Genomic DNA, 47,555 nt, shown 5'->3' on the forward strand with positions numbered 1-47,555 from the left:
AATGAAAAGATGAAGGCCCGCGGGCCGGTGGTCCGTCCGCCGCCGGATGCGACGGCCGTACCTCCGGGCCCGCGGGCCGCGGCCATGCGACAAGCCTTCCGGTGCAACGAGCAACGACCCTTGGGGTAGCGGGGAAGAATCGTGTCTTCACCCGTCGGGCCGCCGGTCGCGCACAGGACCGTCCGTGGAGCCCTACGACTGGGACAGCCCGAGCTCCGGCTCCAGTGACCCCTTCGCGGCGGCGGTTCGGAGACCGGCGCTCGGCAGCGTGAGCTCCGGGAGTCCGAACCTGTCGCCGTCCGGCAGGCCCACGGGGCTGCCGACCTCGGCGGCGGGGGTGACCGCGGCGAGGGGCGAGTCGGGGCTGGTGAGCTGGGCCGTGCCGGGCCGGCTGCCGTCGATGAGCTCCGGGAGCGGGGCGGCGAGGTCGGTCTCCGGGAGCGTGCTGGTGAACGGCACTTCCGGCAGACCGATGTCCGGCAGGGTCTGCCCCTCGTGGAAGACGGTGGGGGCGCCCGGCATGAGCAGCGGGACACCGGTGTCCACGGTCGGCGCGTCCATCGGGATCGCCGGCTCCAGGCCGTGGAGGGGTACGACCACCGGGGCCTCGGCCGCGGAGGCGGGGGTGGCCATGGCCGCGGAGGCGAGAGCGGTCATCAGAAGGCCCAGACCGGCTTGTGAGCGCAGGTTCATGACGTGCGGGTGCCCTTCGGAGGGTGGCGAACGGTAGCGGTGGAACTGTGTTCTTGAACGAGCCCTCCGGGGGAAACGTCGCGAGAATTCGCCCGTGTGCAGCAACGCGAAGGGTCCTCACCGGTGACGGCGAGGACCCTTGTTGACGGGCGGTCGGCCCGCGCGTCAGTGCAGGCGGTCGGTGCGCCCGGCCCTGATCACGCGTCCGGCACGGAGGCGGATGACCGCTCCGCCGACGAGCAGGGCGGCGCTGACGGCCGCGGCGCCCGCCAGTGCGGCCGTGTCGCTTCCGGTGTCGGGGAGCTGCGGCTTGCCCGGCCCGGTCGGCCCCGGGTGGGTCGGCGTGGTGGGCGGCGTGGTCGGCTCGCCGGGGTGGTGGGGCGGGGTGGTCGGCGGCGTGGTCGGCTCGCCGGGGTGGTGGGGCGGCGTGGTCGGCGGCTTGGTCGGCTCGCCGGGGTGCGTCGGGTGCCCCGGCTTCGTCGGCTCACCGGGGTGGTGGGGCGGCGTGGTCGGCGGCTTCGTGGGCGGCTTCGTCGGCTCACCCGGCTCGCCGGTCTGCTCCGGAGGCGTCGTCGGCGGCTTGGTCGGCGGCTTCGTCGGCTCACCGGGGTGGTGGGGCGGCGTGGTCGGCGGCTTGGTCGGCTCGCCCGGGTGCGTGTGCGTGGGGTGCCCCGGCTTCGTCGGCTCGCCGGGCTTGGTCGGCTCGCCCGGGTGCGTGGGGTGCGGGCCCGGGGACGTCGGGTGGGGGCCGGGGGACGTCGGGTGCCCCGGAGACGTGGGGTGGGGGCCCGGGGGGATCTCCTCGTCCGGACCGTCCCCGTAGCCGTCGGGGTCCTCGGCCGCCGCCCGGGCGCAGAGGTCCCGGAGCGCCCGGCCGGCGGGTTCACCGGGCTTCACCGAGACCCCGCACAGGTCCACCGCGGGAGGAGCCTGTCGGTGGTGGCCCGCTCCGGGCACCGGTGCGTCGCCCGTGGAGTTCGCCGCCACGGCGAACCCTCCGGTCAGCGACAGGATGCCCGTCGCCGCTGCGGCGGTGAGCAGCTTCCTGGTGTCGATGGATCGCATACCGCTCTTCCTCTGGAGAACGCGGGACTCGGGGACTCCGGACGGACGCGCCGCAGCGGATGCGGCGCGGGATCGAGCACTGCCGTCCTCGGTATCTCCACGAGCCAACCTGCCGTGGATGTTGGGCGAGAGCGTAAGGAGCGGTGCACGACGAAGCCCCGGCCCCACACGGCGGCGGATCAGAAAATCATTCGATCAGCCGATCTCCCTGGACAGCGGTGTCTCGTGCCGGGGAACGTCCGTCGGGGCCGGGGGGAGCCCGGGTCCTTTCCGGAGGACGCGGGGCCCCGCGACGTGGTCGGCCGCGCGGGAAAGAGGCGCGGCGACCCGTCGCCGGGACGCCTCAGCCGCCCAGCGGCAGGCCGCCGAGCAGCGGCGCCTTCTTGCCGGTCTCGTGCAGCTTCCCGGCGGTGTCGCCCACGGCCTTGACCGCGGGGGCCTCCTTGGCGCTGTCCAGCGCGTCCGTCTCCAGGCCCTCGCTGGAGATCGCGTCGAGCCCTCCGTCCAGGCTGGAGGGCAGCTCCGGCCCCATGGCCATGGCGGGCGTGGCGGCACCCAGGGCCATGACGGAACCGGCGATGATCGCGGCGACCTTGGTGGGCTTCATGGAGATAAGTCCTTCCTCTGAGCGTCCATACGTTTATTCGCGGACAAGTGACTTTCCGCGCGGGGAAGTTGAGCGGTCCCCGCAACGTCGTTCCGCTTCTGTAACGAGAGGTGCGCTCGCCGGAAACTCCGGGCGGAGGAATTTCTCGGTACCGGGTTCGGAGGAAGGGCCCGGCCCGCCGTGCCGGGCGAACGGACGAAAGCCGTACCGGCCCGGGGACACCGGGCCGGTACGGCATGATCCGCGCGCCGCCGTCAGCGGACGGGCGCCGCCGGTGCGGCCGAGGGTGCCGGCGCGGCCTGCGCCACGGGACCGAGGAGGGCACCGAGCAGGGCGGGGAGGTCGAGAAGGCCGACGGCGTCCGGCGCGGACGGCGCGGCCTGCACCGGAGCGGGCGCCGCCGGCGCGGCCTGCACCGGAGCGGGCGCGGACGGCGCGGCCTGCGCGGGAGTGGACGGAGCCGGGGCCTCGGGGAGGGCCGCCATGGCGGTCTCCCTCGCGGCGGCGACCGCCTTCGCGATCTTGGCGTCGAACGCCTCGGTGGCGGCGTCGGAGAGCTTGCCGTCGGCCTTGATCGTGGCGAGGAGTTCGGCCACCGCGCTGTTCACCGCCTCCTTGAAGGAGCCGGTGCCCGCCGCCTCGGCGGGGGTGTCGCCGGCAGGCGCCGGGGCGGCGACGGTGGTCACGGGGGGCGGCTGGTGGGTGTCGGCGACGGCGGGTCCCGCCGCGCCGAGGGTGAGGGCGGCGGAGGCGGCCAGGACGGTGAGACGGAGGGGCGCCTGGGGACGCATAGGTGTTCCCTTTCGGTACGCGTCGGACAACGTCTCCCTCACCGTGCCTGCGGGTATATCTCTCCGCAACGGAAGAACTACGCAGCGCCATGCCTCCGTTCGGGTGAATCCACCCCTCTGACCTGCCACTCCCGGGGGCGTACGCCGTTGCACCGGGCGGCGCACGAGGGTGCGTCCGAACGGGCCGAGGCCGGCACGCACACCCCGGAAGGGGCGGCGCACCGGCCTCGGAAGGACCGTGATCCGCTGCGGGATCAGGCGTTGACGCAGACGTTGCCGAAGGCGGGGTTGAGCAGCGCGATGATGTTGACGGAGTTGCCGCAGATGTTGATCGGCACGTGGACCGGCACCTGGACGACATTGCCCGAGATGATGCCCGGGGACGCCGCGGCCACGCCCACGGCGCCGGCGTCGGCCGAGGCCGCACCGGCGGTGCCCACCACGGACGCGGCGATGACCGCGGACACGACGACAGCCTTTGCGATACGGAACATGGGGAAGCGCTCCTCGATCGATTGCGAACCACTGGGACCGGAAGGTCAGCGGTGTGACCGGATCTGCCCGGCTCCTTCAACAACGCGGTTCGCTTTATTCGGTTGCTCTCCCGAATGGGTGACGCCCCGGCCCTCTTTGGGCCATCCGAGGGGTATTCGAGCGAGCGGGCCGGGGAATGGCACAACACGCCCAACGAGGAACCGGGCGTCCGGATACGGAAGTTACTCTTGATGAGCATCTCCTGCTTACCAACGCCCGGAATCATCGTTATAACGTTCATCTACGTCGCTCATGGTCCCGTCGGGCGGACATCTCTTTTCGCGCGCTCGACAACTTCCTCTTCCCCGGCCCTCACGGGTGTTTCCTTGTTTCTCTCATCGAAGGGGAGAACCTGTATGCGGAATTCAGCGGTTCTCGCTGTGCGCCGCGGCGTGCCACACACCTGGCGGGCGGCGCTTTTCCCACGGGCGGACGCCGGACGCTGACATGCTGCCTCCACGAGCACCGGACTCCCCCCTCTCCGTCCTGCACGCGGTCCAGCCGGGGGACGGTGGCGTCGCCCGCGTCGTCGTGGATCTGGTCCGCGACCAGCTCCGCGCCGGGACGCGGGTCACCGTCGCCTGTCCGCCCGGCACGCCGCTCGCCGCGGCCGTCCGCGCCGAGGGCGCCGGCGTGTACGCCTGGCGGGCCGGGCGCGACCCCGGCCCCCGGCTGGTCCGCGAGACGCTCGGCCTCGCCCGGCTGATCCGTACCGTCCGCCCGGACCTGGTCCACGCCCACAGCGCCAAGGCGGGACTCTGCGCCCGACTGGCCGTCCGGGGGCGGATCCCGACCCTCTACCAGCCGCACGCCTGGTCCTTCGAGGCCGTCGACGGCACCACCGCCGCGCTCGCGCGCGCCTGGGAGCGCTTCGGGGCCCGCTGGGCGGACCGCATCCTCTGCGTCAGCGAGGCGGAGCGCCGCACGGGCGAGGCGGCCGGGATCACCGCGGCCTGGTCCGTGGTCCACAACGGGGTGGACGTGGCCCGCTTCGCGAGCGGCAACCCGCCCCGCAACCCGGCGCCGACCGTCGTCTGCGTGGGCCGGCTCTGCCGGCAGAAGGGGCAGGACGTGCTGCTGGCCGCCTGGCCCGCCGTCCTCGCCGACGTCCCCACCGCCCGGCTGGTGCTCGTGGGCGACGGCCCGGACGGCGACCGGCTGCGGGCGGCGGCGGGCCCGTCGGTGCGCTTCACCGGCGCCGTCGGCGACACCGCCCCCTGGTACCGGGCCGCCGACGTGGTGGTCCTGCCGTCCCGCTGGGAGGGGATGGCACTCGCGCCCCTGGAGGCGATGGCGAGCGGTCGTCCGGTGGTGGTCGGCGACGTGGACGGCGCGCGGGAGAGCCTCCCGCCCGCCCACGCGCCCCTGTGCCTGGTCCCGCCCGAGGACCCGGCCGCGCTCGCCGCGGCGCTCGGCCGCCTCCTCGGCCGGCCGGAGCTGCGGGAGCGCCTGGGCCGCGAGGCCCGCGAACACGTCCTCAGCAGTTTCGATGTGCGGCGCACCGGCGCGGCCGTCGCGGAGCTCTACCGCGAGCTGGCCGGAGTGCGGGGCACCGAGCACAGAGAGCCGATTGCGCAGTGACCACGGAAAGCACGAGCGTTCCCCCCTCCCCCGGTTCGTGGCCCGCGGCGGGCCCGGTCTTCGGCGTCGCCTCGCTGGCCCCCCGGCACGGCGCGCCGCGCCGGCTCGCGCCCGCCCGGCACCGCAGGACGCGGACCCGTTCCGACCGGCTGCCCCTGGTGGCGGCCGACTGCCTGGCCGTCCTCGCGGCCGCCGCGCCGCTCGGCGCCGCGCACCGCGACCCGCGGCTGCTCCTGCCGATCGCCGCGCTCGTCCTGATCCTCGGCCGGCGGGGCGGGCTCCACCGGCCGGCGGCGCACGTGCGCATGCTCGACGAGCTGCCCGCGCTGGCCTCCCGCGCCGGGGTCGCCTGGTGTGTCGCGGCGGCCGCGGTCGCCGCGTACTCCCCCGCCCTCGCCTTCGGTCCGCTGCGCCTCGCGGCGGCGTACGGCACGCATGTGGCGGTGGTGTCCGTGCTGCGGGGGCTGGTGCTCGCCCACCGGCGGCGGGTGGCGCGGGCGCACCCCCGGTCGGCGCTCGTCGTCGGGGCTCCGGGCGCGGCGCGCCGGTTCGCGGCGGCGGCCCTGCAGCATCCCGAGTACGGCGTGCGGCCGGTCGGGATCGTCGGGGTCAGGGAGGACGGCGGCGCGGCGGTGCCGACGCCCGGGGAGCCGGGACTCCCGGTGCTCACGACGACCGAGGCGATCCACCGCGCCGTCATCCAGAACACCGTGCGCGACGCCGTGTTCCTGCTGGACGACCCGGGACTGGTGACGCTGTTCCAGCAGTACGGCTGCACGACCTGGCGGGTCGGCGGGGAACGGCAGGACGGGCCGATGGGCGAGCACGTGTGGGGATACGCCTGGCGCCGTCTCGTACCGCCGGAGGAGCGGCCCGGCCTCACCGCGAAGCGCCTCCTCGACATCGCGCTCGCCGTTCCCGCGCTGGCGCTGGCCCTGCCGGTGTTGATGCTGTGCGCGCTCGCGGTGCGGCTCGCCGACGGGCCCGGCATCCTCTTCCGGCAGGAGCGGGTGGGCCGGCACGGCCGCCACTTCACGCTGCTGAAGTTCCGTACGCTGCGCCCCTCGGACGAGACGGAGTCGGCGACCCGCTGGAACGTGGCGGGCGACCGGCGGATGAGCGCGGTCGGGAGTTTCCTGCGGAAGTCCTCGCTCGACGAGCTGCCACAGCTGTGGAACGTGCTCCGGGGGGACATGAGCCTCGTCGGGCCACGCCCCGAACGCCCTTACTTCGTGGCCCAGTTCAGCAAGGTGCACGCCGGGTACGCCGACCGGCACCGGATGCCGGTCGGGCTGACCGGGCTCGCCCAGGTGCACGGGCTGCGCGGTGACACCTCGATCGAGGACCGCTGCCGCTTCGACAACCACTACATCGACCACTGGTCGCTCTGGCAGGACGTCTGCATCCTGATCCGCACGGCGGCCGGGCTGCTGCGGCCGACGGGGAGCTGAGATGGCCACGGCCGTGGCGGCCGCGGCCCCGCCCCGTGCCGCCCCGGTGCCCGGGGAGGCGCCGGCGGCGGGGTGGAGGACGGAAGCGGTACGGGACACGGCCCGGCGGGCCGCGTACCTCTCGCCCGTTCTCGCCGTGATCGCGCTGCTGCTCGTCCCGGGCGGCGGCGGGGCGGAGGACGGCACCGGCGGAACGGGCTCGCTCGCGGACGCGGCCTCCGGCCTGCTCGTGCTGGTCTGTCTCGTCCGGGTGCTGCGCGAGAGGGCCCGGCCGCTGACCCGGACGGCGGCCGTCGTCCTCGGGCTGCCGGTCCTCGGAATCTGTCTCGCGGCGGTCACCTCCCACGACCCCGCGGCGAGCCTGCCGGGCGTCGCCCGGTACGCCCAGGTCTTCGTCCTCGTCCCGGCGGCCGTGTTCCTGACGGTCCGGGACCGCCGGGACGCCACCGTCGTCGCCTGGGCGCTGATCGTCCTCGCGCTGCTCCAGGGCGCCGTGGGCGTCACGCAGTACGTGACGGGGACGGGCGCCTCGTACATGGGTGAGGACGTCCGGGCCGTCGGCACCTTCGGGCCCTCGGACGTGATGGGCATGGCGACGGTCGTCTCGTACGGGCTCGTGGTCGCCGTCGGTCTCGCGCTCGGCGGCCGGCCCGGCCGCGCGCGGACGGCGGCGCTGGTCTGCGCGGGACTGCTGTTCCTGCCGCTGGTCGTCTCCTTCAGCCGGGGCGCGTGGATCGCGACCGTCCTCGCCTGCGCGCTCCAGCTGGTCCTCGCCGGGGTACGCCGGGCCGCCCGGACCGCGCTGACGGCGGGGGCGCTCGCGGTGGTCCTCGTCGGCGGTCTGGGCATCGGCTCGGAGCTGGTCGAGGAGCGGGCCGCCAGCATCACGCAGGTGACGGCCGCCCCGGACCAGTCGGTGACGGACCGGTACACGATGTGGGCGGCGGCCGCGGAGATGTGGCGCGCGGAGCCGTTCACGGGCGTGGGTCTGAAGGGCTTCCCCGCTCACCGCGACGCGCACGCCTCGCTCGCGCTCTCCTCCGGCAGCGACACGGCCGGCGCGGGCGCGGAGTTCCGGCGCCAGCCGCTGCTCTCGCCGCACAACATGTACCTGCTCGTCCTCAGCGAACAGGGCCTCCTCGGCCTGCTCGCCCTCGCCGGCAGCTGGCTGGCGCTCCTCACCGGCGCCCTGCTCCGCCACCGGGCGGGCGCGGCGGGCGCGCTCGTCGCGACGGGGCTGCTGTCCTGGCAGCTCATCGACTTCTTCTACGCGGACATCGGCGGGCCGTCGACGGTGCTGATGTCCGTGGTGTTCGGCCTCGCGGCCTGGTGGTCCCTGCCCGGGGTGCGGCGTGCGTGACCCCCGGCCGGGCGACGCCCCGGACCCCGCGCCCCCGCCTCCGGCGGCCGGCCCGGACACCGCCGGATGTCCGGGCCCGGCCCCGGCGGGAGCCGTCGACGGGCCGCCGTCCGACGGCTTCACTGCGGGGTGCATGGTGACCGCCCCCCGGGAGGGTTCCGCCGACCGCCGGGTGGGCCCTCCGGCCTCCCCCGCCGGCACGGTGGCGGGCGCCCGCCACGCGCGCCGCGAGCGGGACGGGGAGACACCGGCACGCGCGGACCGGGAATCCGCCACCGCGCGGTACGCGGCCGGGGACGAGGAGCCCGCTCCCGGGGCGTACCCGGACGCCGGTACGGCCGCCGCCCCGGGGGTGGGCGCCGGTCCCGGCCACACGCCCCCCGCCCGCGGCTTTCTCGCCAAGGCCGCCGCCGTGACGGCGGTGCTGACGGCCCTCGGGGCGCTGCTCGGGCTGGTACGGGACCAGATCCTCGCCGGATACTTCGGCGCGGGCGCCGAGACCGACGCGTTCCTGGTGGCCTGGACCGTGCCGGAGTTCGCGTCGACGCTCCTCATCGAGGACGCCATGGCACTGATCCTGGTGCCGGCGTTCTCCCGGGCCCTGGCGCACCGCGCGGCGGACCTGGCCGGGGACGACCCGGTGCGCGCCCTGGTGCGCGGCACGCTGCCCCGGCTCACCCTCGCCGTCGCGGTCGTCGCCACCGCCCTCGTCGTCGCCGCGCCGCTGCTCGTACGGGTGCTGGCGCCGGGCCTGCCCGATCCGCAGCTCGCCGTCGACTGCACCCGGCTCACCGCGACCTGCGCGCTCTCCTTCGCACTGGTCGGCTACTGCTCGGCCGCGCTGCGCGCGCACGGCCGGTTCGTGCCGCCGGCCGCGATCTACGTGGCGTACAACGTCGGCATCATCGGCACGATCGTGGTGCTGCGCGAACCCCTGGGGGTGCGCTCGGCGGCGGCCGGGGTCGCGGTCGGCGGGGTGCTGATGGTGCTCGTCCAGGCGCCGTCGCTGCTGCGTGTCCTGCGGTCGGGTCCCGGGCCGCTGCCGCCACGGGAGCCGGAGACCGCGGGCCCGGCGGGCGACCGGCACCTTCTCGTGCTCGGTCTGATCGCGCCGGTGGTCGTCTTCTCGCTGGTCCGCCAGTCGCAGACACTCATCGAACGGTTCCTCGCCTCGCCGCTCCCGGCCGGCGCCATCTCGCATCTGAACTACGCGCAGAAGGTCGCGCAGATGCCGATGATCCTCTCCCTCATGCTGTGCACGGTCAGCTTCCCGGTGGTTGCCCGCGCGCTGGCGGCCGGTGACGGGGAGGCGGCTCGCCGCCGGGTGGAGCGGGACCTGCTGCTCGCCGCCGTCGTCGTGCTCCTCGGCGCGTCGACGGTCATCGCCGCCGCGCCCCAGATCGTCGAACTCCTCTTCCAGCGAGGCGAGTTCGACCGGGGCGACACCGTCGCGACGGCCGCCGTCATGCGCGTGTACGCGCTCGGGCTGCTCGGCCAGACGATGGTGGGCGCCCTGGTCCGCTGCTACTTCTCCGCCGCGCGCCCGCTCTGGTACCCGGCCGCCGCGATGGGCGCCGGGCTCGCCGTGACCGTCGCCGCCGGGGTTCCCGCCGCCCACCTGTGGGGGGCCGTCGGCATCGCCGGCGCCAACGCGCTGGGCATCACCGTGACCGCCGTGCTGCTGCTGCGCGGCGCGCACCGCCAGGCCGTCCCGGTCCGCGCGGGCCTGCTCGGCGAGGGGCTCCTGCGGCTGGCGACGGCGGGCGCGTGGGCCACGGCCGCCGGCTGGCTCTGCTCGATGGCGATCCGGCCGGCGGCCCTGTCCGTCACGGTCGCGAGCCTCGCCGTGGCCGGCGTCTTCCTTCTGTTCCTCCTCTGCGCCCCGAGGGCGCCCGAGATTCCGCCCCTGACCCGCTCCGCCGTCCGGAGGATCGCCCATGCCCGCCGCCGCCGCGCTGCGCCGCCTGCTGCCGAAGCCGCCCCTGTGGATGAAACCGCCCCTGTGGGTCGCGATGTACCACTCCGTCGGCGACCCCGCTGACGACCCGTACCAGGTGACCGTCTCCCCGGTGCGCTTCGCCCAGCAGCTCCATTGGCTCGCCGACCGGGGCCTGCGGGGGGTGTCGGTGCGGGAACTCCTCGAGGCGACCGCCCGGGGCCGGGCCCGCGGGCTCGTCGGGCTGACCTTCGACGACGGGTACGCCGACTTCGTGGACTCGGCGCTGCCGCTGCTGCGCCGGCACGGTTTCACGGCGACCGTCTTCGTGCTGCCGGGCCGGATGGGCGGGGAGAACGCCTGGGACACCGACGGCCCGCGCAAGCCGCTCCTCGACGAGGACGGCATCCGCCGGATCGCCGCGGCCGGCATGGAGATCGGTTCCCACGGTCTGACCCATCTCGCGCTGACCGAGACCGACGACACCACGCTCGCCGCCGAGACCCGCCGCAGCCGCGCGCTCCTGGAGGAGATCACCGGCGGTGCGGTGGACGGCTTCTGCTACCCGTACGGGAGGACCGACCCGCGGGTGATGCACGCGGTACGGAAGGCCGGTTACCGCTACGCCTGCGCGATCGACCCGGGGCCGCTGACCGGTGCGTACGCCCTGCCCCGCGTCCACATCGGCGAGGCGGACACCGCCTTGCGGCTGGCGGCGAAGCGGACCCTGCACCCGCTGCGCCGCCGCCACCCGGCGGACCTTCTCCCGGCCCCGTCCCTCCCGGCGGCGGTGGGCGTCCGGTGAAGGTGCTGCACGTGATCACCGGGCTCGGCATCGGCGGGGCGGAGCAGCAGCTGCGGCTGCTGCTGCGTCACCTGCCGGTGGAGAGCCGGGTGGTGACCCTGACCAACCCCGGCCCGGTGGCCGCCGGGATCGAGGCGGACGGGACGCCCGTCATCCACCTCGGCATGACGGGCAACCGGGACGTCGGAGCGCTCCCCCGGCTCGCCCGGATCGTCCGCCAGGGCGGCTACGACCTGGTGCACACCCATCTGTACCGGGCGTGCGTCTACGGCAGGCCCGCGGCCCGCCTCGCCGGGGTGCGGCGGATCATCGCCACCGAGCACTCGCTCGGGGAGGCGCAGATCGAGGGCCGGCCGCTGTCGGCGGGCACCCGCGCCCTCTACCTGGCGTCGGAGCGGCTCGGCACCTCCACGGTCGCCGTGTCGCCGAGCGTGGCGCGCCGGCTCGCGGACTGGGGGGTGCCCCCGAACCGTATCCGGGTCGTCCCCAACGGGATCGAGACCGCCCGCTTCGCCTACGACGCCCGGGCCCGCCGGCTGGTCCGGGGGGTGCTGGGCGTGCCGAGGGACGCGTACGTCGTCGGCGGGGTGGGGCGGCTCGTCCCGGGGAAGCGGTTCGACCGGCTGGTCCGGGCGGTGGCGGCGGTCCCGGAGGCGTGGCTGCTCCTCGTCGGCGAGGGCGACCGGCGGGAGGAGCTGCTGCGGGTGGCCCGGGAGTGCGGGGCGGCGGGCCGGGTGCTGCTCACCGGTGCCTGCGAGGACCCGCCGACGGTCACCTCGCTCGGCCCCTCCCTGCCGGAGCTGCTCTCCGCGATGGACGTCTTCGTCTCCACCTCCCCCGACGAGACGTTCGGGCTCGCGGTCGTGGAGGCGCTGGCGGCGGGCCTGCCCGCGCTGTACGTGGCGTGCCCCGCGGTCGACGACCTGCCGCCGGAGGCCGCGCCGGGCGCGCGGCGCATCGGCGGGTCGGTGCCCGAGCTGATCTCCGCGCTGCGCGGCGTCCGGGACGCCCGGCTCGCCCGGCTGCCGGTGCCCCGGGCCGCGCTCCGGTACGACATCGCCCGCAGCGCCGGGCAGTTGATGTCCCTCTACGACCAGGCCGTCCACGGCGGCACCCCCTCCCCCGTGAAGTGAGAGAACCCGCACCATGAACACTTCCGCGACCCCCGACCGTCGCCGTCCCTCCCTGCCCGCCCGGTGGCGCGGGCCGGGCCGCCGGGCGGTGCTGCCCGCCGCCGTCCTGGCCGGGGCGGCCCTCGGCGGCGGGTACGGCGCGCTCACGACCCCCGAGTACGCGGCGACGAGTTACGTGATCGTCGTCCCCGGCGAGAAGTCCGACCCTGCGGGCGCCCTCGGCTTCGCCCAGGCGTACGGGCGGGTGGCCACGGACATCGCGGTGACCGGCGACGCCCAGGTGTGGGCCGGGGTCACGGCCGGGAAGCTGCGGCGGAGCGTGCAGGCCTCGACGTCGCCGGACGCGCCGATGATCTCCCTGACGGCACGGTCGGAGCGGCCGGCCGAGGCGGTGGCGATGGCGGACGGGGTGGCCCGCGCGCTGGTCGTCAACAGCGGCCACGTGGCGGGCAGCACGGGCGTGAAGGTCGTGCAGTTCTCGCGCGCCACGAAGCCGGTCGACCCGGTCTCGCCCTCGGCGCCGCTGTCGGCGCTGGTCGGTGCCTGCGCGGGCGGGCTCCTCGGGGGCCTGGCCCTGATGGTGGCACCGCGGCGGGCCGCCGCCCGGAGCGAGGGCCGCCACTCGCGGCCCGCGGCCCCGGGGACGGCCGCGGTGCCCGCCCCGGCCGCGTCCCACCAGCCGGAACCGGAGGCGGTGTGAGCACGGGAACCCCGCGGACCGAGGTCTGCCGTGACGAGGAGGGCTTCGGGCGGCTGGCGGCCGAGTGGACGGCGCTGTACGGGCGCTGCTCCACCGCCACCCCCTTCCAGTCCCATTCCTGGCTGCACTCCTGGTGGCTCTCCTACGGCCGCCCCGGTGCGCTGCGGGTGGTGCTCGTACGGGACGGGGACGGCGAGCTGGTGGCCGCCGCGCCCCTGATGCGGGCGCCCGGACCGCTGCCCGTGCTCACCCAGCTCGGGGGCGCGATCACCGACTTCACCGACGTGCTCCTGGACGACGGCCGCCCCGAGGCCCTGCCCGCCCTGGCCGAGGCCCTGGAGCGCGTGGCCCGTGGGGCGCTGATCGACCTGCGGGAGGTGCGGCCCGGGGCCGCCGCGGAGCGGGTGTTCACCCGGTGGCGGGGGCCTCGCAGGCGGCTGCCGGACTCCCTGTGCCTGGAGCTGCCCGCCGTACCGATGGAGGGGCTGCTCGAACGGATTCCGTCGAACAAGGCCCAACGGGTCCGCGCCAAGCTGCGCAAGCTGGACGCCCTCGGTATCGACGCGCACATCGTGTCCGGGCCGGAGGTGCCGGCGGCGCTGGAGCGGCTGCTGCGTCTGCACCGGCGCCAGTGGGAGGGTCGGGGGGTGACGGCCGAGCACACCAGCGAGCGGTTCGCCCAGCACCTGACGCGGGCCGTGCGGCCGATGGTGGAGCGCGGGGACGCGATGGTGACGGAGTTCCGGCTGGCGGGTGACGTGGTGGCCGCCGATCTGACGCTGATGTCCCCGCGCCTGGCCGGCGGTTACCTGTACGGCGCCGATCCGTCCCTGCGGGACCGCAAGGTGGACGTGGCGGCGATGCTCCTGCGCCACGGGGCCCGGGAGACCAGCGCGCGGGGGCGGGCCACCCTGAGCATGCTGCGCGGCGCCGAGCCGTACAAGCAGCACTGGCGTCCGGAGCCGGTCCGCAACGGCCGGCTGCTCCTCGCCGGGCGCGGTACGGCTCCGCTGCTGCGGCTGCGCGCGGGGGCGGCGGGCGTACGGCGCTGGGCGGCGGGGCAGGCGCGGGAGCGGGCCTGGGCGGGGCGGGCGGTGGCGCGGCTGCGGGGGCTGCGGCGGCCGGGTACGGCGAGCGGCGGCGGATGAGTTCCGCCGCCGTGGTCGCCGTGGCCGCCGGTCCGGTCAGGAGGGCCGGATGCCCTTGAGGGAGATCTTCCAGTTGATGTCGACCTCGTTCTTCCAGGCCTCGGCCGGGAGACAGAGCGGCCCGCCGAACCAGCTCTCCACCCACGGCCCGAGGTTCAGCACCCAGCAGGTGGGCGTGGGCAGGGGCTTGGGCGGGACTTCCGGCTCGGGCTTCGGTTCGGGTTTCGGTTCCGGCTTCGGCTCGGGCTTCGGCGGGATTTCCGGCTTCGGGGGAATCTCCGGCTTCGGCGGCACCTCGGGCTTCGGCGGAACGTCGGGCACCTCGGGCTCGGCGCCGTACAGCATCTCCCGGAACACCTGCGAGGACTTCGGGTTCGCGCCGCACTGCCACACGCCGTGCGGGCAGTAATCGGTGATCGTGTGGTACAGCGGCTTGTGCTGCCCGATCCATTCGATCATGCGCCGCATGTACTCGGCGTTGTCCCCGTTCCGGAAGAGTCCCCATTCCGGGTACGAGATCTGCTTCCCGTGCGCGGCGGCGAATTCCACCTGCGCGCGCAGCCCGTACGGCTCATTGACGTGGTCGTCGAAACGGGCCCCCGCCGGCTGGTCGTACGAGTCCATGCCGATGATGTCGACCACGCCGTCACCCGGATAGCACTCCGTCCACGGAATGGCGTCCCTGCCGCGGCTGGGATTGAAGTCGAAGCGGAACTTCTGACCGGGAACGGAACGCATCGCGGTGACGATCCGGTTCCAGTACTGCTTCCACGCCTCAGGGTCCGGTGCGCAGCGGTGGGTGTACGTGGTGCCGTTCATCTCCCAGCCGAGGACGATGACGGTGTCCGTCGCCTCCAGAGCGACCAGGCGTTCGGCGAGCGTCCTGAAGTGGTGGTCGTAGTGCCCCGAGGCGCCGAGCCGGAGCTGTCTGCGGACCTCGTGGTCGGAGACTCGGGCCTCGTTGCGCTCCAGCATCGGCACGTTCAGGACGAACAGCCGGTCCTCCCGCTCGTTGCGCCAGTCCGCCCAGGCGTCCAGGAAGCCCGGGGGGCCCTCGATGTTCGACCAGAGGTCACCGGGAAGGTAGGTGTGGCCGACCCGCAGCTCCCTGCCGCCGAGCCAGCGCTCCAGCTGGCCGATGCGGCGGACCCCGATGGGGCCCGACTCCAGGAACGCCCCCATCGCGCTGGAGGCCGTCGGCTCGGGGGCCCCGGTCGACGGGGGTTCGAGGGCGTGGGCCGGTGAGGACAGCACGACCGAACCCGAGGCGAGGAGTCCCGCGGTGAACACCCCCCACCACGTTCTCGACATTTTCCGTCTTCCGTTGGTCATGACCACTCCTTCTCGTCCCGCGCCACTTGATGAGCCGTCAATCCGATGTTCCGAAAGTATTCCTAATAAGCCGACCGTGAACGCGCGACGATCTGATCTGTAGTCCATTGGATGAACGCATCGCCCACTTGGGGCACAGGGGACGTAGGCATGCCGCGCCTTCGCTCCGACCTCACGGAAAGAGCACGTCGAAGAGCGCATGACGAAGGGCCGGACCCGGCAGGCATGCTGCATGCCCTTTCAGGTCCGGCCCTCGGATCACGCCCCGGTCAGGGGGCGCGGGCGGTGAAGGTCGCCGCCCGGCGGATCAGCGCGGCCAGATCGGCGTCCTGACCAGCCGTTCCCATTCGTGATCAGGGACTCCCGGCACCGTGCGGCCCGCAAGGGACCACCGCTGTGCCAGCGAGGAGTAGAGAGGGAACGGCCCTCGGTCGACGGGTGGCGGGTCCACGACATGACGGCTCTTCGGAATGAAGGCCAGCCGCTCCCATTTTCCGGGTTCGGGCGCCATCTTTCCCTCCCATCCGTGTGGTTCCCGCATCATTCCACAGCCCCCGCAGGAGAGTGATTCGATCGACCGGTGTCGCGTGGCGAACCTGTGTACGACGGGAATTGCTCTACTGTGCGGGTCCGCGTTTCCGTTCTCTCCACTCCCTTTCCTGCGGAAACCCCTGTCAGGGAGCGAGCTTGAGCGCCAGCTCGTCCGGGTCGGTCGCCGGCGCGTCACAGGTGAAGTGCCGGCAGACGTAGGCGGCCGCTCCGCCGTTCACCAGCGGGCGGTCCTTGAGCAACGGGAACTCCTCGCCGTCCGGGGTGCCGAAGGCGACGACCGCGCCGGGCGCGGGTGCCAGCAGGGCGGTACGGTGCAGGGCGCGGGCCGACTGGTCCCCGGCGGGGCCGACGACCGCGATCTCACGCGGCCCGTCGAGCAGGGCCTCCGCCGTGGCCAGCCCCCAGCCGATGAACCGGGGAGCGCGCGGCCCCAGGGCCCGGACCACGCCGAGGGCCCCTTCGGCAGCCGCCCGGTGGGCCTCCGATCCGGTGTGCGCGGCGTACGAGAGCAGCGCGCCCGCCGCCGCCGTCCAGCCGGACGGGGTCGCGTTGTCGGTGGGGTCCTGCGGCCGGCGGATCAGGGGTTCCGCGTCGTGGGCCGTGTCGTACAGCGCCCCGCCCTCGGCGACGAACTGGTCGAGCACGATGTCCAGGAGGAAACCGGCGAACTCCAGCCACACGCCCTCGCCGGTGACACCGGCGAGCGTGAGGAAACCCTCGGCGACGTCCGCGTAGTCCTCGAGCACCCCGGCGTTGGAGCCGGTCCGGCCGTCCTTGGAGGTCCGGGAGAGCCGCGCGCCCTCCCCCATGTGGACGCGGACGAGCAGGTCGGCGGCCTCGGTGGCGCGCTCGACCAGGTCGGGGCGGTCGAAGAAGGCGCCGGTCTCGGCGAGGGCGGCGACGGCGAGGCCGTTCCAGGCGGCGACCACCTTGTCGTCACGGCCGGGCCGGGGCCGCCGCGCGCGGGCGGCGAGGAGCCGCTCCCTCACCGAGGCGATCCGGTCGGCGTCGACCGGTCCTGCGTCCTGCGGGAGCCGGAGGACGGAGGCGCCCTCCTCGAAGGTGCCCTCCTCGGTCACGCCGAAGTACCGGGCGGCGAAGCGGGCGTCCTCCTCGCCCAATGCCTCGGTCAGTTGCGCCGGGGTCCAGACGTAGTACGCGCCCTCGACGTGCCGCCCGGTGCCGTCGTCGGAGTCGGCGTCGAGCGCCGAGGCGAACCCGCCCTCGGCGGTGCGCAGTTCACGGACCATGAAGTCGGCCGTCTCCAGCGCGACCCGCCGCGCCAGATCGTCCCCGGTGGCCCGCCACAGATGCGCGTACACCCGGCAGAGCAGGGCATTGTCGTACAACATCTTCTCGAAGTGGGGCACCACCCAGTCGCGGTCCACGGAGTAGCGGGCGAAGCCGCCGCCGAGCTGGTCGTAGATGCCGCCGCGGGCCATCGCCGCGCAGGTGTCGGCGGCCATCTGCAGGGCGCCCTCGGCACCCGTACGGGCGTGGTGGCGCAGCAGGAACTCCAGCACCATCGACGGCGGGAACTTGGGCGCGCCGCCGAAGCCGGCGCTGCGGGAGTCGTAGTCGCGCGTGAGGCCGAGCAGCGCCTGGGCCAGCTCCGCCTCCCCGGGGACGCCGTCGCCGCCGTAGGCGAGGGAGCGGGACGAGAGGTCCTTGACGATCGTGCCGGCGACCTCGCCGACCTCGTCCCGGCGCTCGGTCCAGGCACGGGAGACTCCGTCGAGGACGTCACCGAAGGAGGGCATGCCGTGGCGGGGCTCCGGCGGGAAGTACGTGCCGAAGTAGAAGGGCTCCGCGTCCGGGGTGAGGAAGACGGTCATGGGCCAGCCACCGTGCCCGGTCGCCGCCTGCACGGCCTCCATGTAGACGGCGTCGACGTCGGGCCGCTCCTCGCGGTCGACCTTGACGGCGACGAAGTGCTCGTTGATCCGCGCGGCGGTGGCGTCGTCCTCGAAGGACTCGTGCGCCATCACGTGACACCAGTGGCAGCTGCTGTAGCCGACGCTGAGCAGTACGGGGAGATCGCGGCGGCGTGCCTCCTCGAAGGCCTCGGCCGACCACGGCCACCAGTCGACCGGGTTGTCGGCGTGCTGGAGGAGGTACGGGGACGTCTCATGGGCCAGTCTGTTCGGCATGCTCCCATCCTCGCGCACCCGGCTGGGCGTCGCCCGTACGCCACGGGTGCCGGTACGACGGAGCGGCCCCGCCCTTCGCAGTGGAGCTGCGAGGGGGCGGGGCCGCTCAGCGATGAGGCTGACGTCAGCTGACGTCGGTGTTGCCGTTGTCGGCCAGGAGGTCGACGAGGTCCGACAGCGGGTTGTTCTGCTGCTGCTCGACCGAGTTCTGGACGCAGGTCATGTTCTGCTTCGGGCTCAGAACGTCGTCCACGTTGACGGCAACGATGTTGACGATCGGAACCTGCGCCGTGATGTCCTGGACATCGAAGCAGTGCAGGACGCCACCGTTGATGAGGCCGAAGTTCGGGCTCATGTAGCCACCGGTGGAGGTGCTGCCGATGGCCTGCTTCGACGTGTTGCCGATGACGTTGGTGTTGTTGCCGTCATCGGCCGCCGCAGACGCCGTGGCGGCCGACATGCCGACGACGGAGGCCGCAACTGCCGCGGTGGCGAGAACCTTCTTGATCACGAGATTTCCTTCTTGAGCTGGAGGGCCCTGGATTGCTCCGTTACCGAAGCGTCCTGATCAACTGCCGCGGAGTGGATTGGTTCCGGCCGATCACCCTGATGCGCTATTCAGCAGATGAACGCCATCGGACGTGATCTCGAAGGGCACGCGTTCGGTAGGGCCCGGACCCCTGCGGGACCGGGGGAAACACCGGTCGACCGCTCCCGCTCTCCCGTGCCGCCGCGCCTCTCGCGGGACGTGTGTTCGGCGCCGGGCACGCGAACGCCCTCCCTCTCCGCCGGCGGCGCGTGCGGAGACGGAGGGCGCGGCCGTCACTTTCCGGGGGCTCCGGCGGACGCCGGGGCGTCCGGGGTGTCGGCGGGCGAGGACTCCTCGAAGGAGACCTTGCCCATGTGGCGGTTCATCGACTTCATCAGCATCCAGACCGCGAGGGCCATCACGGCGAAGACGACGAACCCGAGGACCCCGGGGGTCACCTTGTTCTTGTCCAGCTCCTCGGCGGCGAAGGGGACAAGCTGGGTCAGTGCGAGGTGTGCGCTCATGTCAGGCATTGTCCCGGATGCCTGCGAAGAGATCTTCCTCGGGGAGGGAGGTCGGCACCAGCGACTTGCTGAGCTCGTACTCCTCCGTCGGCCAGACCTCCTTCTGGATCTCCATCGGGACCCGGAACCAGCCGCCGTCGGGGTCGATCTGGGTGGCGTGGGCGATCAGGGCCTTGTCGCGGGTCTCGAAGAAGTCGGCGCAGGGCACGAAGGTGGTGAGCGTGCGTTCCTTGCGCTCGAACTCCTTCCAGCGCTCCAGCCACTCCCCGTAGGGGGACTCCAGGCCCCGGTCGAGGAGCGCCTGGTGCAGGGCCTCGGTGCGGGGGCGGTTGAAGCCCTGGTTGTAGTAGAGCTTCAGCGGCTGCCAGACCGGGCCGAACTCGGCCTCCGGGTACGTCTCCGCGTCGGCCGCGCCGTCGAAGGCCACCATCGTGATCTTGTGGGTCATGATGTGGTCGGGGTGCGGGTAGCCGCCGTTCTCGTCGTAGGTCGTGACGACCTGCGGACGGAAGGAGCGGATCTTGCGGACGAGCGCGCCGGCCGCGTGGTCCACGTCCTCCAGGGCGAAGCAGCCCTCGGGGAGCGGGGGCAGCGGGTCGCCCTCGGGGAGGCCGGAGTCGACGAAGCCGAGCCACTCCTGCTTCACGCCCAGGATCTCGCGGGCCTCGTCCATCTCCTTGCGGCGCACCTCGTGGATGTTCGCCTCGATGTAGGGGTCACCCTGAAGGCGGGGGTTGAGGACCGAGCCGCGCTCGCCGCCCGTGCACGTCACGACCAGGACGTCCACCCCCTCGGACACGTACTTGGCCATGGTCGCCGCGCCCTTGCTCGACTCGTCGTCGGGGTGCGCGTGAACGGCCATCAGTCGCAGCTGCTCAGTCAAGACTCGATCCTCAGTGATTCGACAAGAAGGCAGGTCTCTATAGTGACGGAATCGGGGGGCCGAAAATTCCGGGACCCCGGCATCGAGAGGATCAGGCATGAGCGCGGCGCGGGAGCAGCTGCCCGAGGGGCGCTACGGGCGCTCCGCGGACGAGCGGGCCGATCGCCGGCTCAAGGCCGTCGGAGCCGTGCTCGGTGTCCTCTTCCTCGCCCTGATGGGCTGGTTCGGCTGGCATTACGTGGTCGACAGCAGGATCAGCGCCGAGATGATCAAGTTCGACGTGGTGAGCGACACCGAGGTGCGGGTGCACCTGGAGATCCGCAAGGACGAGGGTGTCACCGGCGTCTGCACGCTCCGCTCGCGCAGCGAGGACGGGACCGAGGTGGCCCGGAAGGACGTCCGGATCGACGACCCCGCCGCCCGTGTGGACGACCTGTTCTCGCTGCGTACGACGGCCCGCGCGACGAGCGCGGAGCTGGTGGGGTGTACGGCCCGGTAGCAGGGGGTAGGGAGCGGAGGACGAGCCCCGGCGGGTCACGGGTGTGACCAGGGCGGACGCCACCCCGTGGTTTATGTCCTCCCGCTTTTCGCCACTCATTGTTAGGCTCGTGGTTTCGCCCGCCCGGGAAGCGCATGCTGTCCGTGTAGGGCGATGCTTTGTATTCCCAGTACCTACGAGGAGCACCTGTGACCCAGACCAGCGACAACGTCACCTGGCTCACCCAGGAGGCGTACAACAAGCTCAAGGACGAGCTTGAGTACCTGTCTGGTCCCGCGCGTACCGAGATCGCCGCCAAGATCGCCGCTGCGCGCGAGGAGGGCGACCTGCGCGAGAACGGCGGGTACCACGCGGCCAAGGAGGAGCAGGGCAAGCAGGAGCTCCGTGTCCGCCAGCTCACCCAGCTGCTCCAGCACGCCAAGGTCGGCGAGGCCCCGGCGGACGACGGTGTCGTCGAGCCCGGCATGGTCGTGACCATCGCCTTCGACGGCGACGAGGACGACACGATGACCTTCCTGCTCGCCTCGCGCGAGTACGCGAGCGGTGACATCGAGACGTACTCGCCGCAGTCGCCGCTGGGCGTCGGTGTCAACGGCAAGAAGGCCGGTGAGGACGCCGAGTACGAGCTGCCGAACGGCAAGAAGGCCACGGTCAAGATCCTGAGCGCGAAGCCGTACACCGGCTGACGCGCGCCGCTCGTCCGCGAAAGGGCCGGATCCCGTGGGGGTCCGGCCCTTCGTCGTGCGCGCCGTGGGGCGGCGGGGTCAGGCGGCGGCCGAGCGGTACTTCCGTACGGAGAGGGTGCGGAAGACCACGATGATCAGCAGCGACCAGAGGATCGAGGCCCAGACCGGGTGCTGCATGGGCCAGGCGTCGGACCGGACCACGCCCGGGTTGCCGAAGAGTTCGCGGGCGGCCTGGACGGTGGCGCTGAAGGGGTTCCATTCGGCGATGGGGCGGATCCAGGAGGCCATCATGCCGGGGTCGACGAAGGCGTTGGACACGAAGGTGACCGGGAACAGCCAGATCAGGCCGCCGGAGGTCGCCGCCTCGGGGGTGCGGACCGTGAGACCGATGAGGGCGCCGATCCAGGAGAAGGCGTAGCCGAGGAGGAGGAGCAGGGCGAAGGCGCCGAGGGCCTTGGGGAAGCCGTTGTGGATGCGCCAGCCGACGAGGAGGCCGACGATCGCGAGGACGACGACGGTCAGGGCGGTCTGGACGAGGTCGGCGAGGGTGCGGCCGGTGAGGACGGCGCCGCGGGCCATCGGCAGGGAGCGGAAGCGGTCGACGAGTCCCTTGTGCATGTCGTCGGCGATGCCGGCGCCCGCGCCGGCGGTGGCGAAGGTGACGGTCTGGGCGAAGATGCCGGCCATCAGGAAGTTGCGGTAGACGTCCGGGTCGGTGTTGCCGCCGACGCTCATGGAGCCGCCGAAGACGTAGCTGAAGAGGACCACGAACATCACGGGCTGGATGAGCCCGAAGATGACCATCTCTGGGATGCGGGTCATCCGGATCAGGTTGCGGCGGGTGACGACGAGGGAGTCGGCGACGGACCGGGCGATGCCGCCGCGGGGCTTTCCGGCCGTGGGGCCGCCGGTGCCCGCTCCGGTGCCGGTGAGGGTGCTCACGAGGCGGTCTCCTTCCGGTGCTTCCCGCGCTCCTCGGGGGTGCGGGTCCCTTCCTCGTCCTCGGCGCGCTCGGCGGCGTGCCCGGTGAGGGAGATGAAGACGTCGTCGAGGGTGGGGCGGCGCAGGCCGATGTCGTCGATCCCGACGCCCACGGCGTCCAGGTCGCGGATGACCTCGGCGAGCAGCTTGGCGCCGCCGGTGACGGGGACGGTGAGCTTGCGGGTGTGCTCCTCGACGGAGACCTCGCCGGGGGTGCCGGTGCCGGTGGTGCCGTACCGGGCGAGGACCTCGCGGGCGGTGCCGGTCATCTCCGGCCGCTGGACGACGACCTCGACGCGCTCGCCGCCGGTGCGGGCCTTGAGCTGGTCGGAGGTGCCTCGGGCGATGACCTTGCCGTGGTCGACGACGCAGATGGCGTGGGCGAGGTGGTCGGCCTCCTCCAGGTACTGGGTGGTGAGGAGGAGGGTGGTGCCGCCGGCGACGAGTTCCTTGATGACCTCCCAGAGCGCCTGCCGGTTGCGCGGGTCGAGGCCGGTGGTGGGCTCGTCCATGAACATGACGGGCGGGGAGACGACGAGGGCGGCGGCGAGGTCGAGGCGGCGGCGCATGCCGCCGGAGTAGGTCTTGGCGGGCCGGTCGGCGGCGTCGGCGAGGCCGAAGCGGTGGAGGAGTTCGTCGGCCCGGTCCTTCGCCGTCCTCGCCTTCAGCTGGTACAGCCGGCCGACCATCTGGAGGTTCTCCCGGCCGGTGAGGTACTCGTCGACGGCGGCGAACTGGCCGGAGAGGCCGATGGAGCGGCGGACCTGGTCGGGGTGCTTCAGGACGTCGATCCCGGCGACGGAGGCCCGGCCGCTGTCGGGTCTCAGGAGGGTGGTGAGGACCCGTACCGTGGTCGTCTTTCCCGCGCCGTTGGGACCGAGCAGGCCCAGGACCGTGCCTTCCGGCACGTCGAGGTCCACGCCGTCCAGTGCTCGTACGTCGCCGAAGGTCTTCGCCAGACCCTCGGCGTGGATCGCGCCTGGCATGTGAGTTCTCCCGGGGAGATTTCGGGCGTTTCCGTCCGATCGTAGGATCGCCGGGCGCACCGCGCCCGGCGGTGCCGTGACCGCCCTCACATGGTGACGCGATACATCGCGACAGGCAAGCGGTTTGACGACGGCGCGCCGTCCGGCCGCCGGGGTCAGACGAGGACGGTGTAGCCCGCCTGGCGCAGGGCGTCCTCGACCTCGCGGCAGTGCTCCGGTCCCTTCGTCTCCAGGTGCAGCCCCACCTCCGCCTCCGTGAGGCCGAGGCGCGGATCGGTCCGTACGTGACTCACGTCGAGCACGTTCGCGTCGACCACCGTCAGCACGGCGAGCAGCGTGGCGAGCGCCCCCGGCCGGTCGGTCACCCGCAGCCGCAGGCTCAGGTAGCGGCCCCCGGCGGCCATGCCGTGCCGCAGGATCCGCTGGAGCAGCAGCGGGTCCACGTTGCCGCCGGAGAGGACCGCCACCACCGGTCCCCGGAAGTCCTCCGGCGCGGTGAGCAGGGCCGCCACCGGGCTCGCGCCGGCCGGTTCGACCACCAGCTTCGCCCGCTCCAGGCAGAGCAGCAGCGCCGAGGAGAGCGCGTCCTCGGAAACCGTGCGGACCTCGTCCACGTACTCCCTGACCAGGTCGAACGGTACGTCGCCGGGGCGTCCCACCTTGATGCCGTCGGCCATCGTGACGGGCGACTCGACCGCCACGGGATGGCCGGCCGCGAGCGAGGGCGGGTACGCGGCCGCGCCCTCCGCCTGCACCCCGACGATCCGCACGTCCGGGCGGAGCGATTTCACCGCGAGTCCGATGCCGGCCGCGAGACCGCCGCCGCCGACGCCGACCAGGATCGTCCGCACCTCCGGGCACTGTTCCAGGATCTCCAGGCCGACCGTCCCCTGCCCGGCGATGACGTCCCGGTGGTCGAAGGGGTGGATGAAGACCGCGCCGGTCTCCCGCGCGTACTCCTCCGCCGCCGCCAGCGTCTCGTCCACGACGTGGCCGTGCAGCCGCACCTCGGCGCCGTACTCGCGCGTCGCCGCGACCTTCGGCAGCGGCGCCCCCACCGGCATGAAGACCGTCGCGTGCACCCCGAGCAGGTTCGAGGCCAGGGCGACGCCCTGCGCGTGGTTGCCGGCCGAGGCGGCGACGACCCCGGCCGCCCGCTCCTCGGGCCGCAGCCCCGCGATCCGTACGTACGCGCCGCGCAGCTTGAAGGAGCCGGTCCGCTGGAGGTTCTCGCACTTGAGCTGTACGGGCGCCCCCACCAGGGACGACAGGTGGCGGCTGCCCTCCATGGCGGTGACCCGGGCCACCCCCGACAGCATCTTCTGCGCCCCCCGCACGTCGTCGAGCATCAGATGGTGCAAGGGGTACGGCGTACGGAAGGTCATGACAGCAAGTCTCGCAGCTCACCGCTCGCCCGGCCGCCCGGCGAACGGCGGGGAGTGCGGGCCCGTACCGGGTTTGCGCACGGCCGGTACGGACCCCCGGTCGTCCGCGTACTCTTTCCCCCACCACCCGACCACCCCCGCACGAGAGAGCCCCCAGCCATGCCCACATCTCAGGACATGACGACTGAGCTTGACCCCGGTCTCCTCGATGCCCTCCAGCACCAGGTGGCCGTCTTCGCCCGCCGGGCCGAGCAGACCCGGCTCGGCGGCACGGGCCAGCTCCGCAACTCCATGGACCGCGCCGCCTATCTCCTCCTCAACCGGCTCGACCAGGAAGGTCCCATGGGCGTCAAGGCGCTCGCGGCGGGCATGGGCATCGACTCCTCCACGGTGACCCGCCAGGTCGCGCCCCTGGTCGACACCGGGCTGGTCAAGCGGACCTCGCACCCGGAGGACGGGCGCGCGGTCGTCCTCCAGCTCTCCCCGCGCGGGCTTGCCCGCCTGGAGGAGGTCCGGTCCTCCCGCCGGCAGCTGATGGCCGAGGTCACCGAAGGCTGGACGGAGGCCGAACGCGAGTCCTTCTGCACGCTCCTCACCCGCTTCAACACCGCGCTCTCCGCCCGCCAGTCGGGGCACGGCGGTCCGGCCGGCGGCCCCGCCGGAAGCGAGTCGGTGCCGACCTCTTGACCGGGCCCGCCCTGTGACCCCTCCATGAGGACATGGCGGAGCGGCGGAACCCGCGGAGCGGTCGACGGGCCGGGCACGCCCCGGACTTCGAGGCGTTCGTGGCCGGGGCGGCCGGCCGGCTGCTGCACGCGGCGACCTTCCTGACCGCCGAGCCCCTGGAGGACAACCCGCGCGCTCGGGCCCTCCTCACCGCCGCCCTCGCACATACGTACGCGGTGGGGGACCGGCTGCGCGACGAGGACCCGTACGACCGCGCCCGCCGCGACCTCGCCGCCCGCTTCGCCCGCCGCACCCGGCGCCGCCGCACCGGCCGGGGCGGGGTGCTCGCCCCGCTCACGCGCCAGGAGCGGCTCGTCGTCGTCCTGCGGCTGTACGAGGGGGTCGCGGAGGAGCAGGCGGCGGCGCTGCTCGGCCTCTCCGAGGCGCGTGTCCGGGCGGTGTGCGCCCGCGCGGTCGCGGCCCTGCGGGACGCCGCCGGCCCCGCCCCCGCTCCCGGGGGGCGCCGCGCGAGCCGCCACGAGGACCGGGAGGCGGCGGTCAGGCGGCTGCTCGAGACCCCCCGCCCGCCCGTTCCCGCCGGGCTCGCCGGCCGCGCCGCCGAGCGCGGCGCCCGCCTGGCCCGCCGACGGCGGGCCGCCCGCTGCCTGCTGGGGACCCTCGGCGCGCTCGCCGTCCTCGTCTTCCTCGTATGGGCCTCGGCGGCCCGCCCGTGGGAGGCGCCTCCGGCGGAGACGACGCCGGTCTTCGAGGAGTGGTAGTCCACCGGCGCCGCCCGCCACGGCCTAGCCTGGAAGGGACGGCATGCGCACCCGTGCCGAGGAGGCTGTCATGACCAGGAAAGTCGCCGACTGCCGCAGGACGCCGAGCGTCATGAACTGCACCCTCACCATCAGCGGTGAGGAGGAGGAAGTCGTCCGGGCCGCCGCCGAGCACGCGGTCTCCGTCCACGGACATCCCGATTCGCTGGAGCTGCGCGCGGAGATCCGGGCGAGCCTGGAGGACGAGAGGACACCCGTGTGAGGAGACCCCGGCCCGACGCCGCCGGGCGCCCCTCCGAGGGGGCGCCCGGCGGCCGCGCGTACCGGGGGACCTAGGCCGTGTCTTTCGGATCTTGCCGGGCTCGCGGCCTGATCCAGAAGACACGACCTAGCCGAGCGCCTCGCGCAGGTCCGCGAGCAGGTCGTCGGCGTTCTCGATGCCGACCGAGAGGCGGACCAGGTCGGCCGGGACCTCCAGGGCCGAGCCCGCGACGCTGGCGTGCGTCATCCGGCCGGGGTGCTCGATCAGCGACTCGACGCCGCCGAGGGACTCGCCGAGGGTGAACAGCTTGGCGCGGTTGCAGACCTCGACCGCCGCCTGCTCGCCGCCCCGCACCCGGAACGACACCATGCCGCCGAAGGACCGCATCTGCTTCGCGGCGATCTCGTGGCCGGGGTGGTCCGGGAGGCCCGGGTAGAGGACCTGCGTGACCTCGGGGTGGCGGGTGAGCATGTCCGCGATTTTGGTGGCGTTCTCGCCGTGCCGGTCCATGCGCACCGCGAGCGTCTTGATGCCGCGCAGCACGATCCACGAGTCGAACGGACCGGCGACCGCGCCCATCGCGTTCTGGTGGTAGGCGAGCTCCTCGCCGAGCGCCTCGTCGGCCGTGACCAGGGCGCCGCCGACCACGTCGGAGTGACCGCCCATGTACTTGGTCAGCGAGTGCACCACCACGTCGGCGCCGAGCGCCAGCGGCTGCTGGAGGTACGGCGAGGCGAAGGTGTTGTCGACCACCAGCTTCACCCCGGCGTGCCGGGCCACGCCCGCGACGGCCTCGATGTCGGTGATGCCGAGCAGCGGGTTCGAGGGGGTCTCGACCCAGATGAGCTTCGTCCGCTCGTTGACGGCCTCGCGCACCGAGGCGATGTCGGAGGTGTTCGCCACCGAGAAGTCCACGCCCCAGCGCTCCACCACCTTCGCGAAGAGACGGAAGGTGCCGCCGTAGGCGTCGTTCGGGATGACGACGTGGTCGCCCGGCGCGAGCAGCGCGCGCAGCAGGCAGTCCTCGGCGGCCAGGCCCGAGGCGAAGGCGAGACCGCGCCGGCCGCCCTCCAGGGCCGCCAGGTTCTCCTCCAGGGCGGTACGGGTGGGGTTGGCGCTGCGGCTGTACTCGTAACCGCCGCGCAGACCGCCCACACCGTCCTGCTTGTAGGTGGAGACCTGGTAGATGGGCGGGACGACCGCGCCGGTCAGCGGGTCGGCGGTGTTGCCCGCGTGGATCGCGCGGGTCTCGAAGCTCTGGTGGCTGTGCTGGTGGCTCATGGTCAGGAGCGTAGTGCCGTGTGCACGCCGCCGCCTCGTTCGTCTCAGCGGGTGTCCTGGACAATGGACACATGGACATTCTCTGGTTCCTGATCGCGCTCGGGCTGCTGTTCGGCGTCCTCGGCCCCTACCTGCTCCGCCGGCGCGGGGGCGGGATCCGGCTGGCCGCACCGGGCTCGCCCGACGCGGCGGACCCGGAGGCGTACGGCTTCGTCCGGCAGGAGGAGCAGGACGTGCGGCTGCCGGGGCCGGACGCCGATCTCCTCGACGTGCTCGACGTCGTCAGGGCCACGCAGGACTGGCGGGCCGCCTCCCAGCTCCTCGCCGGTACGCCGAAGGAGGGCGAGGTGCGCTGGCAGCGCGTCCAGGCCTTCGCGGGCGCGGCCTGTCTGGAGCTCCAGGAGCGGCCGGGCGCGGGCGGGGCGTGGTTGCGGGCGTGGCGGGCGGAGGCGCCGAAGGACGCGGGCGGCGCGGCGGTGCACGCGGAGTTCCTGGTGCAGCAGGCGTGGCGTTCCTCGGCGGTGGGCAGCGACGAGTTCCGGATCATCCTGGAGGAGGCGCGGAAGGTCACCGAGGAGGCGGCGCTGCTGGCTCCGGGCGACCCCGTCCCGTACATCACGCAACTGGCGGTGGCGCGCGGTCTCGGCTACAGCCACGAGCAGTTCGACCAGGTGTGGGCGGAGGTCATCGACCGGGCACCGCAGCACATGGGGGCGCATCTGGCGGCGCTGCACTACTGGTGCGAGAAGTGGCACGGTTCGCGGGAGGAGGCGGACCACTTCGCGACGACGGCCGCGGCGCGGGCCCCGCGCGGCTCGCTGCTCGCCGCGCTGCCGCTGTTCGCGGTCTTCGAGCACGTCCCGGACGTGGTGCTGGTGCGGGACTTCTTCCGTACGGCGGTGGTGTCGAAGGCGCTCGACGGCGCGCTGTACGCGGTGCACTCCGCCCGCCCCGACGACCCGATGCTGGCGCACGTGCGGCACCTGCTGGTGTGGTTCCTGGTGCGGGGCGAGCGCTGGGCCGAGGCGATGCACCAGCTGGTGCGGGTGGACGGTCACGTGGGCGCGGTGCCGTGGACGCTGAGCGCGGACCCGGCGGCGGAGTACACGGTCCACCGGAACATGGCGGTGGCGGGGTACGAGGCGAACGGCGGCAGCCCGATGACGCTGCGGCACTAGGCCGTGTCCGTGACGTCGCGCCCGGGGAATCCGGCCGGCGTCCCGGACGTTGTGAGGAGGCCGACCGTCGAGGAGAGATGCAGCATGTTCCTGTCCCGCACCCCCGTCCTGCCCACCCCCGAGCAGGCGCTGCGCGGCCGCCCGGAGCCCGAGTTCTCCGTCCCCGAGCGCCACACCGTCCTCGGCACGCCGCTGCTGGGCCCGTACCCGGAGGGCTTGGAGGTCGCCGACTTCGGCCTGGGCTGTTTCTGGGGCGCCGAGCGGAAGTTCTGGCAGACCGAGGGCGTCTGGACGACGGTCGTCGGCTACCAGGGCGGCTACACGCCGAACCCGGTGTACGAGGAGGTCTGCTCGGGCCTCACCGGCCACACGGAGGTCGTCCGCGTGGTCTTCGACCCGTCGAAGGTGTCGTACGCGGACCTCCTGAAGGTCTTCTGGGAGTCCCACGACCCGACGCAGGGCTTCCGCCAGGGCAACGACGTGGGCACGCAGTACCGCTCGGCCGTTTACACCCACTCCCCCGCGCAGGCGGAGACCGCCGAGGCCTCCCGCGCCGCCTACCAGAAGGTCCTGACGGCCGCGGGCCACGCGGAGATCACCACGCAGGTCCTGCCGGCCGCCGAGCGGCCGTTCTACCCGGCGGAGGGGTACCACCAGCAGTACCTGGACAAGAATCCGGGCGGCTACTGCGGCATCGGCGGCACGGGCGTCTCCTGCCCGGTCGGCGTGACGGGGACCGAGGGCTGACGCTGCGTCAGTTCCGGGTCGCCGCCGCGCGCAGCAGGGCCGCGGTGGTGGCCGGGTCGTAGTCCTCGGCGACGCCGTCGACGATCAGGATGTCCCCGGGGATGTGGCGGGTGCGCAGCGGGACGAGGGCCTGGTAGGCCTCGGAGTCGTACCAGGCGCGGGCGTCCTCGTACGTCGGGAAGCCGACGAGCACGAGGGCGCCGGGCCACTCGCCCTCGCGGACCTCGCGGCGGGTGGCGCCGTGGACGAGGAAGCGGCCGCCGAAGGGGTCCAGGGTGGCCTGGATGCGCTCCATGTAGGTGAGGACCTCCTCGTGGGGCTCACCGGACGGCTGCAGGTTCGCTATCGCGTATGCGGTCATGGCACGAGCATGCCGGGGCACGGCCTCCGGGGTCGATTACCCCGGAGGTCATGCCCCGGCGGTCGTGCCGGACGGACGCCCCGCGGGGCCGCCGGATGGACGGACGCCCCGCGGGACTGCCTCAGATGGTCGACGTGTCGATGACGAAGCGGTAGCGCACGTCGCTCGCGAGGACCCGCTCGTAGGCCTCGTTGATCCGGTCGGCGGGGATCACCTCGATCTCGGCGCCCAGGCCGTGCGCGGCGCAGAAGTCGAGCATCTCCTGGGTCTCGGCGATGGAGCCGATCATCGATCCGGCCAGGGTGCGGCGGCCGTTGATGAGGGAGAAGAGGTTGAGCGAGACGGGCTCCTCGGGGGCGCCGACGTTCACCAGGGCCCCGTCGGTCTTCACCAGGCTCAGGTAGGCGCTCAGGTCGAGCGGCGCGGAGACGGTGGAGACGACGAGGTCGAAGGTGCCGGCGAGCGTCTCGAAGGTGGCCGGGTCGGCGGTGGCGTAGTAGTGGTCGGCGCCGAGCCGCAGACCGTCCTCCCGCTTCTTGAGCGACTGGCTGAGGACGGTCACCTCGGCGCCGAGCGCGTGGGCGATCTTGACGCCCATGTGGCCGAGGCCGCCGAGGCCGACGATCGCGACCTTCTTGCCGGGTCCCGCCTTCCAGTGCACGAGCGGCGAGTAGAGGGTGATGCCGGCGCAGAGCAGCGGGGCGGCCTCGTCCAGTGCGATGCCCTCGGGGATGCGCAGGGTGTAGTTCTCGTCCACCACGACGTGGGTGGAGTAGCCGCCGTAGGTGGGCTCGCCGTCCTTGCCGTGGTCGTTGTACGTGCCGGTGACGCCGCGCTCGCAGTACTGCTCCAGGCCCCGCAGGCAGTGGTCGCAGGTGCGGCAGGAGTCGACGAAGCAGCCGACGCCGACCCGGTCGCCGACCCGGAACTTCGTGACGCCGGACCCGGTCTCGGCGACGACGCCGGCGATCTCGTGGCCGGGGACCATCGGGAAGATGCCCTCGCCCCAGCCGTCGCGGGCCTGGTGGATGTCGGAGTGGCAGATGCCGGCGTACTTGATCTCGATGAGGACGTCGTGCTCGCCGACGGCCCGGCGCGGCACGGTCGTGCGCTCCAGGGGGGCGTGGGCGGCAGGGGCGGCGTAAGCGGGAACGTGCGTGGTCATGGGGACGAGCCTGCCGGGGTCGTACGCCGTCACCCAGCCCTCTGTTCTGCCTACGACCGGCGTGCCTACCACTGGCAGGGTCAGGATCGTACGTCCGGCGGCGCGCGTGCGGCGGCGATACTTGGGACGCATGGACCTCAGTGCCGAACTCAGTGAATTCCTCCGGTCCCGGCGGGCCCGGCTGAAGCCGCAGGACGTGGGGCTGCCCGAGTTCGGGCGGCACCGGCGGGTGCCGGGGCTGCGCCGGGAGGAGCTGGCGCAGCTGGCCGGTGTGTCGGTGGCGTACTACACGCGTCTGGAGCAGGGCAACGGGCGCAACGTGTCCATGGAGGTCCTGGACTCGATCGCGCGGGCGCTGCGGCTGAGCGACACGGAGCGGGCCCATCTGACGCACCTGGCGAAGCCGACGGTGAAGAAGCGGCAGCGGGCGGCGATCGCCCGTCCGCAGCGGGTGCGGCCGGGGGTGGCGCATCTGCTGGACGCGATGACGGAGGTGCCGGCGCTGCTGCTCGGGCGGCGCCTGGACATCCTGGCGTGGAACCGGATGGCGCGGGCGGTCTTCGGTGACCTGGAGACCTGGGAGCCGCACGACCGGAACATGGCCCGGATGGTGTTCCTGGACCCCAACGCCCGGGATCTGTACGTGGAGTGGCAGTGCAAGGCCGTCGAGGTGGTGAGCGCGCTGCGGCTGTACGCGGGCTGTTATCCGGACGACCCGGAGCTGCTGGCCCTCGTCGGTGAGCTGTCGGTGCGCAGTGAGGAGTTCCGTTCGCTGTGGGCGGCGCACACGGTGACCGACAAGGGGCACGGGACGAAGATCCTGCGGCATCCGCTGGTGGGCGAGATGACGCTGTCGTACGAGTCGCTGAAGGTGGCGGGGGACGACCCGGACCTGATGCTGGTGACGTACCAGGCGGAGCCCGGCTCGGCGTCGGCGGACGCGCTGCGGCTGCTCGCGCAGTGGGGCGCGCAGGAGCCGGCGGGGGCCGCGCGGGAGTGAGGCGCGCGGGCGCGGGAACGGCGAAGGCCCCCTCCGGTGGGAGGGGGCCTTCGCCGTGGTGCGCTCGGCTGGTGGCGACGCCGGCGCCGCCACCAGCCGCCACGGGTCAGACGGCCGAGCCGGCCTTCCAGTCGGCCCAGCTCATGTTCCAGCCGTTGAGGCCGTTGTCGGGGGCGATCGTCTTGTCCTTGGAGTTCTTGACGATCACGACGTCACCGACGATGGAGCGGTCGTAGAACCAGGCGGCCATCTGGTTGGGGTCGCCGGCGCCCTTGACGTCGTTGAGGCCCACGCAGCCGTGGCTGGTGTTGGACGAGCCGAAGATTGAGTCCGGGCCCCAGTAGTTGCCGTGGATGAAGGTGCCGGAGGTGGACAGGCGCATGGCGTGCGGCACGTCCTTGATGTCGTACTCGCCCTTGCCGTCGGAGTCGGTGAAGCCGACGGTGGCGCCGTTCATCCGGGTCTCCTTGAACTTCTCGGAGATCACCATCTGACCGTTGTAGGTCGGGTTCTCCGGGGAGCCGGCGGAGATCGGGATCGTCTTGACCGTCTTGCCGTCCTGGGTGACCGTCATCGTCTTGGTGGCGACGTCGACGGTGGAGACCTGGTTGCGGCCGATCTTGAAGGTGACCGTCTTCTGCTGGACGCCGTACACGCCTTCCGCGCCCTCGACGCCGTCGAGGTTCAGCTTGAGGGTCACGGTCGAGCCCTCGGCCCAGTACTTCTCGGGCCGGAAGTCGAGGCGCTGGGAGTTGAACCAGTGGCCGACGACCTCCTGGCCGGAGCTGGAGGACACCGAGATGCCGCTCTGGACGGCCTTCTTGTCGCTGATCTCCTTGTTGAAGGTGATCGAGACCGGCATGCCGACACCGACGGTCGAGCCGGCCTCCGGGGTGAAGTTGCCGATGAAACTGTTGGCCTTGGACACCGTGGTGAAGGAGGAGTTCTCGTGCGCCTCCAGGCCCTCCGCGTCCACGGCCGTCGCCGCGATCTTGTAGACCGTCGCGCGCTCCAGCTGCTCCGTGGGCTTCCAGCTCAGTCCGTCGGCCGCTATCTCGCCCTTGACCGCCTTGCCGTCCCCGGAGGTCATGGTGACCTCGGTGAGCTTGCCCTGGGCCACGGTGACCTTGGTGTCCTTGTTGATCGACGCGTTCTGGGCACCGCTCTCCGGGGAGATGGTGATCTGCGCCTTGGAGGTCTTCTGGGCAGCCGCCTCGTCGATCTGGTCCTGAGACTGAGGGGTCGTGGGAGCGGAGGCGCCGTCCTTGTCGCCGTCGTTGCACGCCGAGAGCACCAACACGCCGCTGAGCACCGCGGCCGCGGCCGCCAGGCTCCTGCGCCGCTTGCCGTCCGTCATCACACGCTTCTCCATCGTCGCCGATTCCCTGTCAACTCTGTAAAACACGCATCACACCCCGTGCGGTTCCAAAACCGGACGGGGTGTGGGGAACGCCACTGCTCCCCGCGGAACACCACGGAGGACCATGGAACACCACTGACCGACACGCGCCCGCGCGGCCCGTGGTTCCCCCGAGCGGACCGGACGGCGGTGCCGGGGCGCGGGAAGGCCCCGGGACGCCGTCCCGGGGCCTCGCGGTCAGGACCCTGCCCGCCCGGGGGCGGGTGCGGGGTCCTCAGGGGCGGTCGGCGTCCTCGTCGTCCTCGTCGTCCCCATCTTCCTCGCCGAGGTCCCACTCCAGGGCATCGGGGTCGTAGTCGATCTCCTCGCTGCTCCAGGAGGCCTGGACCATCTCGATGCCGGGGACGTCGCGGATCAGGTCGAAGGGCTCGACGAGGTACGCGAGCGCCTCGGCACTGTCCTCCTGAACGGCGGAGCGGGCGTGGGCGCGCTCCTCCTCGGGCATGAACTCGTCGGCGTCGATCCGCCCCTCGGCGGCCTCGGTCAGCTCGGCGGGGCCGCTGATCTCCAGGACGACGTCGACACGAAGACGTACATAGCGTGCTGTCTCGGAAGTACTCATGGACCGGAGCGTAGGTCCGGGGAGGCCTCGGCTTTCCCGCGACCCGCTGTGTTCACTAGCATCGGCGCACCGCCTCTTCCTCGGTTTCCGCAAGGGGGATCGACACTCCGTGTCCACCGCTCGACGCCCACTGCTGACCGCCACCGCCGCGGGGACGCTGCTCTGCGCCCTGTGGTTCGTGCCGTCCGCCAACGCCACCGACGACCCGGGCGGGAGCGGGGTGCGGGTCGGCACCCACCACGAGAGCTCCGGGACGCAGGGCGCGCGCCTGGCGGAGACCGGGCAGCTCGACACCGTGCCGTACGTGCTGGGCGGGACCGGATTCCTGGGCGTGGGCGCCGGCTTCGTGGCGCTGGCGATGCACCGGCGCGGCCGGGCGTCCTGACCGGCGCGGCCGGGGCCGTATCCGTACGACGGAGGGCCGCCCCCGGGATCGGGGGCGGCCCTTCGCGCACGTGGGCGGGTACGGGTCCCGGCCGGTCAGGCCAGGGGGCCGGTCACGGGCTCGACGGCGGCGACGAGACGGCCCTCGCGGACGAAGGCGTCGGCGGCGGCCAGGTCGGGGGCGAGGAAGCGGTCCGGGCCGGGGCCCTGGACGCCGGCGGCGCGCAGGGCGTCGATGGCGGCCTGTGAGGCGGGCGCCGGGGTGAGGCCCTCGCGCAGTTCGATGCCGCGGGTGGCGGCGTACAGCTCGACGGCGATGACCCGGTTGAGGTTGCCGATCGCGGTGCGCAGCTTGCGGGCGGCGGACCAGCCCATGGAGACGTGGTCCTCCTGCATGGCGGAGGACGGGATGGAGTCGGCGGAGGCCGGGACGGCGAGCCGCTTCATCTCGCTGACCAGGGCGGCCTGCGTGTACTGGGCGATCATCAGGCCCGAGTCGACGCCGGCGTCCTCCGCGAGGAAGGGCGGCAGGCCGTGCGAGCGGTTCTTGTCGAGGAGCCGGTCGGTACGGCGCTCCGCGATGGAACCGAGGTCGGCGGCGGCGATGGCGAGGAAGTCCAGGACGTACGCGACGGGGGCGCCGTGGAAGTTGCCGTTGGAGCGGACCTGGCCGTCCTCCAGGACGACGGGGTTGTCGACGGCGGCGGCCAGCTCCCGCTCGGCGACGAGCCGGGCGTGGGCGAGGGTGTCGCGGCCGGCGCCGGCGACCTGCGGCGCGCAGCGGATCGAGTACGCGTCCTGGACGCGGGGGGCCTCGCCCGCCTGGAAGTGGCCGGTGAGACCGGAGCCCTTCAGGACGGCCAGCATGTTGGCGGCGGAGGCGGCCTGGCCGGGGTGGGGGCGGATGGAGTGCAGCTCGGGTTCGAGGACCTTCTCGGTGCCGAGGAGGGCTTCGAGGGAGAGGGCGGCGGTGACGTCGGCCGACTTGTAGAGGGTGTCGAGGTCGGCGAGGGCCATGATCAGCATGCCGAGCATGCCGTCGGTGCCGTTGAGGAGGGCGAGGCCCTCCTTCTCCTTCAGTTCCACGGGGGAGATGCCGTGCTCGGCGAGCAGCTCGCCGGCGGGGCGGACCGTGCCGTCGGGGCCCTCGGCGTCGCCCTCGCCCATGAGGGCGAGGGCGCAGTGGGAGAGCGGCGCGAGGTCGCCGGAGCAGCCGAGGGAACCGTACTCGTGCACGACCGGGGTGATGCCGGCGTTGAGCACGTCGGCCATGGTCCGCGCGACCTCGGGGCGGACGCCGGTGCGGCCGGAGGCGACGGTCTTCAGCCGCAGGAACATCAGGGCGCGGACGACCTCGCGCTCCACGCGCGGGCCCATGCCGGCGGCGTGCGAGCGGACGATGTTGCGCTGGAGCTGGGCGCGGAGTTCCTGGCTGATGTGCCGGGTGGCGAGCGCGCCGAATCCGGTGGAGACCCCGTAGACGGGCTCGGGCTTGGCGGCGAGCGCGTCCACGACGGCGCGGGAGGCGGCGAGCGCCTGCACGGCCTCGGGCGACAGCTCGACGCGGGCGCCGTGACGGGCGACGTCGATGACGTCCTGCGGGGTCGTGCCGGACGTGCCGAGGACGACTGTCTGCATATCCATATTCAGCACCCTACGGATTGAAGACCGACATGTCACTAGGCGATGTGTCACGGCCCGGCGGCGGTCGGGGTCCTTACCGGCGGCTCGGGGGCGAGGCGGCCCACCGGCCCGCGCGCGCCCCCGCCGCCCGCGCCCTCACGGCTGCTCGGGCGGGAGGTCGGGCGTCGGGGCGTCGCGGAAGCGGCGGCGGTCGCGGGAGGGGGACGGGGTGTCCGCGAGGCGGATGACCGTGCCGTCGCGGCCCGCCACGACCGGCTTGGCCGAGCGGGCCGCCTTGGCCCGGTACTGGGCCGCGTCCGCGAGGCGGAAGAGGCGGCGGGCGGACTTGAGCGGGCCGATGGGGTCGCCGGTGGACGCCACCCCGCAGGCCACTCCCTCGCCCAGCTCCAGCTCCGCCGCCCGTCCGCACAGTTCCTCGGCGACCGCGACCACCTCGTCCGCCGTCGGGCCGACCGTCAGCAGGCAGAACTCGTCGCCGCCGAGCCGGGCCGCCAGCGCGCCCGGGAGCCGGGCACCGCAGCGGGAGAGGACGGAGCCGAAGCGTTCGAGGAGCCGGTCGCCCACGGCGTGGCCGTGGGTGTCGTTGACCCGCTTGAGGCCGTTGAGGTCGCAGACCATCAGGCTGACGACGGAGCCGTCCGCCCGGTAGCGCTCGATGGCCTCGTCCAGACGGGTGTCGACGGCGCGCCGGTTCGCGAGGCCGGTGAGCGGGTCGGTGAAGGCGAGCTTCCGCACCTCCTCCAGCCGCTCCGCCTGCGCGATCCCGGCCGCGACGACCGCCGCGAGGACGGTGGCGAAGTCCGCGTCCGCCCTGGCGAAAGGTTTCGCCCCGGCGGGCCGGGCGACGTACAGCTCCCCCCACGCCCGGCCGTGGAGCACGATCGGCGCGACGACGCAGCTGCCCCGGCCGCGCCGCCGCAAGGCCAGGACCCGGCTGGTCGGGAGGGGGTCGTCGGCGGCCTCCACCCAGGCGTCCGGCTCACCCCCGCCCGCCCACTGCGCGTGCAGGAACTCGGTGATCTCCGGGAACTGATGGACGGGGTACGTCTCCGAGTCCGGGAACTCCTCCTCGCCCTCGGCCCGCTCCCCGGCGTTCACCAGGACCTTCAGCCGGCCGTGGTCCCGTTCCCAGACCGACAGCGCGGCGAAGGTGCCGTCGAGCCCGTCGCCCGCGCCGAGCGCCGCCGCCCGCCAGAACTCCCGCGGCGTGTGCGCGGCCGCCATGCCCTGCGCCAGTGCCACCACGGCCCGCAGCCGCCCGTCCTCACCCATTCCTCCAGCTTAGGGAGGTTTGAACCGATTTCCCCTTCGAGACGTCACGGAAAGTGACACATTCCGGTTGTCGGGAGGTCGGAAGGGGGCGGAGATCAGCGGATCATCGCACCGGTCGGTGGGGCGCGGCGGAACTCCGCCGCGAACGGGCCGAGAGGGTGTCTTGTCGATCGAACCGCGAGCCCGGCAAGATCGGCGAGACACCGCCGGGGGGCCAGGCCGCCGTCACTCCCCGGGCCACTCCGGCTTCCGCTTCTCGTTGAACGCCGCCACACCCTCCGCCCGGTCGCCCGAGAAGGCCACCGACCGCCAGGCCGCGTCCTCGACCTCCAGGCCCGCCCGCAGGTCGAGGCCGTGACCGAGCCGCATCGCCTTCTTGGCGGCCCGCAGGCCGACCGGCGAGTTCGCCGCCATCCGGCCCGCCAGTTCGAGCGCGGCCGTCCGCGCGTCCTCCGCCAGCACGTCGACCAGGCCCAGCTCGCGCGCCTCGGCGGCCTCCACCCGCCGGGCGGTGAAGACGAGTTCGGCGGCGCGCGCCGCGCCCACCCGGCGCGGCAGCAGCTGCGTACCGCCGCCGCCGGGGATGACGCCCACCGAGACCTCGGGCAGGCCGACGACGGCGGTGGCGTCGGCCACGATCACGTCGCAGGCGAGGGCCAGCTCGTAGCCGCCGCCCAGGGCGAAGCCGTGCACGGCGGCGACGGTCGGCATCGGCAGGTCGAGCACGCCCGTGTACGCGGCGCGGGCCGTCGGACGCTGGCGGACGAGTTCGGCGTCGGTGAAGGAGTTCCGCTCCTTCAGGTCGGCGCCGACGCAGAAGGCCCGGTCGTGGGAGGAGGTCAGGACGGTGACGCGGGCGGAGGTGTCGGCGGCGAGCGCCTCGCAGGCGGCGGCGAGGGAGCGGGCCATCTCGGAGGAGACCGCGTTCATCGCCTTGGGCCGGTCGAGGACGAGCTCCGCCACGTGCCCGTCCCGCCGGACCACCACGAACTCACCAAAACGCTGCTCGGACTGCTCGGACTGAGCGGACATGCTGAGGCCCTCCCGGTTAACGACGGTTCACCGGGATCCTAGGTGGGACGGCGGCTCAGGAGCCAGGGTTCGATCATGCCGAGACCGCGCACGGGGCGCTGCCACATCGGCTGGAGGGCGAAGCGGTAGGCGGCGGCCTTGCGGCCCTCCTTCGCGGCGCGGGCGGCCTCCTCCGCCGCCTCCGCCTCGGAGACGGGTGCTTCACCGGTCCTGGTCAGCTCCTCGGCGAGGGCGCTGTCGACCAGGACGGCGTCCTTCGGCGCTATCGAGGTGAGGCGGCTGGCCAGATTGACGGTGGTGCCGAAGACGTCACCCATGCGGGTCGTCACGGTGCCGAAGGCGATGCCGACGCGGAGGGCCGGCATGGTCTCGTCGTGGCTGAGGGTCTCGATGAGCCGCAGGGCGATCTCGGCGGCGATGCCGGCGTCGTCCGCCGCGTACAGCACCTCGTCGCCGAGGGTCTTGATGAGCCGGCCGCCGTGCGCGGCGACGAGGTCGGCGCAGGTGGTCTCGAAGGCCTCGACCAGTTCGCCGAGCTCGGCCTCCTCCAGGCGGCGGGTGAGCCGGGTGAAGCCGACCAGGTCCGCGAAGCCGACGGCGAGCCGGCGGTCGACCATCTCCTCGTCGTCCTGCGCCTGCACGACCCGGCCGGTGGCGGCGGCGAGCTGGCGCCGCCAGACGTAGATGAGGAACTCCTCCAGCTCGGGCAGGAGCAGCTCCACCAGGGGGTACGTGACCTCGGTGCGGGTCATGCCGGGCTCGGGCGGCTCGGTGAGGTCCTCCAGGAAGGAGTCGATCTGCCACTCCGCGAGCCGGGCGGTGGTCTGTCCGGTGGAGCGGGCCACCTGGACGGCCATCGGCTCGCTGAGCAGCCCGGCCTCGACCAGGCCGGCGAGGCGGCGCAGGGCCAGCACGTCGGCCTCGGTGAGCGCCTTGGCCTGACCGATGTCCGCGAAGCCCATCGCGCGCCAGAAGCGGGAGGCCAGTTCCATGGAGACGCCGGCGGTGCGGGCGGCCTGGAAGGGGGTGTAGCGGCGGTCGGCTCCGAGGATCAGCTGTTCCAGGCGGATGGCGAGGGGGTCGTCGGACGGCTCGGCCGTGTGGTCGACGGCGTGGTGGGGGGTGGGGTAGGTGGGCTGCTCGGGCGGCTCGGCCCCGCCGTCCGAGTTCTCGTCGTCGACGGTCACCGGCCGCCTCCTGCCCGTTCCCTGCCCACTTGCCCTGCCGATCTGTCGCCTGGATCGCGCTCCACGATACGACAGGTGTGGGCTGGCTCACGCCCGAACCGCCCCCGGCCCCCCGACCGGGCCCTTTCGAGGAGTCCCCGCCGCCGCCCAGGTCAGGCGGCGCGAGGCGTACGGAACCCGGCGCCGGAGCGGCTGCGGTACGGCCCCGGGCCGGGGGCCCGCACGCGCGCGTGCGCCCGGCCCACGGAGTCCGTGGCCCCCCGGGCGCCCCGGCGCGGGGAGCTGGCCCGGGTCCGTGCCGGGGGGCCGGGTCGCGCGTCAGGCCGTCGCGCGGACGTGGACGATGTCGCCCGCGCCGACCGCCTCCGTACCGCCGCCCTCCGTCGCCACGACGAGGCGGCCGTCGCCGTCGAGGGCGATGGCCTCGCCTTCGAGCATCCGTTCGCCGGGGAGGTCGGCGCGGACGCGGCGGCCGAGGGTGGCGCAGCCGGCGGCGTAGGCCGCCTGGAGCCCGGAGGCCTCGGGGTCGCCACCCGCCCGGACCCAGTCGCCGTACCACTGGGCGAGAGAGCGCAGGACGGCCCGCAGGAGGGTGTCGCGGTCGGTGGAGACGGCGTCGGCGAGGAGCAGGGAGCCGGCGGTGGGGACGGGGAGTTCGTCCGCACGGAGGGTGACGTTGATGCCGAGGCCGATGACGACGCCGTCGGGTCCGGCCCGCTCGGCGAGGATCCCGCCGGTCTTGCGTTCCTCGCCGCCGACGGAAACCAGGAGGTCGTTGGGCCATTTGAGGGACAGGTCGACACCGGCCGCCCGGCCGAGTCCGGCCGCGGCGGCGACACCGGTGAGGAGCGGGAGCCAGCCCCACCGCTCGGCGGGCACGTCGGGCTTGAGGAGGACGGACAGGAAGAGGCCGGAGCGGGCGGGTGCCGACCAGGTGCGGTCGAGGCGGCCGCGGCCGTGGGTCTGCTCCTCGGCGACGAGCACCGCGCCCTCGGGCAGTTCGCCGGCGCGGGCGGCGAGGTCGCTGTTGGTGGAGCCGGTGGTGGCGACCACGTCCAGCGAGGTCCAGAGCCCACCGGGGAGCACGAGCGCGCGGCGCAGGGAGGTGGCGTTCAGGGGCGGCCTGTCGAGGTCGGACCAGGGTCCGCCGGAGCCTTGGGAGGACGTCATGCAAGCCAGACTAGGTGTGGCAAAGACCGCACTGCGCGGCCGTATCGGCGCCGATACGCTACGGGTCAGTAGGCCAGCAGTAGCCCATTCGTAGTCAACGAACCCCCCGTGACCAGGCAGGGAGCCGCATCCCGATGTCCGAGCCGGCAGAGCAGTACGAGATCGACATTCACACGACCGCGGGCAAGATCGCGGACCTCAAGCGCCGTATCGACGAGGCCACCCACGCCGGCTCGGAGCGTGCCGTGGAGAAGCAGCACGCGAAGGGGAAGCTGACCGCGCGGGAGCGGATCGCGCTGCTCCTGGACGAGGGCTCCTTCGTCGAGCTGGACGAGCTGGCCCGCCACCGGTCCACCAACTTCGGTCTGGAGAACAACCGCCCGTACGGGGACGGCGTCGTCACCGGCTACGGCACGGTCGACGGCCGTCCGGTCGCCGTCTTCTCGCAGGACTTCACCGTCTTCGGCGGCGCGCTCGGCGAGACGTACGGCCAGAAGATCATCAAGGTCATGGACTTCGCCCTGAAGACGGGCTGCCCGGTCATCGGCATCAACGACTCCGGTGGCGCGCGCATCCAGGAGGGCGTGAGCGCGCTCGGCATGTACGGCGAGATCTTCCGCCGCAACACCCACGCCTCGGGCGTCATCCCGCAGATCTCGCTGATCGTCGGCCCCTGCGCGGGCGGCGCGGTGTACTCCCCCGCGATCACCGACTTCACGGTGATGGTCGACCGCACGTCGCACATGTTCATCACCGGGCCGGACGTCATCAAGACGGTCACGGGTGAGGACGTCGGCTTCGAGGAGCTGGGCGGCGCCCGTACCCACAACACCACCTCGGGCGTGGCGCACCACCTGTCGGGTGACGAGAAGGACGCCGTCGAGTACGTCAAGCAGCTGCTGTCGTACCTGCCGTCGAACAACCTGTCGGAGCCGCCCGCCTTCCCGGAGACGGCGGACACCGAGGTGAGCGACGAGGACCGCGAGCTGGACACGCTCATCCCGGACTCGGCGAACCAGCCGTACGACATGCACAAGGTCATCGAGCACGTCGTGGACGACGGCGAGTTCCTGGAGACGCAGGCGCTGTTCGCGCCGAACATCGTCACCGGCTTCGGCCGGGTCGAGGGCTTCCCGGTCGGTGTGGTCGCCAACCAGCCGATGCAGTTCGCCGGCTGTCTGGACATCAACGCCTCGGAGAAGGCGGCCCGGTTCGTCCGCACCTGCGACGCCTTCAACATCCCGGTCCTCACCTTCGTGGACGTCCCGGGCTTCCTGCCGGGCGTCGACCAGGAGTACGGCGGCATCATCCGGCGCGGCGCGAAGCTCATCTACGCGTACGCCGAGGCGACGGTCCCGCTGATCACGGTCATCACCCGGAAGGCCTTCGGCGGCGCCTACGACGTGATGGGCTCCAAGCACCTCGGCGCGGACCTCAACCTGGCGTGGCCGACGGCGCAGATCGCCGTCATGGGCGCGCAGGGCGCGGTGAACATCCTGCACCGGCGGACGATCGCGGAGGCGGACGACGTCGAGGCCACGCGGGCGCGGCTGATCCAGGAGTACGAGGACACCCTGCTCAACCCCTACACGGCGGCCGAGCGCGGGTACATCGACGCCGTGATCCTGCCGTCCGACACGCGGTCGCAGATCGTCAAGGGGCTGCGTCAGCTGCGCACCAAGCGGGAATCCCTGCCTCCGAAGAAGCACGGCAACATCCCGCTCTAGGCTCCGGGAGGACCACAGATGATCAAGGTCGTACGAGGAAATCCCACGCCGGAGGAGCTGGCCGCCGCACTGGCGGTGGTCCAGGCGCGGGCCGCCGCCGTGGCGGCGGCCGCCGAGGGCACCGGCCCCGCCGTGCCGGAGGGCTGGTCGGACCCGTCCCGTATCGCGCGTTCGGTACGGCACCGGCCCGGGCCGCGCGCCTGGGCGCGGTCCTACTGGCCCGCCTGAGCCCCGCGCCGCTCCCGGCGGTGAGCGACGGAAGGCCGGACTCCCGGGGGGGGTCCGGCCTTCCGCGTGCCCGGAGCGGGCTCACGCGCGGCGGAGGAAGAGGCCCGCGAGCACGGCTCCGGCGGCGACGATCCCGGCGTTGACGAGGACCGCGAGGCCGATGCCGTCGAGGAGGACGGGGGCGGTGACGACGACGGCGCTCATGATCGGCGTGCCCATGGTGATGCCGATCTGCTGGGTCATGGTGGCGAGGCCGGTCGCCATGCCCTGCTCCTCGTCGGGGAGGCCGGAGGTGGCGGTGACCATGAACCCGACGATCGCGAGCATGTTGCCGACGCCGCCCGCGAAGGTCGCCGCGAGGAGCAGCCACAGTCCGTCGCGGCCCTCGCCGAGGCCGTAGAGGGCGAGGGTGGCGGCGGCCTGGAGGAGACCGCCGGCGACGAGGGCGGTGCGGGCCCCGAACCGGCCGATGAAGCGGGAGGCGAGGACCCCGCCGAGGATCGTGCCGGCGCCGAGGACGCCGAAGGAGAGGCCGGCGGCGAGCGGGGAGAAGCCGAGGACGTCCTGGAGGTAGAGGGTCATGAGGAAGACCAGCGAGGTCTCGGTGACGAAGGCGACCAGTCCGGCGAGGTTGCCCCAGACGACGGTCCGGCGGCGCAGCACCCGCAGGGGGACGAGGGGGGCCGAGGCCCGCCGCTCGACCAGACCGAAGGCGGCGAGCAGAACGGCTCCGGCGGCGAGGGCGGTGAGCGCGGTGGGGTCGGTCCAGCCGTGTTCGCCGGCGACCGTCAGGCCGTAGACGAGGGCGAGGAGGCCGCCGGTGACGGTGACGGCGCCGGGGACGTCGAGGCGCGGCCGGCCGGCCGGGCGGCTCTCGCGCAGGACGGCGGGTGCGACGAGGACGACGGCGAGGGCGACGGGCACGTTGATGAAGAACGCCCAGCGCCAGGAGAGCAGGTCGGTGAGGACGCCGCCGAGGATCGCGCCGGTGGTGAAACCGGCCGACATCAGCGCTCCGTTGAGGCCGAGCGCGCGGGCGCGCAGCGGCCCCTCGGGGAAGGAGGCGGTGAGCAGGGAGAGCCCCGCGGGGGTGACGGCGGCGGTGGCGAGGCCCTGGGCGACGCGGGCGGCCATCAGCATCTCGGGGCCGGTGGCGAGACCGCCGACGAGTGAGGAGACGCCGAGCAACGCCATGCCGCCGAGGAAGACGCGGCGGCGGCCGAGGAGATCGGCGATCCGGCCGAAGAGGAGCGTGAAGCCGGCGGCGGCGAGCGCGAAGGCGGTGGCGATCCACTGGAGACCGCCGAGGCTGAAGCCGAGGCCCTGGCCGATGACGGGGAGGGCGACGTTCAGGATCGAGAAGTCGACGGCCAGCATGAACTGGGCGAGGAGGAGGACGACCAGGACGAGCCGCATGCGGCCGGTCATGCGGGTGGGTTCCGCCGGCGCGTCGGCGAGGGCGGGTGCGGTGGAGGTGGGGAGATCCAGGGCAGCCATGCGTACGACCCCTTAATGGGAAGCGAGTTCCGTTAAGATGTCCCGTACCGTAGCAGAGTCGAAGGCCTTAATGGAACAGGAGACCCGTTTGACTGAGACCCGGCCGACCTCGCCCGGCACTCAGCGCCCCGGCGGCCGCACCGCCAAGGTCCGCAGGGCCGTCCTCGACGCCACCCTCGACGCGCTCGCCGAGACCGGCTTCCACACCCTCCAGATGGACCGCGTCGCCGCCGACGCGGGCGTCGGCAAGACGACCGTCTACCGGCGCTGGGGCACTCCCGTGGGTCTGGTCACCGACCTCCTCCACGACATGGCCGAGCAGTCCCTGCCCGCCTCCGACACCGGCAGCCTGGCGGGCGACCTGCGCGCCAACGCCGCTCTCGTACGCGAGACCCTCACCGACCCCCGCATGGGCGCCGTCTTCCGCGCGGTCATCGCCGCCGCCTCCTGCGACGAGGAGTGCGCCCGCGCGCTGGCCGGCTTCTACCGGACCCGGCTCGCCGAATGGGCCCCGGTCGTCGTCCGGGGCGTCGCACGCGGCGAGGCCCCGGAGGGGACCGACCCCACGGAACTGCTGCGGGCGGTCTCGGCCCCGCTCTACTACCGCTTCGCGGTCACCGGGGAGGAGGTCACCCCCGCCGTGGCCGAACGGGCGGTGGCGGCGGCCCTGGCCGCGGCGCGGGCGGGGGTGTTCGTCGACGCGTAGTCACCCCGGACCGGGACGGCTGAGTATCCGTACTCAGGCGTTCCGGCCCTTCCCGGCCGGAGGATCGGAGCATGCTGTGGTCCGACCCCAAGAACCAGCCGCCGAAGTTCATGCGCGAGATGCAGGCCATGCTCCGCCGGGCGGGCGTGCTGCTCGCCCTGGCGATGGTCGTGGCCATGTTCGCGGTGAGCGCGCGCTAGGCGGGGGGCCGACGTGGGGCGGGGCCCGGCCCGGGCGCGGCGGACCACGGCCGGCACCACCCCGGCCCGGCCCGTGAGCGCACGTCAGGCACCCGGCCGCCCCGGCCGATTAGGCTGGGAACCATGACTGCTGAGCTTCGCCGTGTCGTCCTCGCCTCCGCCTCCCCCGCCCGGCTCGGGCTGCTCCGGCAGGCCGGGCTCGCCCCCGAGGTCATCGTGAGCGGGGTCGACGAGGACAAGGTCCAGGCCCCCACCCCGGCCGAACTCGCGCTCACGCTCGCGGAGGCGAAGGCCGCCCATGTGGCCGCCCGGCCCGAGGTGTTCGGCGCGCTCGTCATCGGCTGCGACTCGGTCCTGGAGCTGGACGGGCAGGCCCTCGGCAAGCCGGCCGACGCCGAGGAGGCCACCGCGCGCTGGAAGGCGATGCGCGGCCGGGTGGGCGTCCTCCAGACGGGTCACTGCGTGTACGACACGGCCGCCAAGCGCTTCGAGTCGGCGACGGCCTCCACCGTGGTCCGGTTCGGCGAGCCGACGGACGAGGAGATCGCGGCGTACGTGGCGAGCGGCGAACCGCTCCACGTGGCGGGCGCGTTCACCCTGGACGGGCGCTCGGCGCCGTTCATCGAGGGCATCGACGGCGACCCCGGCAACGTGATCGGCCTGTCGCTGCCGCTGCTCCGCCGGCTCCTCGCGAAGCTGGACGTACGGATCACCGACCTCTGGGCCTGAGCCTCAGGCCCCGGCCCACCGGCCCGCGGGCCCGATCCTCAGGCCCCGGCCGGCGCCGCCGGTTCCGGCCCCGTCTCCACCCCCGGACCCGGAGCCGGGCGGCTCGCCGGCACGGCCACCGCGCCCGGCTCGTGCCCACCGCCCGGCGCCTGCGGCGTCCCGGGGGTGTCGGTCTCCTTCCCGTACGCCACCAGGGTGAGGACGATCAGCCCCACCACCAGCATCAGCAGGGCGAAGGCGCCCCAGCCGATCAGGCCGACGGCGACCGCGCCGAGGAGGGCGTGCACGAGCGCGCAGCCGATGAGCAGGCCCCGGCCGAAGCGGCCGGGGCGGCGGTCACGGACGCCCGCGAGCAGGGCGACGAGGGCGCAGGCGGCGAGCGCGATCCCGGAGCCGATCCCGAGGGCCCAGGTGCCGGTGACCATGGCGTCCGGTTCGAGGCCGTCGAGGGACATGGACTGGGCCTCGACGAAACGGGCCATGACGGCGTTCAGGAGGACGATGCCGGGCGCTTCGGCGAGCAGCACCGCCGCCGTCACGAGAGCTATCGGTCTGCGGGCCACCTCGGCCACCCCCTGGATTCACCTGTTACCGCCAGTACGATCGACGACGCGAAGGCTACTGGCCGGTAAATCGCTGGACAAGGGTTCGTACGTCAACGCCCGGGCGCGGACGGTCCGGCAAAGAATCCCGCGGGCGTTCGTAGGGACCCCACAAAGAAACCCGAATGGCCACTGGCCGGGGGAACAGAGACCTGCGCCACACCTCGGAGCTACTGTCTCGTAAAGGAACCCTGCGTACCGTGGTGCGACAAGGGATTTCACGACCCCAGCACGCCTCGAATCACGCTCCGTGTGGGCAAGCTCACCACTGGGGACGGGTCGAAAGGCCGTGTCGGCAGTCCCTAAACTCAGCTTGTTTCAAGGAGGGAGCCATCGTGCGCAAGGTGCTCATCGCCAACCGTGGCGAAATCGCTGTCCGTGTCGCCCGGGCGTGCCGGGATGCCGGTATCGGCAGCGTGGCCGTGTATGCCGATCCGGACCGGGACGCTCTGCATGTCCGGGCGGCGGACGAGGCGTTCGCTCTGGGCGGTGACACTCCGGCCACCAGCTACCTGGACATGGACAAGGTGCTGCAGGCCGCGAAGGACTCCGGCGCGGACGCGGTCCACCCCGGTTACGGATTCCTCTCGGAGAACGCCGACTTCGCCCAGGCCGTGCTGGACGCCGGGCTGATCTGGATCGGCCCGCCGCCGCAGGCCATCCGGGACCTGGGCGACAAGGTCGCCGCCCGGCACATCGCCCAGCGCGCCGGCGCCCCCCTGGTCGCCGGCACCCCCGACCCCGTCTCCGGCGCCGAGGAGGTCGTCGCCTTCGCCGAGCAGCACGGCCTGCCCATCGCGATCAAGGCCGCCTTCGGCGGCGGCGGCCGCGGCCTGAAGGTCGCCCGCACCCTGGAAGAAGTCCCCGAACTCTACGACTCCGCCGTCCGCGAGGCCGTCGCCGCCTTCGGCCGCGGCGAATGCTTCGTCGAGCGCTACCTCGACAAGCCCCGCCACGTCGAGACCCAGTGCCTGGCCGACACCCACGGCAACGTCGTCGTCGTCTCCACCCGCGACTGCTCCCTCCAGCGCCGCCACCAAAAACTCGTCGAGGAAGCCCCCGCCCCCTTCCTCACCGACGAACAGAACAAGCAGCTCTACGCCGCCTCCAAGGCCATCCTGAAGGAAGCCGGCTACGTCGGCGCCGGCACCGTGGAATTCCTCGTCGGCCTCGACGGCACCATCTCCTTCCTCGAGGTCAACACCCGCCTCCAGGTCGAACACCCCGTCACCGAGGAAGTCACCGGCATCGACCTGGTCCGGGAGATGTTCCGCATCGCCGACGGCGAGCCCCTCGGCTACGACGACCCCGAGATCCGCGGCCACTCCTTCGAGTTCCGCATCAACGGCGAGGACCCCGGCCGCAACTTCCTGCCCGCCCCCGGCACCGTCACCCTCTTCGCCCCGCCCACCGGCCCCGGCGTCCGCCTCGACGCCGGCGTCGAA

General features: G+C 73.2%; 48 protein-coding genes. 23 read left to right on the plus strand and 25 right to left on the minus strand.

Translation table 11 applies throughout. The features are described 5' to 3' along the window. Positions 1-192 precede the first annotated feature (192 nt). The 5 genes from ACFY60_RS03160 to ACFY60_RS03180 form a co-directional block, all read right to left on the minus strand. Positions 193-693 (minus strand): hypothetical protein, encoded by a 501-nt coding sequence (locus ACFY60_RS03160; protein ID WP_388607218.1) that lies wholly within the window; start codon positions 691-693, stop codon positions 193-195. 165 nt (positions 694-858) lie between these two features. Then, the gene (locus ACFY60_RS03165; RefSeq protein WP_388607216.1) at positions 859-1,758 is read right to left on the minus strand and encodes a hypothetical protein; all 900 of its coding nucleotides are present in this window, start codon (positions 1,756-1,758) and stop codon (positions 859-861) included. A gap of 343 nt (positions 1,759-2,101) precedes the next feature. Then, positions 2,102-2,365, minus strand: a complete 264-nt coding sequence (locus ACFY60_RS03170; protein ID WP_388607215.1) for a hypothetical protein — start codon at positions 2,363-2,365, stop codon at positions 2,102-2,104. 254 nt (positions 2,366-2,619) lie between these two features. Next, entirely contained in the window at positions 2,620-3,156 is a 537-nt protein-coding gene (locus ACFY60_RS03175; protein WP_388607214.1) for a hypothetical protein, read from the minus strand. Between the two features lie 254 nt (positions 3,157-3,410). Continuing rightward, positions 3,411-3,650 (minus strand): chaplin, encoded by a 240-nt coding sequence (locus tag ACFY60_RS03180; protein ID WP_388607212.1) that lies wholly within the window; start codon positions 3,648-3,650, stop codon positions 3,411-3,413. A 487-nt stretch (positions 3,651-4,137) separates the two neighbouring features. Here ACFY60_RS03180 and ACFY60_RS03185 point away from each other — a divergent pair, with 487 nt between their 5' ends. From ACFY60_RS03185 to ACFY60_RS03220, 8 genes are all read left to right on the plus strand, one after another. Then, complete coding sequence (locus ACFY60_RS03185; protein WP_388607210.1) at positions 4,138-5,271, plus strand: glycosyltransferase; 1,134 nt, start codon at positions 4,138-4,140, stop codon at positions 5,269-5,271. Next, positions 5,268-6,722, plus strand: coding sequence for a sugar transferase (locus tag ACFY60_RS03190; protein WP_388607209.1), 1,455 nt, complete (start codon positions 5,268-5,270; stop codon positions 6,720-6,722). The genes ACFY60_RS03185 and ACFY60_RS03190 overlap by 4 nt, the downstream gene beginning before the upstream one ends. Position 6,723: 1 nt before the next feature. Beyond that, positions 6,724-8,082 carry an O-antigen ligase family protein gene (locus ACFY60_RS03195; RefSeq protein WP_388607207.1) on the plus strand — a complete coding sequence of 453 codons (1,359 nt, stop codon included), beginning with the start codon at positions 6,724-6,726 and terminating at the stop codon, positions 8,080-8,082. Positions 8,083-8,215: 133 nt separating this feature from the next. After that, positions 8,216-10,123: a murein biosynthesis integral membrane protein MurJ gene (murJ, locus tag ACFY60_RS03200; RefSeq protein ID WP_388607206.1), complete on the plus strand. Its 1,908-nt coding sequence runs from the start codon at positions 8,216-8,218 to the stop codon at positions 10,121-10,123. Further along, positions 10,020-10,823, plus strand: coding sequence for a polysaccharide deacetylase family protein (locus tag ACFY60_RS03205; RefSeq protein WP_388607204.1), 804 nt, complete (start codon positions 10,020-10,022; stop codon positions 10,821-10,823). The genes murJ and ACFY60_RS03205 overlap by 104 nt, the downstream gene beginning before the upstream one ends. After that, on the plus strand, positions 10,820-11,956 hold the full coding sequence (locus tag ACFY60_RS03210) for a glycosyltransferase (protein ID WP_388607202.1): 1,137 nt from the start codon (positions 10,820-10,822) through the stop codon (positions 11,954-11,956). The genes ACFY60_RS03205 and ACFY60_RS03210 overlap by 4 nt, the downstream gene beginning before the upstream one ends. 13 nt (positions 11,957-11,969) lie before the next feature. After that, positions 11,970-12,656 (plus strand): lipopolysaccharide biosynthesis protein, encoded by a 687-nt coding sequence (locus tag ACFY60_RS03215; RefSeq protein ID WP_388607200.1) that lies wholly within the window; start codon positions 11,970-11,972, stop codon positions 12,654-12,656. After that, the gene (locus tag ACFY60_RS03220) at positions 12,653-13,804 is read left to right on the plus strand and encodes a GNAT family N-acetyltransferase (protein ID WP_388607198.1); all 1,152 of its coding nucleotides are present in this window, start codon (positions 12,653-12,655) and stop codon (positions 13,802-13,804) included. The genes ACFY60_RS03215 and ACFY60_RS03220 overlap by 4 nt, the downstream gene beginning before the upstream one ends. Positions 13,805-13,840: 36 nt before the next feature. Here the strand turns inward: ACFY60_RS03220 and ACFY60_RS03225 are convergent, their stop codons facing one another. The 5 genes from ACFY60_RS03225 to mca form a co-directional block, all read right to left on the minus strand. Continuing rightward, a complete protein-coding gene (locus ACFY60_RS03225) occupies positions 13,841-15,115 on the minus strand; it encodes a glycoside hydrolase family 26 protein (RefSeq protein ID WP_388607196.1) in 1,275 nt (424 codons plus the stop codon). A 695-nt stretch (positions 15,116-15,810) separates the two neighbouring features. After that, the gene (locus ACFY60_RS03230; RefSeq protein ID WP_388607195.1) at positions 15,811-17,838 is read right to left on the minus strand and encodes a thioredoxin domain-containing protein; all 2,028 of its coding nucleotides are present in this window, start codon (positions 17,836-17,838) and stop codon (positions 15,811-15,813) included. A 124-nt stretch (positions 17,839-17,962) separates the two neighbouring features. After that, the gene (locus ACFY60_RS03235; protein WP_388607193.1) at positions 17,963-18,349 is read right to left on the minus strand and encodes a rodlin; all 387 of its coding nucleotides are present in this window, start codon (positions 18,347-18,349) and stop codon (positions 17,963-17,965) included. Between the two features lie 311 nt (positions 18,350-18,660). Then, positions 18,661-18,891: a hypothetical protein gene (locus tag ACFY60_RS03240; protein ID WP_375165214.1), complete on the minus strand. Its 231-nt coding sequence runs from the start codon at positions 18,889-18,891 to the stop codon at positions 18,661-18,663. A gap of 1 nt (position 18,892) precedes the next feature. Beyond that, on the minus strand, positions 18,893-19,774 hold the full coding sequence (mca, locus tag ACFY60_RS03245) for a mycothiol conjugate amidase Mca (RefSeq protein WP_388607191.1): 882 nt from the start codon (positions 19,772-19,774) through the stop codon (positions 18,893-18,895). A gap of 97 nt (positions 19,775-19,871) precedes the next feature. Here mca and ACFY60_RS03250 point away from each other — a divergent pair, with 97 nt between their 5' ends. After that, a complete protein-coding gene (locus tag ACFY60_RS03250) occupies positions 19,872-20,273 on the plus strand; it encodes a DUF4307 domain-containing protein (protein WP_309057686.1) in 402 nt (133 codons plus the stop codon). Positions 20,274-20,461: 188 nt separating this feature from the next. After that, on the plus strand, positions 20,462-20,959 hold the full coding sequence (greA, locus tag ACFY60_RS03255; protein WP_309057687.1) for a transcription elongation factor GreA: 498 nt from the start codon (positions 20,462-20,464) through the stop codon (positions 20,957-20,959). A 78-nt stretch (positions 20,960-21,037) separates the two neighbouring features. Here the strand turns inward: greA and ACFY60_RS03260 are convergent, their stop codons facing one another. The 3 genes from ACFY60_RS03260 to ilvA form a co-directional block, all read right to left on the minus strand. Continuing rightward, positions 21,038-21,901 carry an ABC transporter permease gene (locus ACFY60_RS03260; protein WP_388607188.1) on the minus strand — a complete coding sequence of 288 codons (864 nt, stop codon included), beginning with the start codon at positions 21,899-21,901 and terminating at the stop codon, positions 21,038-21,040. Then, positions 21,898-22,926 carry an ATP-binding cassette domain-containing protein gene (locus ACFY60_RS03265; protein WP_388607186.1) on the minus strand — a complete coding sequence of 343 codons (1,029 nt, stop codon included), beginning with the start codon at positions 22,924-22,926 and terminating at the stop codon, positions 21,898-21,900. The genes ACFY60_RS03260 and ACFY60_RS03265 overlap by 4 nt, the downstream gene beginning before the upstream one ends. Positions 22,927-23,081: 155 nt before the next feature. Beyond that, positions 23,082-24,311, minus strand: a complete 1,230-nt coding sequence (ilvA, locus tag ACFY60_RS03270) for a threonine ammonia-lyase (protein WP_388607184.1) — start codon at positions 24,309-24,311, stop codon at positions 23,082-23,084. A gap of 159 nt (positions 24,312-24,470) precedes the next feature. On the opposite strand from ilvA, the gene ACFY60_RS03275 reads away from it, so the two are divergent. From ACFY60_RS03275 to ACFY60_RS03285, 3 genes are all read left to right on the plus strand, one after another. Beyond that, complete coding sequence (locus ACFY60_RS03275; RefSeq protein WP_309051504.1) at positions 24,471-24,998, plus strand: MarR family transcriptional regulator; 528 nt, start codon at positions 24,471-24,473, stop codon at positions 24,996-24,998. A gap of 32 nt (positions 24,999-25,030) precedes the next feature. Next, positions 25,031-25,756 (plus strand): sigma factor-like helix-turn-helix DNA-binding protein, encoded by a 726-nt coding sequence (locus tag ACFY60_RS03280; RefSeq protein ID WP_388607181.1) that lies wholly within the window; start codon positions 25,031-25,033, stop codon positions 25,754-25,756. A 70-nt stretch (positions 25,757-25,826) separates the two neighbouring features. After that, entirely contained in the window at positions 25,827-26,018 is a 192-nt protein-coding gene (locus ACFY60_RS03285) for a DUF1059 domain-containing protein (protein WP_309051505.1), read from the plus strand. Positions 26,019-26,144: 126 nt separating this feature from the next. On the opposite strand, the gene ACFY60_RS03290 is transcribed toward ACFY60_RS03285, so the two are convergent. After that, positions 26,145-27,299 carry a cystathionine gamma-synthase gene (locus tag ACFY60_RS03290; protein WP_388607179.1) on the minus strand — a complete coding sequence of 385 codons (1,155 nt, stop codon included), beginning with the start codon at positions 27,297-27,299 and terminating at the stop codon, positions 26,145-26,147. Positions 27,300-27,370: 71 nt separating this feature from the next. On the opposite strand from ACFY60_RS03290, the gene ACFY60_RS03295 reads away from it, so the two are divergent. Together ACFY60_RS03295 and msrA are read left to right on the plus strand one after the other, a co-directional pair. Further along, the gene (locus tag ACFY60_RS03295) at positions 27,371-28,477 is read left to right on the plus strand and encodes a hypothetical protein (RefSeq protein ID WP_388607177.1); all 1,107 of its coding nucleotides are present in this window, start codon (positions 27,371-27,373) and stop codon (positions 28,475-28,477) included. A gap of 84 nt (positions 28,478-28,561) precedes the next feature. Next, positions 28,562-29,224, plus strand: coding sequence for a peptide-methionine (S)-S-oxide reductase MsrA (gene msrA / locus ACFY60_RS03300; protein ID WP_388607176.1), 663 nt, complete (start codon positions 28,562-28,564; stop codon positions 29,222-29,224). Positions 29,225-29,231: 7 nt separating this feature from the next. Here the strand turns inward: msrA and ACFY60_RS03305 are convergent, their stop codons facing one another. Next, entirely contained in the window at positions 29,232-29,585 is a 354-nt protein-coding gene (locus tag ACFY60_RS03305) for a DUF1330 domain-containing protein (protein WP_388607175.1), read from the minus strand. 121 nt (positions 29,586-29,706) lie between these two features. Then, positions 29,707-30,750 carry an NAD(P)-dependent alcohol dehydrogenase gene (locus ACFY60_RS03310; protein WP_388607174.1) on the minus strand — a complete coding sequence of 348 codons (1,044 nt, stop codon included), beginning with the start codon at positions 30,748-30,750 and terminating at the stop codon, positions 29,707-29,709. 130 nt (positions 30,751-30,880) lie between these two features. Between ACFY60_RS03310 and ACFY60_RS03315 the strand changes: the two genes are divergently transcribed. Further along, on the plus strand, positions 30,881-31,750 hold the full coding sequence (locus ACFY60_RS03315) for a helix-turn-helix domain-containing protein (RefSeq protein WP_388607173.1): 870 nt from the start codon (positions 30,881-30,883) through the stop codon (positions 31,748-31,750). A gap of 106 nt (positions 31,751-31,856) precedes the next feature. On the opposite strand, the gene ACFY60_RS03320 is transcribed toward ACFY60_RS03315, so the two are convergent. Both ACFY60_RS03320 and ACFY60_RS03325 read right to left on the minus strand, forming a co-directional pair. After that, positions 31,857-33,122 (minus strand): Ig-like domain-containing protein, encoded by a 1,266-nt coding sequence (locus ACFY60_RS03320; RefSeq protein WP_388607172.1) that lies wholly within the window; start codon positions 33,120-33,122, stop codon positions 31,857-31,859. 262 nt (positions 33,123-33,384) lie between these two features. Next, complete coding sequence (locus ACFY60_RS03325) at positions 33,385-33,732, minus strand: hypothetical protein (RefSeq protein ID WP_388607171.1); 348 nt, start codon at positions 33,730-33,732, stop codon at positions 33,385-33,387. A 109-nt stretch (positions 33,733-33,841) separates the two neighbouring features. On the opposite strand from ACFY60_RS03325, the gene ACFY60_RS03330 reads away from it, so the two are divergent. Then, positions 33,842-34,117 carry a hypothetical protein gene (locus tag ACFY60_RS03330; protein ID WP_388607170.1) on the plus strand — a complete coding sequence of 92 codons (276 nt, stop codon included), beginning with the start codon at positions 33,842-33,844 and terminating at the stop codon, positions 34,115-34,117. Between the two features lie 95 nt (positions 34,118-34,212). Here ACFY60_RS03330 and hutH read toward each other — a convergent pair whose 3' ends face one another. The 5 genes from hutH to ACFY60_RS03355 form a co-directional block, all read right to left on the minus strand. Continuing rightward, complete coding sequence (gene hutH, locus ACFY60_RS03335; protein ID WP_388608143.1) at positions 34,213-35,754, minus strand: histidine ammonia-lyase; 1,542 nt, start codon at positions 35,752-35,754, stop codon at positions 34,213-34,215. 141 nt (positions 35,755-35,895) lie between these two features. Beyond that, positions 35,896-37,032 carry a diguanylate cyclase domain-containing protein gene (locus ACFY60_RS03340; RefSeq protein ID WP_388607169.1) on the minus strand — a complete coding sequence of 379 codons (1,137 nt, stop codon included), beginning with the start codon at positions 37,030-37,032 and terminating at the stop codon, positions 35,896-35,898. Between the two features lie 225 nt (positions 37,033-37,257). Then, a complete protein-coding gene (locus ACFY60_RS03345; protein WP_388607167.1) occupies positions 37,258-38,064 on the minus strand; it encodes an enoyl-CoA hydratase/isomerase family protein in 807 nt (268 codons plus the stop codon). A 38-nt stretch (positions 38,065-38,102) separates the two neighbouring features. Further along, positions 38,103-39,251 (minus strand): adenylate/guanylate cyclase domain-containing protein, encoded by a 1,149-nt coding sequence (locus ACFY60_RS03350; RefSeq protein ID WP_388607165.1) that lies wholly within the window; start codon positions 39,249-39,251, stop codon positions 38,103-38,105. A 318-nt stretch (positions 39,252-39,569) separates the two neighbouring features. Next, positions 39,570-40,421, minus strand: a complete 852-nt coding sequence (locus ACFY60_RS03355; protein ID WP_388607163.1) for a biotin--[acetyl-CoA-carboxylase] ligase — start codon at positions 40,419-40,421, stop codon at positions 39,570-39,572. A 134-nt stretch (positions 40,422-40,555) separates the two neighbouring features. Here ACFY60_RS03355 and ACFY60_RS03360 point away from each other — a divergent pair, with 134 nt between their 5' ends. Next, positions 40,556-42,148, plus strand: a complete 1,593-nt coding sequence (locus ACFY60_RS03360) for an acyl-CoA carboxylase subunit beta (RefSeq protein ID WP_388607162.1) — start codon at positions 40,556-40,558, stop codon at positions 42,146-42,148. A gap of 18 nt (positions 42,149-42,166) precedes the next feature. Next, complete coding sequence (locus tag ACFY60_RS03365; protein ID WP_309051849.1) at positions 42,167-42,376, plus strand: acyl-CoA carboxylase subunit epsilon; 210 nt, start codon at positions 42,167-42,169, stop codon at positions 42,374-42,376. A gap of 81 nt (positions 42,377-42,457) precedes the next feature. Here ACFY60_RS03365 and ACFY60_RS03370 read toward each other — a convergent pair whose 3' ends face one another. After that, positions 42,458-43,873 carry an MFS transporter gene (locus ACFY60_RS03370; RefSeq protein WP_388607159.1) on the minus strand — a complete coding sequence of 472 codons (1,416 nt, stop codon included), beginning with the start codon at positions 43,871-43,873 and terminating at the stop codon, positions 42,458-42,460. A 70-nt stretch (positions 43,874-43,943) separates the two neighbouring features. On the opposite strand from ACFY60_RS03370, the gene ACFY60_RS03375 reads away from it, so the two are divergent. The 3 genes from ACFY60_RS03375 to ACFY60_RS03385 all read left to right on the plus strand — a co-directional run bounded on the left by ACFY60_RS03375 (position 43,944) and on the right by ACFY60_RS03385 (position 45,508). Further along, entirely contained in the window at positions 43,944-44,579 is a 636-nt protein-coding gene (locus ACFY60_RS03375) for a TetR/AcrR family transcriptional regulator (RefSeq protein WP_388607158.1), read from the plus strand. Positions 44,580-44,650: 71 nt separating this feature from the next. Continuing rightward, the gene (gene mmpB / locus ACFY60_RS03380; RefSeq protein WP_309051851.1) at positions 44,651-44,779 is read left to right on the plus strand and encodes a morphogenic membrane protein MmpB; all 129 of its coding nucleotides are present in this window, start codon (positions 44,651-44,653) and stop codon (positions 44,777-44,779) included. 123 nt (positions 44,780-44,902) lie between these two features. After that, the gene (locus tag ACFY60_RS03385) at positions 44,903-45,508 is read left to right on the plus strand and encodes a nucleoside triphosphate pyrophosphatase (RefSeq protein ID WP_309051853.1); all 606 of its coding nucleotides are present in this window, start codon (positions 44,903-44,905) and stop codon (positions 45,506-45,508) included. Between the two features lie 38 nt (positions 45,509-45,546). Here the strand turns inward: ACFY60_RS03385 and ACFY60_RS03390 are convergent, their stop codons facing one another. Beyond that, the gene (locus ACFY60_RS03390) at positions 45,547-46,080 is read right to left on the minus strand and encodes a hypothetical protein (protein ID WP_388607156.1); all 534 of its coding nucleotides are present in this window, start codon (positions 46,078-46,080) and stop codon (positions 45,547-45,549) included. A 365-nt stretch (positions 46,081-46,445) separates the two neighbouring features. Between ACFY60_RS03390 and ACFY60_RS03395 the strand changes: the two genes are divergently transcribed. Then, positions 46,446-47,555 (plus strand): acetyl/propionyl/methylcrotonyl-CoA carboxylase subunit alpha (locus ACFY60_RS03395; RefSeq protein ID WP_388617701.1); only part of this gene is annotated, 1,110 nt, incomplete at its 3' end.

Origin of the sequence: Streptomyces sp. NPDC012827 (genome assembly GCF_042900905.1) — a bacterium.
Lineage (GTDB): Bacteria > Actinomycetota > Actinomycetes > Streptomycetales > Streptomycetaceae > Streptomyces > Streptomyces gulbargensis.

Coding starts and splice junctions, on each gene's coding strand:
- ACFY60_RS03195 (WP_388607207.1), top strand. CDS start 6,724: ATGGCCACGGCCGTGGCGGCCGCGGCCCCGCCCCGTGCCGCCCCGGTG.
- ACFY60_RS03370 (WP_388607159.1), bottom strand. CDS start 43,873: ATGGCTGCCCTGGATCTCCCCACCTCCACCGCACCCGCCCTCGCCGAC.
- hutH (WP_388608143.1), bottom strand. CDS start 35,754: ATGCAGACAGTCGTCCTCGGCACGTCCGGCACGACCCCGCAGGACGTC.
- ACFY60_RS03250 (WP_309057686.1), top strand. CDS start 19,872: ATGAGCGCGGCGCGGGAGCAGCTGCCCGAGGGGCGCTACGGGCGCTCC.
- ACFY60_RS03315 (WP_388607173.1), top strand. CDS start 30,881: ATGGACCTCAGTGCCGAACTCAGTGAATTCCTCCGGTCCCGGCGGGCC.
- ACFY60_RS03295 (WP_388607177.1), top strand. CDS start 27,371: ATGGACATTCTCTGGTTCCTGATCGCGCTCGGGCTGCTGTTCGGCGTC.
- ACFY60_RS03285 (WP_309051505.1), top strand. CDS start 25,827: ATGACCAGGAAAGTCGCCGACTGCCGCAGGACGCCGAGCGTCATGAAC.
- ACFY60_RS03345 (WP_388607167.1), bottom strand. CDS start 38,064: ATGTCCGCTCAGTCCGAGCAGTCCGAGCAGCGTTTTGGTGAGTTCGTG.
- ACFY60_RS03290 (WP_388607179.1), bottom strand. CDS start 27,299: ATGAGCCACCAGCACAGCCACCAGAGCTTCGAGACCCGCGCGATCCAC.
- ACFY60_RS03310 (WP_388607174.1), bottom strand. CDS start 30,750: ATGACCACGCACGTTCCCGCTTACGCCGCCCCTGCCGCCCACGCCCCC.
- ACFY60_RS03170 (WP_388607215.1), bottom strand. CDS start 2,365: ATGAAGCCCACCAAGGTCGCCGCGATCATCGCCGGTTCCGTCATGGCC.
- ACFY60_RS03160 (WP_388607218.1), bottom strand. CDS start 693: ATGAACCTGCGCTCACAAGCCGGTCTGGGCCTTCTGATGACCGCTCTC.
- ACFY60_RS03165 (WP_388607216.1), bottom strand. CDS start 1,758: ATGCGATCCATCGACACCAGGAAGCTGCTCACCGCCGCAGCGGCGACG.
- msrA (WP_388607176.1), top strand. CDS start 28,562: ATGTTCCTGTCCCGCACCCCCGTCCTGCCCACCCCCGAGCAGGCGCTG.
- ACFY60_RS03340 (WP_388607169.1), bottom strand. CDS start 37,032: ATGGGTGAGGACGGGCGGCTGCGGGCCGTGGTGGCACTGGCGCAGGGC.
- ACFY60_RS03365 (WP_309051849.1), top strand. CDS start 42,167: ATGATCAAGGTCGTACGAGGAAATCCCACGCCGGAGGAGCTGGCCGCC.
- ACFY60_RS03225 (WP_388607196.1), bottom strand. CDS start 15,115: ATGTCGAGAACGTGGTGGGGGGTGTTCACCGCGGGACTCCTCGCCTCG.
- ACFY60_RS03205 (WP_388607204.1), top strand. CDS start 10,020: ATGCCCGCCGCCGCCGCGCTGCGCCGCCTGCTGCCGAAGCCGCCCCTG.
- ACFY60_RS03305 (WP_388607175.1), bottom strand. CDS start 29,585: ATGACCGCATACGCGATAGCGAACCTGCAGCCGTCCGGTGAGCCCCAC.
- murJ (WP_388607206.1), top strand. CDS start 8,216: ATGGTGACCGCCCCCCGGGAGGGTTCCGCCGACCGCCGGGTGGGCCCT.
- ACFY60_RS03175 (WP_388607214.1), bottom strand. CDS start 3,156: ATGCGTCCCCAGGCGCCCCTCCGTCTCACCGTCCTGGCCGCCTCCGCC.
- ACFY60_RS03355 (WP_388607163.1), bottom strand. CDS start 40,421: ATGACGTCCTCCCAAGGCTCCGGCGGACCCTGGTCCGACCTCGACAGG.
- ACFY60_RS03280 (WP_388607181.1), top strand. CDS start 25,031: ATGGCGGAGCGGCGGAACCCGCGGAGCGGTCGACGGGCCGGGCACGCC.
- ACFY60_RS03325 (WP_388607171.1), bottom strand. CDS start 33,732: ATGAGTACTTCCGAGACAGCACGCTATGTACGTCTTCGTGTCGACGTC.
- ACFY60_RS03360 (WP_388607162.1), top strand. CDS start 40,556: ATGTCCGAGCCGGCAGAGCAGTACGAGATCGACATTCACACGACCGCG.
- ACFY60_RS03215 (WP_388607200.1), top strand. CDS start 11,970: ATGAACACTTCCGCGACCCCCGACCGTCGCCGTCCCTCCCTGCCCGCC.
- ACFY60_RS03180 (WP_388607212.1), bottom strand. CDS start 3,650: ATGTTCCGTATCGCAAAGGCTGTCGTCGTGTCCGCGGTCATCGCCGCG.
- ACFY60_RS03320 (WP_388607172.1), bottom strand. CDS start 33,122: ATGGAGAAGCGTGTGATGACGGACGGCAAGCGGCGCAGGAGCCTGGCG.
- ACFY60_RS03230 (WP_388607195.1), bottom strand. CDS start 17,838: ATGCCGAACAGACTGGCCCATGAGACGTCCCCGTACCTCCTCCAGCAC.
- ACFY60_RS03385 (WP_309051853.1), top strand. CDS start 44,903: ATGACTGCTGAGCTTCGCCGTGTCGTCCTCGCCTCCGCCTCCCCCGCC.
- ACFY60_RS03240 (WP_375165214.1), bottom strand. CDS start 18,891: ATGAGCGCACACCTCGCACTGACCCAGCTTGTCCCCTTCGCCGCCGAG.
- mmpB (WP_309051851.1), top strand. CDS start 44,651: ATGCTGTGGTCCGACCCCAAGAACCAGCCGCCGAAGTTCATGCGCGAG.
- ACFY60_RS03275 (WP_309051504.1), top strand. CDS start 24,471: ATGCCCACATCTCAGGACATGACGACTGAGCTTGACCCCGGTCTCCTC.
- ACFY60_RS03265 (WP_388607186.1), bottom strand. CDS start 22,926: ATGCCAGGCGCGATCCACGCCGAGGGTCTGGCGAAGACCTTCGGCGAC.
- ACFY60_RS03375 (WP_388607158.1), top strand. CDS start 43,944: ATGGAACAGGAGACCCGTTTGACTGAGACCCGGCCGACCTCGCCCGGC.
- ACFY60_RS03185 (WP_388607210.1), top strand. CDS start 4,138: ATGCTGCCTCCACGAGCACCGGACTCCCCCCTCTCCGTCCTGCACGCG.
- ilvA (WP_388607184.1), bottom strand. CDS start 24,311: ATGACCTTCCGTACGCCGTACCCCTTGCACCATCTGATGCTCGACGAC.